The organism is Pseudoalteromonas sp. OF7H-1 (assembly GCF_022347825.1).
GTDB lineage: Bacteria > Pseudomonadota > Gammaproteobacteria > Enterobacterales > Alteromonadaceae > Pseudoalteromonas > Pseudoalteromonas maricaloris.
The window spans coordinates 173015-230685 of sequence record NZ_JAKRFX010000010.1 but is presented as its reverse complement, the minus strand read 5'-3'; the positions used below and the strand labels follow the sequence as shown (position 1 = coordinate 230685).

General features: G+C 41.1%; 41 protein-coding genes (2 of these 41 running past the window's edge). 23 read left to right on the top strand and 18 right to left on the bottom strand.

The window, feature by feature from the left end; translation table 11 throughout:
- The 3 genes from MHN30_RS14360 to MHN30_RS14350 form a co-directional block, all read right to left on the bottom strand.
- On the bottom strand, positions 1-776 hold the 5' portion of the coding sequence (locus MHN30_RS14360) for a methyl-accepting chemotaxis protein (protein WP_069021784.1). Its footprint begins 307 nt before the window's first position; 776 of the gene's 1083 nt are visible here — the first part of the coding sequence; its start codon is at positions 774-776; its stop codon lies off the left edge, out of view.
- A 174-nt stretch (positions 777-950) separates the two neighbouring features.
- On the bottom strand, positions 951-1730 hold the full coding sequence (locus MHN30_RS14355; RefSeq protein ID WP_239360097.1) for a GGDEF domain-containing protein: 780 nt from the start codon (positions 1728-1730) through the stop codon (positions 951-953).
- A 130-nt stretch (positions 1731-1860) separates the two neighbouring features.
- The gene (locus MHN30_RS14350) at positions 1861-2283 is read right to left on the bottom strand and encodes a DUF3429 domain-containing protein (RefSeq protein WP_039491839.1); all 423 of its coding nucleotides are present in this window, start codon (positions 2281-2283) and stop codon (positions 1861-1863) included.
- Between the two features lie 229 nt (positions 2284-2512).
- Between MHN30_RS14350 and ahpC the strand changes: the two genes are divergently transcribed.
- From ahpC to MHN30_RS14335, 3 genes are all read left to right on the top strand, one after another.
- The gene (gene ahpC / locus MHN30_RS14345) at positions 2513-3082 is read left to right on the top strand and encodes an alkyl hydroperoxide reductase subunit C (protein WP_045989291.1); all 570 of its coding nucleotides are present in this window, start codon (positions 2513-2515) and stop codon (positions 3080-3082) included.
- A 105-nt stretch (positions 3083-3187) separates the two neighbouring features.
- Positions 3188-4756, top strand: a complete 1569-nt coding sequence (gene ahpF / locus MHN30_RS14340; protein WP_130165980.1) for an alkyl hydroperoxide reductase subunit F — start codon at positions 3188-3190, stop codon at positions 4754-4756.
- A gap of 292 nt (positions 4757-5048) precedes the next feature.
- Positions 5049-5447 (top strand): DUF4177 domain-containing protein, encoded by a 399-nt coding sequence (locus MHN30_RS14335; protein WP_084204156.1) that lies wholly within the window; start codon positions 5049-5051, stop codon positions 5445-5447.
- 50 nt (positions 5448-5497) lie between these two features.
- Here the strand turns inward: MHN30_RS14335 and MHN30_RS14330 are convergent, their stop codons facing one another.
- Positions 5498-5986 (bottom strand): DM13 domain-containing protein, encoded by a 489-nt coding sequence (locus MHN30_RS14330; protein ID WP_130165981.1) that lies wholly within the window; start codon positions 5984-5986, stop codon positions 5498-5500.
- Between the two features lie 638 nt (positions 5987-6624).
- On the opposite strand from MHN30_RS14330, the gene MHN30_RS14325 reads away from it, so the two are divergent.
- The 3 genes from MHN30_RS14325 to MHN30_RS14315 all read left to right on the top strand — a co-directional run bounded on the left by MHN30_RS14325 (position 6625) and on the right by MHN30_RS14315 (position 10363).
- Positions 6625-8199 (top strand): lytic polysaccharide monooxygenase, encoded by a 1575-nt coding sequence (locus MHN30_RS14325; protein WP_130165982.1) that lies wholly within the window; start codon positions 6625-6627, stop codon positions 8197-8199.
- Positions 8200-8566: 367 nt separating this feature from the next.
- On the top strand, positions 8567-9061 hold the full coding sequence (locus MHN30_RS14320; RefSeq protein WP_045989288.1) for a hypothetical protein: 495 nt from the start codon (positions 8567-8569) through the stop codon (positions 9059-9061).
- 12 nt (positions 9062-9073) lie between these two features.
- Positions 9074-10363 carry a hypothetical protein gene (locus tag MHN30_RS14315; protein WP_130165983.1) on the top strand — a complete coding sequence of 430 codons (1290 nt, stop codon included), beginning with the start codon at positions 9074-9076 and terminating at the stop codon, positions 10361-10363.
- 58 nt (positions 10364-10421) lie between these two features.
- Here MHN30_RS14315 and MHN30_RS14310 read toward each other — a convergent pair whose 3' ends face one another.
- Entirely contained in the window at positions 10422-10958 is a 537-nt protein-coding gene (locus MHN30_RS14310) for a YaeQ family protein (protein ID WP_069021772.1), read from the bottom strand.
- A gap of 129 nt (positions 10959-11087) precedes the next feature.
- Positions 11088-13760, bottom strand: coding sequence for a hypothetical protein (locus MHN30_RS14305; protein ID WP_239360096.1), 2673 nt, complete (start codon positions 13758-13760; stop codon positions 11088-11090).
- A 353-nt stretch (positions 13761-14113) separates the two neighbouring features.
- On the opposite strand from MHN30_RS14305, the gene MHN30_RS14300 reads away from it, so the two are divergent.
- A complete protein-coding gene (locus tag MHN30_RS14300; protein WP_239360095.1) occupies positions 14114-15007 on the top strand; it encodes a LysR family transcriptional regulator in 894 nt (297 codons plus the stop codon).
- A gap of 184 nt (positions 15008-15191) precedes the next feature.
- Positions 15192-15989, top strand: coding sequence for a hypothetical protein (locus MHN30_RS14295; protein WP_130165986.1), 798 nt, complete (start codon positions 15192-15194; stop codon positions 15987-15989).
- Positions 15990-16257: 268 nt separating this feature from the next.
- Here the strand turns inward: MHN30_RS14295 and MHN30_RS14290 are convergent, their stop codons facing one another.
- The 8 genes from MHN30_RS14290 to MHN30_RS14255 form a co-directional block, all read right to left on the bottom strand.
- Positions 16258-16794, bottom strand: a complete 537-nt coding sequence (locus MHN30_RS14290; protein ID WP_010607431.1) for a hypothetical protein — start codon at positions 16792-16794, stop codon at positions 16258-16260.
- Positions 16795-17084: 290 nt separating this feature from the next.
- Positions 17085-18320 (bottom strand): ABC transporter permease, encoded by a 1236-nt coding sequence (locus tag MHN30_RS14285; protein WP_010607432.1) that lies wholly within the window; start codon positions 18318-18320, stop codon positions 17085-17087.
- Positions 18320-19510 carry an HlyD family efflux transporter periplasmic adaptor subunit gene (locus MHN30_RS14280; RefSeq protein WP_239360094.1) on the bottom strand — a complete coding sequence of 397 codons (1191 nt, stop codon included), beginning with the start codon at positions 19508-19510 and terminating at the stop codon, positions 18320-18322. Before MHN30_RS14280 ends, MHN30_RS14285 begins: the two co-directional genes overlap by 1 nt.
- Positions 19507-20661 carry an HlyD family efflux transporter periplasmic adaptor subunit gene (locus MHN30_RS14275; RefSeq protein ID WP_130165988.1) on the bottom strand — a complete coding sequence of 385 codons (1155 nt, stop codon included), beginning with the start codon at positions 20659-20661 and terminating at the stop codon, positions 19507-19509. Before MHN30_RS14275 ends, MHN30_RS14280 begins: the two co-directional genes overlap by 4 nt.
- Positions 20651-21601 (bottom strand): HlyD family efflux transporter periplasmic adaptor subunit, encoded by a 951-nt coding sequence (locus tag MHN30_RS14270; protein ID WP_239360093.1) that lies wholly within the window; start codon positions 21599-21601, stop codon positions 20651-20653. Before MHN30_RS14270 ends, MHN30_RS14275 begins: the two co-directional genes overlap by 11 nt.
- On the bottom strand, positions 21583-22269 hold the full coding sequence (locus tag MHN30_RS14265; protein WP_010377912.1) for an ABC transporter ATP-binding protein: 687 nt from the start codon (positions 22267-22269) through the stop codon (positions 21583-21585). The genes MHN30_RS14270 and MHN30_RS14265 overlap by 19 nt, the downstream gene beginning before the upstream one ends.
- A gap of 226 nt (positions 22270-22495) precedes the next feature.
- Positions 22496-22948 (bottom strand): NfeD family protein, encoded by a 453-nt coding sequence (locus tag MHN30_RS14260; protein WP_130165990.1) that lies wholly within the window; start codon positions 22946-22948, stop codon positions 22496-22498.
- 5 nt (positions 22949-22953) lie between these two features.
- Positions 22954-23904 (bottom strand): SPFH domain-containing protein, encoded by a 951-nt coding sequence (locus MHN30_RS14255; RefSeq protein WP_128725481.1) that lies wholly within the window; start codon positions 23902-23904, stop codon positions 22954-22956.
- Positions 23905-24276: 372 nt separating this feature from the next.
- On the opposite strand from MHN30_RS14255, the gene MHN30_RS14250 reads away from it, so the two are divergent.
- From MHN30_RS14250 to MHN30_RS14205, 10 genes are all read left to right on the top strand, one after another.
- Positions 24277-25320 (top strand): hypothetical protein, encoded by a 1044-nt coding sequence (locus MHN30_RS14250; protein WP_130165991.1) that lies wholly within the window; start codon positions 24277-24279, stop codon positions 25318-25320.
- Positions 25321-25343: 23 nt separating this feature from the next.
- Positions 25344-26090, top strand: coding sequence for a hypothetical protein (locus MHN30_RS14245; RefSeq protein ID WP_130165992.1), 747 nt, complete (start codon positions 25344-25346; stop codon positions 26088-26090).
- 166 nt (positions 26091-26256) lie between these two features.
- On the top strand, positions 26257-27003 hold the full coding sequence (locus tag MHN30_RS14240) for a hypothetical protein (RefSeq protein WP_239360092.1): 747 nt from the start codon (positions 26257-26259) through the stop codon (positions 27001-27003).
- Positions 26993-29494, top strand: a complete 2502-nt coding sequence (locus tag MHN30_RS14235; RefSeq protein ID WP_239360090.1) for a hypothetical protein — start codon at positions 26993-26995, stop codon at positions 29492-29494. Before MHN30_RS14240 ends, MHN30_RS14235 begins: the two co-directional genes overlap by 11 nt.
- Before the next feature lie 4 nt (positions 29495-29498).
- A complete protein-coding gene (locus MHN30_RS14230) occupies positions 29499-30122 on the top strand; it encodes a hypothetical protein (protein WP_130165995.1) in 624 nt (207 codons plus the stop codon).
- Positions 30119-30574, top strand: coding sequence for a hypothetical protein (locus MHN30_RS14225; protein ID WP_128726253.1), 456 nt, complete (start codon positions 30119-30121; stop codon positions 30572-30574). The genes MHN30_RS14230 and MHN30_RS14225 overlap by 4 nt, the downstream gene beginning before the upstream one ends.
- Positions 30564-31214 (top strand): hypothetical protein, encoded by a 651-nt coding sequence (locus tag MHN30_RS14220; protein WP_130165996.1) that lies wholly within the window; start codon positions 30564-30566, stop codon positions 31212-31214. Before MHN30_RS14225 ends, MHN30_RS14220 begins: the two co-directional genes overlap by 11 nt.
- Positions 31215-31233: 19 nt before the next feature.
- Positions 31234-35634: a matrixin family metalloprotease gene (locus tag MHN30_RS14215; RefSeq protein ID WP_130165997.1), complete on the top strand. Its 4401-nt coding sequence runs from the start codon at positions 31234-31236 to the stop codon at positions 35632-35634.
- Entirely contained in the window at positions 35561-43825 is an 8265-nt protein-coding gene (locus tag MHN30_RS14210) for a thrombospondin type 3 repeat-containing protein (RefSeq protein ID WP_130165998.1), read from the top strand. The genes MHN30_RS14215 and MHN30_RS14210 overlap by 74 nt, the downstream gene beginning before the upstream one ends.
- A 5-nt stretch (positions 43826-43830) precedes the next feature.
- Complete coding sequence (locus MHN30_RS14205; protein ID WP_130165999.1) at positions 43831-44424, top strand: hypothetical protein; 594 nt, start codon at positions 43831-43833, stop codon at positions 44422-44424.
- 81 nt (positions 44425-44505) lie between these two features.
- Here the strand turns inward: MHN30_RS14205 and MHN30_RS14200 are convergent, their stop codons facing one another.
- Positions 44506-45966, bottom strand: a complete 1461-nt coding sequence (locus MHN30_RS14200; protein ID WP_130166000.1) for a pre-peptidase C-terminal domain-containing protein — start codon at positions 45964-45966, stop codon at positions 44506-44508.
- Positions 45967-46155: 189 nt separating this feature from the next.
- Here MHN30_RS14200 and MHN30_RS14195 point away from each other — a divergent pair, with 189 nt between their 5' ends.
- A complete protein-coding gene (locus MHN30_RS14195) occupies positions 46156-47034 on the top strand; it encodes a hypothetical protein (RefSeq protein ID WP_017218222.1) in 879 nt (292 codons plus the stop codon).
- 43 nt (positions 47035-47077) lie between these two features.
- On the opposite strand, the gene MHN30_RS14190 is transcribed toward MHN30_RS14195, so the two are convergent.
- Together MHN30_RS14190 and nudB are read right to left on the bottom strand one after the other, a co-directional pair.
- Complete coding sequence (locus MHN30_RS14190; RefSeq protein WP_130166001.1) at positions 47078-48199, bottom strand: alanine racemase; 1122 nt, start codon at positions 48197-48199, stop codon at positions 47078-47080.
- A gap of 7 nt (positions 48200-48206) precedes the next feature.
- Positions 48207-48647, bottom strand: a complete 441-nt coding sequence (nudB, locus tag MHN30_RS14185; RefSeq protein ID WP_130166002.1) for a dihydroneopterin triphosphate diphosphatase — start codon at positions 48645-48647, stop codon at positions 48207-48209.
- A 508-nt stretch (positions 48648-49155) separates the two neighbouring features.
- Between nudB and MHN30_RS14180 the strand changes: the two genes are divergently transcribed.
- Both MHN30_RS14180 and MHN30_RS14175 read left to right on the top strand, forming a co-directional pair.
- The gene (locus MHN30_RS14180) at positions 49156-51063 is read left to right on the top strand and encodes a M6 family metalloprotease domain-containing protein (protein WP_130166003.1); all 1908 of its coding nucleotides are present in this window, start codon (positions 49156-49158) and stop codon (positions 51061-51063) included.
- A 191-nt stretch (positions 51064-51254) separates the two neighbouring features.
- Positions 51255-52553 carry a PAS domain-containing methyl-accepting chemotaxis protein gene (locus MHN30_RS14175; protein WP_130166004.1) on the top strand — a complete coding sequence of 433 codons (1299 nt, stop codon included), beginning with the start codon at positions 51255-51257 and terminating at the stop codon, positions 52551-52553.
- 206 nt (positions 52554-52759) lie between these two features.
- Here MHN30_RS14175 and MHN30_RS14170 read toward each other — a convergent pair whose 3' ends face one another.
- Positions 52760-54598, bottom strand: a complete 1839-nt coding sequence (locus MHN30_RS14170) for a choice-of-anchor I family protein (protein WP_130166005.1) — start codon at positions 54596-54598, stop codon at positions 52760-52762.
- A gap of 318 nt (positions 54599-54916) precedes the next feature.
- Between MHN30_RS14170 and MHN30_RS14165 the strand changes: the two genes are divergently transcribed.
- Together MHN30_RS14165 and MHN30_RS14160 are read left to right on the top strand one after the other, a co-directional pair.
- On the top strand, positions 54917-57196 hold the full coding sequence (locus MHN30_RS14165; RefSeq protein ID WP_239360089.1) for a CHRD domain-containing protein: 2280 nt from the start codon (positions 54917-54919) through the stop codon (positions 57194-57196).
- A 199-nt stretch (positions 57197-57395) separates the two neighbouring features.
- Positions 57396-57671 carry the beginning of a glycerophosphodiester phosphodiesterase family protein gene (locus MHN30_RS14160; protein ID WP_039491772.1) on the top strand. Its footprint extends 1101 nt past the window's final position, so the window shows 276 of its 1377 coding nt (coding positions 1-276); its start codon is at positions 57396-57398; its stop codon lies beyond the right edge, outside the window.

The window sequence follows — 57671 nt, the reverse complement described above, 5'->3', positions numbered from 1 at the left end:
TCGAGCTTTACGGTCTGGATAAAGGTTTGGGTGGTAGAAACCAAAATGGTGTCTTTCATTGAATCACAACAACTTACTATCCCTTCGTATTCATCGTTTAGGTGTCCAATACTGTCAGATAGCGTGATATTAGACGCTTGAATTTCTTCCACGGCACTTACGGTTGTATGAGTCGTATCGATGATCTTTTTGACCAGATCGGAGACTTCGTTGGCGGACTCGTTGGTGTTGGTTGCCAGTGCACGTACCTCATCGGCGACAACCGAAAAGCCACGGCCAGCTTCACCCGCCCGGGCGGCTTCAATGGCAGCATTAAGCGCTAGCAGATTCGTTTGATCTGAAATTTTTGAAATTGTCGTAACAAAGGTATTAATGCTATCGGCCATCTGCGATAGGCCAGAAATATTGGTGGTCATTCTGTCCATATTACCGCCGAGCTGCTCCATTCCCGTGAGTATTTTACGCAATGCGGTTTCAGATTTAGAAAAGGCGGAGTTTACTTGCTCAATTGAATGGCTTTCTTCTTCAATACTCATAAAGCTTGCAAGAACGGTTTCGCGGATCCCTTGCACTTGGCTTAATCCAGTCAATGCACACTGCAGTAGTTGATTGTCAGTATTATCATTGAGCGCAGCTTGTGAGCTTACAACTTCTTGTTTTAATGACTCATTTTCAGCAACTAATTGCGCATTCGCATGTTTTAAACTGGCAATCTCTTGTTGCGCGGCTAATAAGGCTTGTTGGGTTTCATTGTTTGTAAATAGTTTTGCAAACACGTTATTTTCCCTTGTAACTTGATATTAACGCAAGCTTAGCAATCATTGGAAAATAGTGCTACTTCTTTAGGTTTTAAAAAAGCTATAAATTTAGAGAAGTTAGCGTAGAATTGTGATTGGATTTTGGTGCGCTGAGCATCATTGAAATTGAATCAATAAAACTGTGTTATGGTGTTACCCTCTAGCACTAGACCTGAGTGATTTACCGCGTTTATCGCCATACATATGCTCATCGGCTTCGTGGATGATGAGATCTGCTTGTTTAGCTGGGTCAACTTTGACCATTCCAATACTGACGTTAATTTTGTAATCGTGTAATCCTTTTAATAATGCTGCTCTTACCTCATCTGTATCTGGAAGCACTGCATTAATATAGGCAATAAATTCGTCTCCCCCGATACGAAAGCTGTAGTCTAAGCCAAAGTAATCTTTCATATTCTGCGTAAACTTAATCAAAACCTTGTCGCCAATATGATGGCCATAGTTGTCATTCACCTGCTTGAAATTATCCAAATCGAGGTAGAGCAGCCATTGATTATCAAAGCGATGTGTTTGCAAGCCTTCAAAACATGCGCGACGACTGCCTACACCCGTCATTGCATCATGGTTAGCTTCATACCGCATCCGCTCCTCTAACAACCTTCTTCTCTCTACTTCTTTTTTTAGCTCTGTAATGCTGGCTCTTTTATTGGTGATCATGCAGTAAAAACCAAAGCTGATGAGTAAAAAACCGATATTTTTCAAAGAAGTGTCAAAGTTAAGTAAGGGAATGGAAAAACCGTCGGTGAAATTATCAATAATATCAAGGAGTAGGCCCGCACAATACACAAGTAGGGCAAGGCGTAAGAACGGATTTGCGATTTCTCTGGTGATCAAATTGAATAAAGTAAAAGAAATACCGAACCAGAACAACTCTTCGTAGCTCTCGTATTCGTAGTGACCAATATAGTACATGTAGCCACCAAAAATGATGATGGCTATCCATATGACTAAGGGAGGTAACGCGCGTTTGATCAAAATACTTTGGCTTCTGGTGCTTCAGTTATCTTTAGTTATAGTTAATTGAGCTTCAGAAGCAAGCCGCTTATGCGTTTAACTCAAGTGCTTGAGCAATCATAAATAGATGACTAACAAAAACGAGAGAAGTTAGCACCGTTCGCATTTTTTGATAGTCTTTATGATAGTCACCCCAGCGAGACGAACTGCGTTCTATAAAATATACGAGCCAATATGCGATAGCGAGATAGAGAAGCAACCATTGTGGTGCTGCAATACTAAGCAGGGGGTAAGGGATCACGACAATCACGGCCAGTATCGCTTGTTTGTAGGTTTGCTCACCTGCACGCCATAAACTTCCCGCCATAAAAGCTAGAATCCCCAGACTGTAAAACTGAAAAGCATGAAGCACGTCACTTGATACACCTGTCATTAGCGTCCACGCGATACAAGCCAAAAAGGGAACGAAGCCAAAGTAACCAAGTTGAATATGATTGAAGTACGGGTGCATAGTCACGCTCTGCTGTAGTTAATTGCTGGGATCATACCGTAATTATCTTATTTTTATACTCTTATGCTGAATTAGTTGATCATTTAAAAGTGAGTTATCGGTTTTTCCGATTACAGTGATTCAAACAATCCATTTTATTTAATCATCACTTCCCCTTATCTTTGTACTCAAGCCAAGGCGAACACTAATCGCCAACATTATTTTAAACTAAACAACAGTGAGGAAAGCGATGAGCACTTCATTAATCAATACTAAAATTCAACCATTCAACGCAACAGCATACCATGGTGGCGACTTCGTAGAAGTTTCTGAGCAAGACCTACTAGGTAAATGGTCAATCGTATTCTTTTACCCAGCGGACTTCACTTTCGTGTGTCCAACAGAGCTTGGTGATTTAGCTGACTACTATGCACAGCTACAAGAAATGGGTGTTGAAGTTTACTCTGTATCGACAGACACGCACTTCACGCATAAAGCATGGCACGATGCGTCAGACACCATTAAGAAAATCCAATTCCCAATGATTGGTGACCCAACAGGCCGTATTACTCGTAACTTCGGTGTGATGATCGAAGACGAAGGTCTGGCACTTCGCGGTACTTTTGTTATCAACCCAGAGGGCGAAATCAAAGTTATCGAAACGCATGACCTAGGTATTGGTCGTAGTGCTAAAGAGCTAGTACGTAAAGTACAAGCTGCTCAATACATCGCATCTCACGATGGTGAAGTCTGTCCAGCTTCTTGGCAGCCAGGTGAAGAAACACTAGCGCCTTCACTAGACCTAGTTGGCAAAATCTAATTTGTCAGGGGAGTGCAGCATGCACTCCCATCTCAACCATCTAGATGAATCAAATTCATCGTTTTTGCGAATTTTTACTGTAGTTTCTGCAGAGGGTTACCTTATATGTTAGACAACCAAATTAAAACTCAACTACAAAGCCACTTTAGCTCTCTACAACGTCCGATTGAACTGGTCATTGCTGTTGATGACAGTAAAAAATCGCAAGAGCTAAAAGGGTTAGCACAAGACTTAGCGTCATTGAGCGACAAAATTACTTTATCTGAATCAAATGAAGGTGAACGTATTCCACAAATGGTGGTGCGTGGCGTTGAAACAAAGAGCGAAATTACGTTTGCTGGTGTGCCTATGGGGCATGAGTTTACCAGCTTGGTACTTGCATTATTGCATTCAGGCGGCCATGCCACTAAGGCATCGGCAGACGATTTGGAACTGATCAGGAATATAGATAACGCATTGAACTTTGAGGTTTACATCTCACTGAGTTGCCAAACTTGTCCGCAAGTCGTACAGGCCTTGAATCTCATGGCGGCTGTTAACTCAAATATTACCACCACCATGATTGATGGCGCTTTGTTCCAAGAAGAAGTGGAATCGCGCAATATCATGGCCGTGCCAACCGTGTACTTAAATGGTGAGCAATTTAGCCAAGGCGCAGTGAGCCTGAGCGATATACTACTCAAATTGGATAGTAAAGCCGGCGAAAAGCAGGCGGCATTACTTAACGAGAAAGACGTGTTTGACGTGCTCGTTGTAGGTGGCGGCCCTGCTGGTGCATCAGCTGCTATCTATGCTGCTCGTAAAGGGCTAAATACAGGAGTAGTTGCGGAGCGCTTTGGCGGCCAAGTTGCCGATACTTTGGGTATTGAGAACTTTATCTCAGTGCAAAAAACGGAAGGTCCTAAGCTGGTTGCACAGTTAGAAGAGCATGTTAACCAGTATGGCGTTGATGTGATGAAGAACCAGCGTGCAGCGGCAATTAACAAAGGTGAAACCATTGATATCACACTTGAAAGCGGTGCGGTATTAAGGGCCAAATCTCTAGTCTTGGCAACAGGTGCACGATGGAGAAGCATGAATGTACCCGGCGAAACCGAGTACAAGGGTAGAGGTGTAGCATATTGCCCGCACTGTGATGGTCCATTATTTAAGGGGAAACCTGTTGCGGTTATTGGTGGCGGTAACTCGGGTATTGAAGCGGCTATCGACTTGGCAAATATTGTTGAACACGTTACGGTATTAGAATTTGCCGATACGCTTAGAGCTGACGAAGTGCTGATCAAAAAGGCGAAAAGTCTTGCTAACGTTACCATTATTAAAAACGCACAAACCACCGAAGTAGTTGGTGACGGCAATAAAGTAACGGGTTTGAACTACACAGATAGAGTGAGCGGTGGATCGCATTCACTATCATTGGCCGGCATTTTTGTACAAATTGGGCTTGTACCAAATACTGAATGGTTAAAGTCGAGTGAAGTTGCACTTAGCCGCTTTGGTGAAATCGAAATTGATAGCAAAGGGGCGACAAGTCTAGCGGGCGTTTACGCCGCAGGCGATGCAACCACCACACCGTTTAAGCAAATTATCATTGCGATGGGTGGTGGAGCGACTGCAAGTTTAGGCGCTTTTGATTACCTAATTCGGTTAGGGCAAGACGACGAGCAAGTCGCTTAATTACTCGCATTACAGGAAAGAATCATTGCAACAATACACCCATGCAATGCTCCCAAGCCACACTTCAACAGTGTGGCTTTTTTTGGCTTAGGTTTCGTAGGTTCATCGCTGCGTGAAGCGGCTCCTACTCCAAAGTGTAGAGTGACATGTGGGCTTTCTATAAAGCAAAAAAGCTTTGAATTGTCCGTACTGTCGCCTCTTTGTCGCCAAGCTTTCACTTATTTGGCGTTTTAAACTTCATATTTTTAGGGTATTACTTAATAACACTAGGGAATAGATATAAGTGTAAAAAATGAAAATTGATGCTGCTTTGATAATCAGGCAAAGGATGCTCAAGGGGTGGACCCAAGAGCAATTAGCTGGTGCTTCTGGTTTAAGCAAAAGAACCATTCAGAGGGTCGAAAGAGAAGCGAGTGCTTCCATGGAAACTCAGAAGGCACTAGCTGCCACTTTTAATTTAGATTATGCGAGTCTTACTCTTAAGGAGGCTAGAGTGATGAAAAAATATGAATATAAAACAGTTGAATTACCATTTAAATTGCGATTTTTTAAATCAGGGACACCAGACGTGCAGTCGTTATTAAATGCTGAAGGGCAAAATGGCTGGCAATTAAAACAGGTTGTTATTCCTGCATCTGGCTTTGGTGAGTCTGACTCCATGGTTGTTATTTTGGAAAGAGAGACAGCATAACAGAGCTAGTGTTGATTCGTTTGTTTACCGGTCGCACCATCACTTCAGATCTAGTTACTATCCACGCGTTGTAATGGCGCTGCCGATATAAACTGCTCAAAATGCTCACACCAAATAATAACGCTCTGAAACTGGGCCAGATCAACTTGGCGATACTTGGGCTGCACGAACTGCGAAAATTGGTTTATGTTAGCAATTTCCACCATGGTGTGTTTTTGTGCTTTAAAGTCGGCTTCTGTCTCTATAAAGGTTTTGGCGAGGTAAAGCCGATAGTCTGGTCCTGGGGCTATCTCGCCCACAAATGCAATGTGGTTATCCGTAAAATAAATCTCACCGGTAGCGTAGTGTAATGCGTCTGAATCTTTAAGCTCCTTTTTGAATTGGCCTTTGTATGTTGCGGCTTTACTGATCGCCAGTAATTCTGTGTGGTTAGCCGCCGGAGGTTGCGTCATTATCGGTAAAGTGTACACACCCATAATAAACCCTGTGATAAACACCACAATGAGCAACAGTAACGTAAATAGCGTTCGCAAAATCATTTCCAAGTGAGCAGTAAAGTCAAAGTATAGCCAAATTTTAAGGCTCTAGTAGGAAAATAGACTGCGTAAAAAGGGTTGTTTTTAATTTTTTTGATAAGAAAAAAGTGTTTTTATTAAATGTAATTTAGTTCCCAATGTAGATAAAACTTTACACAGAGTAGCGCTTTCTGATTGTTAATTATTAGAGAATAAAGTATTTCAATTGTTTTGATTATTATAATAGTCAGAGTAAACAGGTGGTTAGGCCTGAATTAAGGCGTAAAGGTGTTTTTTGGTCTAGTCATAAAGTATTGAATGTAATTAATAATCTCACCTGTTGTTATTGATTTGTGCTTGGGTAAAATGCCTCGAATTCGAGTTGGAGATCACAATAAAATTAACTTGGATACCTTTTTATTACAAAAAATGAAGGCGAGTATGCCATGGGCGTGCAAAAGTTTATCAGTTGTTAAAAATGACAGCGTTGTTTTTACTGTCGAAGCACAGTGGTATGGCCAGGATAAGCTGTGTTTACTATCGAGTAAAACCTATGTGTACAGAGCTAGGCCGAATTTCGGTGATAAGCATCGGTAGACTCTCGCTCATTCTAATCTTAATCGAAGTGGCGGCGGTCACTTCTCTAATACGAGTAGAAGAAAATGAAAAACTCTATGTTAACAGTCAGTATTGCCATGGCACTTGGCATGGCTGCATCGAACGCATTTGCACATGGTTATATGGATAGTCCAAAGGCAAGACAAGCGATTTGTGAGGAGCAGGGCGGATTTTGGTGGCCAAAAGATGGAAGCAATATCCCAAACGCGGCATGTCGAGCAGCTTACCTGGCATCTGAGCATGTGCAGTTTGTTCAAAAGCATGAGTTTGCAGCGAATGTTCCTGATTATTTTAATCTACAAGCTGTACAGGCTGCTGTTCCTGACGGACAACTTTGTGCGGGTGGCGACAGAAACAAAGCAGGTATGAATATCGCGTCGAGTGAGTGGCAAAGAACTGCGATAACGCCAGATGCTCAAAACCAAATTAAAGTGAGATTTCGTGCAACAACGCCTCATAATCCAAGCTTTTGGCAGTTTTATCTCACCAAACCGGAGGCGGATATTCAGTCAAAGCCCCTAGCGTGGCAAGATTTAGAGCTAGTGCAAGAGTATGGCAATGTAGACTTCTTCGTCGCACCAGACGGTAAACGCTATTATGAAATGCAGGTTGCGGTGCCGAGTAAATTTAGCGGAGATGCTATCTTGTATACGCGCTGGCAGCGTGATGATGTGGTTGGTGAAGGCTTTTACAATTGTAGCGACGTTACTATAGTGCGTGATACTACACCGACTGAGCCGGTAAGTTGGACGTCTGCTGGGTTCTTTATTAAACCCGGTCAACAAGTCAATGTAGGTGACACTGTGTGGTTACGTGTGTTTGATGGTGATGGCCAAGAGTTGGTACAAGAAAAACTCTCGATAACACAAAGCAATATCAATCATTGGGCAGCGCAATTTGCTAGCACACTTAATAATAATCATGCGAATACGTTACAAATTGGCGTACAACAAAGTGACGGCAATATTGTATTTGATGCTGCGCAACTCGCTGCTAATCAGCTATTTGTTAGTGTTCCCCAGTACACTTTTAACCTTTCAATTTTAGCTAAGCCACAAAACCGTGCCCCTGTGGTTCATACCCCCGCCGATATCACGCTAAAAGAGGGCTCAAGCACATCACTTCATGTTCATGCGTTTGATGATGACAAAGATCCACTCACCTTTGCATGGCAGATCCCTGCATCACTGAGCTATAGCGGTAGCGGTGCAACTATCACGTTGGCTGCGCCTGGGGTTCAGCAAAATACCGACTATCAGGGGCAAGTAACCGTTTCTGATGGCACGTTTGAAAAAACCGTTAGCTTTACCATCACAGTGACTAACCAAACCGCACCACCAAATGGTGATACGTGGCGTGCCGATCAAGTTTATACCGCTGGTGATACCGCAGTGTATCAGGGAAAAAGCTATCGTGCTAAATGGTGGGTAAAAGGTCAGCAGCCCGATCAAAGTGATGCGTGGGAACTGGTCGATAAGTCCGATGCTAGTAACACATGGAATGCCAATAAGGCATATACAGGCGGCGACAGAGTGAGTTATCAAGGCGTTGAATATCAAGCGCGCTGGTGGACCAAAGGTCAACAACCAGACAAGCACTCAGTATGGCGCAAGCTGTAGTCTAAAACCCCGCTGAAAATCACTGGTAGATACCACTGCCAGTGACCTTAATCTCAAGTGCAAGTGTAGCAGTGTTGGCTTTTCGACAGACGTAAATTTATAAAAATGCAATATAGAAAATTTTTTAGTCGTTTTATTTGAGTTTAGTTGTAAGAAATATTTTCTCACTCTTTAGCTGAGTTTTTAAACTTATTAAATAAGATGTTGTTGTGATTTTGTGAATTTTACATTTATTGTGGTATTTTAATTTATGCAATTTATGGGTTGTTGCGCATTTATTGGGTCCTAGTTTATATTTTTGTGGTTGGGTTGAATTTCCTGTTTTCAATGTTATTATTCTGTTGGTTTTTAATTAAAAGGAAATTTCATGAAAGTTTTATCTGCTGGTGCATTATTATTCGCTATAAGTACAACAGCTTTTGCTGGCAATCCAACGAGTGTAGGTGATGTTGTTGCTCGAGATCTATCAATTTCAGGCCTAGGTTGGGCTGGGCACGTTGGGATCTGGGACGGTTCAAAAGTACTTGAAGTATTGAATGATAACACTGTCATTCACAAAAACACGCTGAGTAGCTTTAAAGGTGCTTCCTCATACTGGGGCGCGAAGTACGGTCGTGGTACTAGGCATGGAGAAATCGTTGAAGCTGGGTGGGCCCAACGTAGCTTTGATCCAGAATACACAATCACAGCACAATATACAGAAGGTAAATGGGTATATCAAAATGGTAGTTTTGTAAAAGTGAAGGCAAAGTTCCGTTGTGATACTTTTGTGAACTACTCATACAAAAAGGTTACTGGTGAGAATTTAGTTACCGTTTTCACTCCGAGAAATCTTTATAATAGCTTCCCAAGCACTAGATAATTTGAGGTGGATATGAAACTAATTGCAAAATATGTAGCATTATCTTTATTAGCTGTTTTTTTGGTTGTCATTTATTTTGTATCCACAGCAGAAAAGGAAGTAAAAAAAACTGCAGTAAATAATGAGACCGTTCCTTTTATTAGCCAGTCCGAGCTCATAGCTACACTTCCCGATTTTTATGATATGGATGTTAAATTAACAGATAAAAAAAATAATAAAATATTAGAGTTAGCAGATACGCTTACTTTAACATTAAAGAATAGTTTTGGTACAAAGGCTATGCTTGATTTTGAAGCTGAGCTAATAGAGCTATTAAAAGATCCGACTATATCAAGAAAAGATAAAATAAGTATATTGTGGAATATGGTACAGCAGTTAGGCGTGGAATCAGAGCAAGGCTTGTATGTGCTTGAGTATATGAGTACGTTGGCTCCTATTGAGCTGTCCAATGAGTTAATTTCGCTATTCGAAAGTGCATCAGAGCGGGCAAAATTTGGCTTACTAAATGTACTTGAGACTATCTTACTGGTTAATGAAGAAGAGGCGAAAGTTTCTGCCATGTATTTATCAGAAGTAAAGCAGCAATTACTCGATGTAATTAGTGGTCAACTAGCCAATGTGGAAGATCCTGCATTAGGCTTTTCAATTCTTGAGGCTGTTGTTGGTCACCTTCCTTTTGAGAAAGCCAAACTACTGATAGATGACCAGTTTGTGATATCAGAAAATAAATCTAATAACGTATCAAATGATGCTATCAGAGCAACAAAAGCGGGAATTTATAATCGCCTCGCATTAGCTAACCCTCAATCAAGGACTGAATTTTTGCCGCAATATATTCAAACTCTTAATAATGAGCCTTCACAAACGGTAGAGCGAGAGTCGCTAAGGCAAGATCTCTTTAATATTATCAGAATAGATGAGTTTATGAATGAGGCTCCGCATGAGTTTAAACAAACGGTGAATGCATTTCTGGCACGAGATCTTCCTGTGATGGACATCGACAGTGCTGAATTTGATTATGATGCCATAAAGCTGTATTCAGATTTGTCAATTGCGATGGCAAAATTGAGTGCATCGGCTCAACGCTCTAGTGAGAGCATATATACACAACAGATTAATGCAGCTAAAAGCCCACTTGAGCAAGCGATTTTGATAAGTCGTTCACCGTATCAGCTAAATGAATTATTAACTGATGAATTTACCCGAGCAAGAATTAGCAATGACTTACGAGCAGAGGCAAAACGGATAGGCGCAGATTCTGCCTATGCTGATTTGCTAAACGATGCCGCATCTCGGTTGTAGGTAAACGCGTTGTAGCCACTTTTGATTGGCTACAACACTTACTACGTAAAATCATATATTACATTAACTGTTGTGGTTTGATTTCAATATTAGCGCTATCAGAGCTTACCCATACTTCGCCATCTTGAATGGTAATAGTGAGCTTGATGCTACGATCTGCTAATTGGGCTAAAGCCTGAGTCGCACTATAATCCAAACTGAAAATACTTAGATTTTTAAAGTCGTATAATTTAGGCTGATGTTTTTGCCACCAAATCGCTTGATTATTTTCACCATAGGTGTAAAGGATCACTTGCTTTGATTTATTGCACGCTTTTTTAAGGCGTTTTTCATCAGGCAGTCCTAGTTCAACCCAAAGCTCAATCTCTTCGCTGTAATTCTTAACCCATAGTTCAGGTTCATCGTCAGCGCATAAGCCTTTGGTAAACTCAAGTCCCTCACACGCATTTAGTGCATAAGCAAGTAAACGGATCATTAACCGTTGTTCGTTTTCAGAAGGGTGTTGAGCTAGCGTTAAATTAAAGTCTTGGTAAACATGTCTGTCCATATCACTGAGTGATAGTTGGGCTTTGATAATAGTAGATTTGAGCGCCATAAATTTGCTTAAAAAATTTTTGCGCCAGTATAGCGGGTTGAGATAACAATTTACAGAATGTGATTGTGGAAATGAAACACAGCCTCGCAATGAGACTGTGTTTATTCGAATTGCTTAACGTTCTAGCTGTTAATTACAACTAGTCCAGATAGCCTGAACATTGGGTAACGACTCTCTTAGTTTGCTTACTTGAGCACAGTCGATATCTGGGTTTCCATATAAACTTAAATATTGTAAGTTTGTTAATCCGAATAAGGGCGACAGATCAGAAATACCCGTATGGTCTAAATCTAAGTTAGTAAGCGCGCTGTAATTTTTGATAGTACTATAATCTGCCAACTTGGTATTACTGAAATTTAGCTCAGTCACGCTAGTAGGTAAAACAAAGAAAGAAAAGTCGTACACTATAGTGTTATTTGTATTTAGTTTGAATTTAGTCAACGTTTGAGGAAGTACCACTTTTGTCGTCAATTCATCATTTAGGCCATTAACTTCAATACTATTGAGTGAACTAAGCTGCGCTAAGTTTGGATCTCCTAGTAATGAACTGTTAATTGAACCAAAAAAGTGTATGTGTGTAACATCTTCAAATTGAGCGATGCCTTCTAATGAGCTAATAAAAGAGCCGTAGCAAGTAAGAGTGTCTCGCCCCAGTGCGTCTTGATAACCTCGCACAATGATGCATTGTTTAAATGCTTCGTCAGTGATCAAACTTAAGTCGATAGGCTTTTTAATACAGTTGGAGTTAGAGAAGAATGTGTTTATGTCATCAACAGAACTTAGTAGCTCCTGATCATCACAGTAAATGGCACTGTCCTGTATTTTTAGACTTTCAAGTTTGCTCAAACTTGCAAGCATATCGGCTCTAAAAAACTTACTGAACTTTTGTAACGTCAGTGATTTTAAAGCTGTTAATGTAGCTACAGGAGAAATATCAGCTACCTTTGACTCTATGATTGTCAATGTTTCAAGACTGTCAAATTGCGAGAGCTGAGAGATGTTTTCTAAATGGGGAAAACCTTCTAGCCTTAGTGTTTTCAATTTTGAGTTAGAACCTAAATTGTCGAGTGTAGTTACTGCTTTAGCGTAGTAACTTTCGCGTGAATGTAGTTCCACAGAACTAATTGCCGATAGGTTAGTTAGATCAATTAGCTCTGAAAAGTTGTAAGCACTAGCGTAGAGCGAAGTTAAGCTTGGCAGTGCGATATTATTTACGCCTTCAAATGACCCTGCGTAAACATGAAGCTTTTCTAGTGCTTGCATCTCAGAAATATTATTAAAATCGAAATTATAGTTGACGTCTTCAATTTCTAATGTCGACACTTTAGTGAGGTTTGATAAAACGGATAAATCCACATTGTTACCAATCTGAGAAATACTCAATGTATTTAGATTTGGTGTCAAAGATAACCAGCCAAGATCATTGATGTAATTCAGATTTGATAAATCAAGTGATTTTAGCTCTGGCATAGATTTTAAAAAGCTAAGAGACGAAATGTTCAGAGAATCTAGCGTTAGTGATTCTAGTTCGGTAAAGCTTGCAAGTTGGCTTGTATTACTAAGTCTGAATTGATTTAATGACAAAGACCTAAGCGTCTTATTATTGATAATACTGCTAATATCAAGTTGTGTGCTAGCAGCTAGTTCGAGCACTTCTAATTCACTAAATCCACTTAAAAATTCGAAATCCTGGATTTGTGTTTCATCTAGAATGAGCTTTTTCAATCCTGTTTTGGTTTCGACAGCTGCATGGTCTGCGGCGGCTACATTTTTTAAAAGTAATTCACTCAAGTTAGGTATGGAGTTTAAAAATGCGAGTGAACTTAAATCTGCAATGTTGTCTAGCGCTAGGCTATTTAAATTAGTGAAACGTCTTAATTCGCCAATGTCATCGACGCGAAAATGTTTTAACTTTAAAGTCGTTAGGCTTTCACTCTGAAGCGTATTTAAGGCGAGCGTTTCGTAGTTGTAATCGTTGTTTGCTAATTCAAGAGTTTTTAATTGCTCGAAACCAGAAAGGTCTAAGTTACTGAAATGTAAGCGTCTGTTTCCCCAAGTGTGTATGTCATTCTCAGTAATTGATAGTGATTCTAGCTTAGTAAGCGCACTTATTTGGGTTAAGTGAGTTTCAAGATATTGAGTATCAACGGTTTCTAAAAAAGCATTATCAAGCTTTAATGACGTCAGTGTCGAGATGTTCGCAAGCTCACTTAGATCCTTCAATTCTGCATTGGTAATATTTACAGTAGTTAAACCTGTTAACTCAGATAAACCTGATAATGTTTCGATTGGATAGTCACGACACTCAACAATTGATATACCTGCATCTTTGTGTGTATCTGATAAGCACTGAGCAAGCGCCGTGTCTGAAATCGTTAAGCTTGAAAGTGGAGCATACGCATTTAGGTTGACGGTCAATTCCTGTGAGCTTGAGACCCCTTTATCGTCTGTCGCAGTTAGCTTAAATGTTAGCTTGGTCGCTTCATTGATATCAGGCGCGCGAAACTCTAACGTTTCACTATTGTTATTTGTTAGCTCAACAGTTGTACCAGCTGTCTGCTCCCAAAGCAAAGTTTCAATCGCACCATCTTCATCTGTTACGGTCGCAACGGCTGTGATTGAGTCTCTCTCCATTGCAGTAATTGGTGTTATGGTTGCAATTACTGGGGCTTTGTTGGTAGGCGTGATTGGTTGGTCAGTTCCGGTATCATTGCTGTCGCTGCCACTTCCACCGCCACATGCGACTAAAGTTGATGCAAGCAATGAAGTTACGATTCCCTTGTATATAGCGCTTTTAATCATCTTGATATCTTATTTTGTTTTATTCAATAATCAGTGGGTGCGGAAGTGTACGTTATTTAGAGACTCGTTTCTAATAATTACACTATCAAATGAGTAGGTCATTTTTGATTATTATGTATATACTTCCTTAACATATTGATTATTAAATATATCTTACTAGACCTGTGAAACTTAGCGTTGGCTAAATTTTTATCGCTACTAGTTGGCATTCCTGAAGATGTGCGAATAAGTCGTCGATCTCCTATGAGAATAGTGCTTATTATTTTTGAATCGGCAGGCTTTATCTCTCGATAGGCCTATGTCAAAGTGCCATGAAGCGCACTGACTGAAGGCTATAAAATTAGGATAGGTATATGGATAAGCTAAAAGCAATTACGGTATTTAGGCGCGTTGTCGAGCTTGGAAGCTTTAGCGCGGCGGCCGATGATTTGTCGTTATCAAAGGCCGCGGTAAGTAAAAATATCAATGAACTTGAGGCCTATTTAAAAAGCCCTCTTATTCATAGAACCACGCGTAAGATGCATGTAACTGAGAGCGGACAACAATACTATGACCACGTCAGGACTATTTTGGATGAATGGGCGAGTGCTGATCTTTCTATCATAGAGTCTTCGCAGCAACTTTCAGGGCTTTTAAGGATCAATATTCCAATGTCGGTAAGCATATTAATGTTAAATCCAGCCATTTGTGAATTTATGAAACAGTACCCCGAAATATCGGTAGAAGTTGTCATGAACGACCAGTATATCGACTTGGTCGAACAAGGGATTGATATCGCAATTCGTGGAGGAGAAGCACTAACAGACTCGACGCTTAGGTCCAGAAAACTAACTACTATGGATCGCGTTCTTTGCGCTTCTCCATCGTACTTAATACAATATGGTACACCTACAAGTCCTCAACAACTGATATTGCATAATTGCTTGGTTTATAGTCTATCTTCTTCAGCAACTAGGTGGACATTTTCGCGAGAGGACGACACTCAGGTTGTCAATATTCAAAAGAGCAACTATTCCGTTAATAACGGTTTGGCTTTAAAACAAGCAGCATTAGCTGGGCTTGGAATCATGATCCTTCCAGAAGTTTTTGTTGCAAAAGAAGTAAACTCCGGTGAATTACTACCATTGTTACCGGATTGGAAAATTAGTCCCCATGCGCTCTACGCGGTTTATCCCTATCATAAAGCGCAGTCACAAAAAGTGCGCGCATTCATTGATTTCTTAACTTCCTACTTAAAATATGAATAACTCAGAGAATAGTCGAAACGCCACATAATACGCAAGTACACAGCTGTTTTATTGTTTACTCTCAGTGTTTAATTTGTTTACTGTAACTATGTTTTTCTACTCATTATTAATATTTAGACTTGGAAAATAGGCTCGACAGTGATGGTTTTGCCTTACTTGTCTAATTATTTGAGGAGAAATTAATATGAAGAAGTTTTCTAATTTAGTGCTTATTACGCTTGTTTCGGTATTGCCCCTATCAAGCTGTATCGCCAATGCTACCCAGAGTGAGGGGCAGCTTATACTGTCGTATAGTGATGGCAGAGCCTCGTCAAAAGGGATTGCACAGGTAAATAAAGTATTACGTCGTGTCGGGGTGAGGGTGAGCACAGTGAATATTCCAGAAGAGGCTCGGCCTATTCTGGAGGTGTCCAAGAAAAGGGCGATTAACGAACAAGAAAGCATGCAGTTACTGTCGCTGTTTTCCTTGCACCGAGGTGAGCTACTAAATGAAATCAAGCAAGCTGGGCGTCAACCGGAAATGCATCGTGGCGGATTCTTATCTACTTCAGAGATAGGCGTTGCACCTTACCCTAAGGTATACGATATGAAAGCGATGAGCAGCGAAGTTAAGTTCTATCTACAAGAAAAGTTTGGGAAACTACATGTCAATAGCGCTGAAAATGGTGTTGGCATCGATGAAGTAATGACGATTGTATCAGGTGGCCCATGGACCTGGTTCTTTTTACTACCAGATAACGTGATCGGTAAGCTAACGTTAGGACAGGTAAGTAATCACAGTAACGCATGGCGTATTAGCTACCCGGGACTTGTTCCACACGGAGGCTTTTTGGACTCTGAATATGGCTTAGTAGTGGCCTACGCGCACGGACCAAAAAATTTCGTTATGCGATATGAAGATCCGAGTGTGATGGGTGCTGAACTATTAGGCACTAATGCATGGATTGATTTTACGTCTGAGTCGCCACAATTATTAGATTAAGGATATCTGAGTAGTTCCACTAAGCTTTTTGGCGGTGTCGATGATTAATTGATTTGATGAATTGATCTTCAAGCTATAAATGGTTTTAAGGAGAATACTTTTTTCACCAAAATCTAAGTAACATGGCTTTTGTCTTAGGAAGTTTTGCACAATATTGATGAAATAAAGTGAATAAGAAGCGTTGTTTTTGGTTGCTTGATTAAAGAGGTAATTGGTCTGGTAAAAAGTACCTAGCTGCTTTAGAAGTGCTAGGTACTTTTTGTTATGTTTATTGAACAGTAACGTTTATGTAGTTAGTTTCAAATGGTGCAATTTCTATGGTTCCGGTCGCATAGACTTCTTTACCCACACCTTCACCTTTAATTTTTATATAATACTGCCCAGCAGGGATAACGATATCAGTGTAGGAATGTGTGCCAAAGTGGATCGAATCGCCTTTTACTAACCAGCCTTCAGGGGAAACTTCGTATAGATAGCCTTCACACCTTATTTTTCCAATTCGCGGATGTTTGCATTCGTTAAATTTAAGTCTGGTTTTTCCACTTGGATTTTTTGCCGTTTTTACAAATGCGAATGAGCCATAGTTTCGAGCCGTTTTAGTCGCTTGATGAGGCCACACTTTTTCTTTGTTGACAGAATAATCATTACTAGAACCACTACTCGTTGCTGAAACAACGGTTCCTGAACTGCCAAAAATACCATTAATGGCGCCGTCTACACCGTCATTCACGACGCGGTTGATATCATTACTTTTACAAGCAGTGAGAGAGGCGAGAGAAAGCGCGATAAGCGTTACTTTTTTCATTATTTGTCCTTGAAGTTCCATTCTCAGCAGCATTTTACTGTGTCAGCGATTTTTGCAAAGCTCAGCTAGTTAACTATTTATTAAGCCGAAAACCAACACAAATCGTACGAGCATTCTGTGCTCCAATAATGCTTCCTGTTATTTTTGAGTTAAATCGGATAAAAGTTTACCTTGTGACGAAAAAAAGTCCAACAAAAAGCATGCTATATAATGACTTTGCTCATAAAACAGCATGAGAAAAAGTCATTTAGGTATAAAATATAGGGGGGCATTACTGCCCTCCAAGTTGATTAGTCACTTTGCAGTGCTTCGATTGGGTCTAGCTTTGAAGCCTTGATTGCGGGATATACACCAAATGTTAAGCCAACTAAGGCACAAATACTAAAAGATAGGAAAATAGCACTTAGAGACCAAGACACTGCCCAGTTTGAGTAAAATGCAATTATCTCTGAAAGTAAAATACCAAACACCACACCGAGTAGTCCGCCTAATATCGAGATGGTAAAGCTCTCTGTAATAAACTGGACTTGAATATTTTTCCGAGTGGCGCCTATTGCTCGTAAGAGGCCAATTTCTTTGGTTCGTTCAAGTACGGTTGCGAGCATGATATTCATAATACCAATACCGCCAACAAGGAGTGATATACCCGCAACGCAAGACATCACCATATTAAAAATAGCCTGTGTTTGTTTTTGCTGAGCAAGCAAAGCGGCGGGAATGGTTAGCCTATAGTCATCAATATCGCTATGGCGATTGGTTAATATGTTAGTGATAGCTTGAGATGCCAAAATTGGACTCTGAGATTTGTCGATGGCGAGTTTCAGTTCGGTAACCTCTGGCTCAAGTAACCCTTTATTAAAGCGATGAATAGCGGTCGTTAGCGGAACAAAAATTCGGCTTTGTTCACCACCTAGAGCAACGCCTTGAAACTCCTTTTTGTTAAGGTGCGGTGCTTGCAAAATGCCAACAACCTCAAACCATAAATGGTTAATTTTTACTTGTTGACCAACAGCGCTCCCGAGAGGAAACAGAGTTTTTGCGGTATTTGCGCCGAGTAATGCAACCTGCCTATATTCCTTGCTATCTTCCGTATTTAGCAGGCGACCCGCCGCGAGTTCATAATGCGCAAGGCTAAAATAGTTTGCTGTGACGCCCGCGGCTTCTCCTTCAAAGCTGCCGAATTCGCTAAATATCTGGTAGGTATCCACCAGTCGCTCTGCCGAAAAGTCACTAACAAAGGGTAGGGCGTCGACAATCACTTGGCCGTCTAATAGATTAAGACCTTGCGAGTGTTTTCGTTGTTCTTTTAGGTCATTCTCTTCAATGTCTTTGGCACTGACAATAACATTATTGATCCCCATAGAATCGATCATTTTAAGCGCTTCACGTTCAGCACCTTCACCGATGTTTAACATAGCAATAACGGCCCCCACACCAAAAATCATCCCGAGCAAGGTCAATAGGGTTCTGAGCTTATGCTGCTTTAATTGCACAATAGCGTCGGTAAATAAATCCAAATATTTCATTACAGTTCCTTATTCGCGACGAGTGCAATTTGTTGTTTGGGAGATAAGCCTGCCAGTACTTCAGTATGGCTTAGGTTGCTTTGGCCTAATTCCACTTTTACGCGTTTAAACTGGCTACCGTCTTTAACTTGAACAAAAAATGCGTTGTTATCATTGATCACGCTATGTTTAGGCACGAGTAACGCTTGTTTATTTTCTTGGACAAATACCGTAGCGAGTACTTTATTGCCTGGCTTAAAGTGGGCTGGAGTCTCATCAAGGCTTGCGATGATCTCATAGTATTTTTGTGGATCTCCACGACGAATAGATTGTGGGTAAGGTGATACTTTTGTGATTTTACCATCAAAGCGCTCATCGCTATTGGAGAGCAGGGTAAACTCAACCTTTTGGCCAATCGCAAGGCCAAGCGCTTCTTTTTCATGGACGAAAAGCTTAGCTTGCAGGGATGAAATATCTGGTAACCCCCCGATCTTTTGCCCAGGCCATAGCGCTTGGCCTGATTTGGGTTTTTCGCCACGCCAATCGGCACTGAGGGTAAGTAAGCCATCGTGTGGCGCGATGACTTCAAGACCTTCTAAGTTTGCGTTGTACATCGCAATTTTGCTTTCATGCTGTTTTGACTGCAGTTTTAACAATTCCATTTCTCCAAGAGCAGAAGATGAAAATTGCTCTGTCTGCCAGCCAAAATAAGCCTCTTTTGCATTGAGATACTCAACATTTTGCATTTGATCTAAAATGTCGAGCTTTGAGCGGATCCGTTCATCGTCAACTGAAAAGGTTTCGGCAAAGTGTTTCTCTTCACTGACGATAACTTTGTCGCTATCCAAATGGGATTTTCTCGTGGTTAAATCACTATCGGTGACGGTAATGTCTTGCGCGACTTTGCCTTTGTCGAATTCACTAAAGCGTTTTCGTCTTTCTAATTGGCTACCATCGAAGCGGGCAATAACATCGCCTTTTTTCACCTGAGTGTACTCAGGCATGATCCATGCGAGCGTCTGAGCCCCTCTCGCTGAGGTTGGGGCGGATATGACGGTTTCACTTTCGGCCTCCAATTCGCCTTCGGCATTAACGGTGATAGCAAAAGGCTTCGACTCCACGGTATATAATAGTTGCGCAGGCTGTTCAGTTGCTTCTTGGCAGCCAAGTAACCATAGTGGGACAATGACTGCGAGTAACGTTTTTTTCATAGCTTTACCTCCGCGCCTTGACTAATACCAGAAGAAATCACGGCAAGTGTCGGTGTGGTATAAGATACAGTGACCTCTTTCTCTCCGCTATTTGTGTCTATAAACACTTTACCCGCACTTTGTTTTAACGCGTTTAATGGCACGGTCAAGGCGTTATCGAGTTGTGCTGTCACTATCTCTACACGAGCGGTCAATCCTGGTCGCAGCTTTTCGGGATCGACTTTGTCGAGCTCAATAATAGCATCAACAATGCGGCTTTTATCTTGATGCGACTTTTCTCTAAAAGCTTTTCCTATTTCAACGAGTGTTCCGCCGATAACATAACCGTCGGCGCTGTCTATGGTAACTTTGACCTTTTGCCCCAATGTAATCCGTCCAAAATCGGCTTCTTTAATTTGTGCTTTTACTTGCATTTGTTCAATAACTGATAGCTCAACAACAGGTTGACCAAATTGCATGGATTCACCAACACTGGGTTTTTCTCCTTCCCTGTTTGCTCGATATGCGACTAACCCTTCCATTGGCGCTTTTACTTGTAAACGCGCTATATCACGTTTTAGCTCTTTTACTTCAGCATCCATTCGTGCAACCTTACTTCTTGCCATTTGGATACTCAGTTCTTTGTTGTTTAGATGAAAAGCGAGTTTACCGCGGGCAAGTTCTAAATCATTGTTTGCAATGGTGAAGTCGATTTGCGCTTTTTTACGATCGTTGTCTGAGCGTGAGTTATCTATGATCTCTGCGCGTCGTTTTGCCTTATCAAAGTTCATTTGCGCTTCAGCGAGTGCGAGTTTGTATTCTTCTTCTTGCTTCTCGACTTGAGCTTGTTTATTTTCTAGCTCTTTTTTTGCTTGGCTTAGTTTCGAATTGTATTCCATCAAGCGATCTCTAACGGTTTGATCGTCAAATGAAACAACAATTTGGCCTTTTTGAACCGTGGTATTTTCAGGCATTAACTGTTTTATTTTGTATTGCCACATACGCTTGATTGAAGGAGGGGCTATCAACGCTCGGCTTTTTGATTCCAATTCACCATTCGCTTCTACTGTGATAGTGATTGGCTGTGCCTTAACGATATGTATATCGCTGGGGGCCTGACTACAGCCTAGTAAATAGAGTGGAATGATGACTGCCAGCAACTTAACTTTCATTTTTCTCTCCTGGCAAAGTTATGCTTCCGCTCATGCCCGGTAGTAGTGGCAAATCGGTGTTGAATGTGAACTTAGCTCGGTAATACATGCCTTGGCCCCAGTCTTGACGCTTTTCTGGTTGTGTTGATAGCTCAGTGAGGGTACTAGGCGTTGATGAGGAGCGAAAGGCGTCAAATTTTAAATCGGCGGTTTGACCTTCCTTAATGCCAATAGCATCTACTTCATGGATCCAGGTTTCTAGATACAGACCCGCTGTAGAAGGGATTTCTGCTACTTTCCAACCCGGTTGTACTGTTGCGCCAGCAAACAACTTGTTGCCATTCCAAGGGTGATCCGTATACAGAATTGGGCCGCTGTTACTAGCCGTTAGACTCATTTTATCGAGCTGCTCTTGGTTGTGCGTGAGGCTTGCTTCTAGCCGCTTTATCTCTAGTTGCTGTTTCTGAGTATTTGCCTTTGCTTCAGTTTCGGCCTTGCTTAAGCTGATTTCGGCTTTATGGTTTTCGATAATCGCTTTTTCTAACGTCAACTGGTGTTGCTCGTAGTCGTAGGTGCTGATATTGGCTTTTGGCACGCTAGCATCTATTTTGGCTCTTTCGACGAGCAAAATGGTTTTTTTCAACTGAAACTGAGCTTCGAGTATCTTTTGGGCGCCGTCTTGCTCAATTCGTTTGTACTCATCTTTTGCAGCATCAAGTGCAACTTTATCTTGATCGATGGAGGTCGCGATGGAGCCTGAATCATAGACGACGACGATGTCACCCTTATTAGCAACTTCACCCTCGGGCAGCATCCATTGAATTTGAATCTTCCAAGAGTCACTCATCGGCGCGTGAAAGACCTGAGTTTCACCTGCTTTAATAAGACCCGAAACGATAATTGGTTTGGCAAAAGCCTGCAAAGAGGTGAGCAGGGCGATGCTTATAATATAGCTGCGCATTGGCTATCCTCCACTTTCTCGCCATCTTTCATTCTGATGATACGCTCGGCATATGCTGCAATATCGTCTTCATGCGTTACCATTACAATAGTGTGGCCTTGCTGGTGTAGCTGACATAGTAATTCCATGATCTCATGCGAGGTTTTACTATCTAAGTTGCCAGTTGGTTCATCGGCAAAAATGACTTTTGGCTCATTGATAAGAGCCCGAGCAATAGCAACACGTTGGCGTTGTCCGCCAGACATTTCGAAGGGTTTGTGATGTGCTCTGCTATCAAGACCTACTTTTTTTAGCATGGCAAGTCCGCGACTTTTTGCCTCTGATGGGGAAGTCTCTGTGTACCTTAGCGGTAAGATGACATTTTCCAGTGCGGTCAGGCGAGTGAGTAGGTGGAATGTTTGAAAGATAAAGCCAATTTTTTGATTTCTAATTTGTGATAAGGCTTCATCTTCCACGGCCTGAATTTCTTGATTAGCAAGATAGTAAGAGCCGGAAGTTGGAGAATCTAAGCAGCCAAGTATATTCATTAAGGTAGACTTTCCAGAGCCAGAAGACCCCATTACTGCGACAAATTCACCTTCCATTACTTCTAGAGAAACTGATTTTAGTGCATGCACTTGTGTCTCTCCGCTTCCGTATACTCGGCTTAAGTTTTCGACCCGAATCATTGTAGATTATAATCCCTTGTTTTTATTATATTTTATTCATGGTTCAGAGGTGTTTAGCCTTGTACCTAAATTTGAGTGTAACTGTTGTGTAGGATAGAGTAAACCGAGTAGGTACTAGACGAAAAGAGAATAAGGTAAAAAGTTGTTTCTGAATACTGCGGATTACAGAAAGTGCCTAACAAAATTGGCTGTTAGGCACTTTGTGCGCAAGGTTATACCAATTTGCTTAATTAGGCTCTACCCAAAACGCTCCAACCTCTTTTTTAACCACTTTGACTTGTGTTCCTGCAGTAATAGGCTGTTTACTTTTTAGTTGCCACGCAATACCAGAATAAGTATGAAAAATACGGCTATCCGCATTCAAGTCCTTTTCTAGCGTAAAGGTAAGCTCAGCAAAATCACTGGTTACTTCTTTGTTGTCAGTGACGTCTTGCATGCGTCTTAGTGGTTTCCATAAAAACACAGCCAGTAATATTGTGACTAACGCATTAAACCAAAGTGCGGTCAGCCAAGTTTGGTTGAGCATACCTGCGTACATTAGACCACCGCTGATCACCAGCGACAGACCCAAAAAGAACAGTACAAAGGTCGCAAAACCAAGCACAGCAACCTCAACAATTAGGCAAGCAATTCCTAGTACTACTAAGGTTTGTGCTAAATGCTCAAGTAAAAAGGCCATAGGCGTTACCCTTGCTTTTTATTTAATGTATTAATAATAGACATGCCTTGTGCCACAAGCGAACTTGCATCTGTGCCATTGTCTGGTAGCAATACCACAGAAGATTCTTTAGCTATCGCTTCTTTTGCTGCAATGGCTTTTGTGGCTAAGTCAAGCTGGATGGCTTTTTGGCCTTCTTCGGTATTTGCGGCTTCACCGACTTTACGAAGGGCTTCGGCTTGTGCGTCTGCAACGGCAATAATCGCTTTTGCTTCACCTTCAGCTCTTAGGATCTGCTCTGCCTTTTCGGCTTCAGCTGCAAGCACCTGCGCTTGCTTCTTACCTTCCGCGACATTGATTGCGGCTTGACGGTCACCCTCTGACTCTAGTATTTGAGCTCGTTTCACACGCTCAGCCTTCATTTGTGCTTCCATTGCTTCCATTACAGAATTTGGTGGCACAATATCTTTAATCTCGTAGCGTAGTACTTGAATACCCCAAGGATCAGAAGCTGAGTTGATGGCGGCGACGATGTTGGTATTAAGTAAATCTCGCTCTTCAAAGGTTTTATCCAACTCCATTTTACCCAGCTCGCTACGCATGGTGGTTTGCGCGAGCTGAGTTACCGCGAAGATATAATCGTCAACACCGTAAGTCGCTTTATACGGATCTAAAACTCTAAAATAAAGTACACCATCAACAATCAATGAAATATTGTCTTTAGTTATGGCTGATTGAGATGGTACATCAACGGCTTGCTCCTTTAAGCTCCTATCGGCCGCTACGCGGTCGATAAATGGCAGAATAAAGTTTAGGCCGGCTTCTTTAGTGGATTGATACTTGCCGAAACGTTCAATAATCCACGCACGGTTCTGCGGGACAAATTTGATACTCCCTTTTAGTACCACAATAACGAAAATCAATAAAAACGCTTGAATGGTAAAAAGGTAATCAAAAATAAGTGTGACTGGATCCATGTTAGCTCTCCTACTACATAAGAATTGTTCGCATCAAATGCATGTTCCCAATATAGATGAATAACGTAAGAATAGCTATTGGTTTGTTTCCCCCTCTGTGTGTCTATGATGACTGGACTTTTTGGGCAGTTTTGCATGTGGTTTTTAAAGAAGTGTATAAATCATGTTTATATTTAGATGTGACTAAAAAATATCGATTATTTTTCTACTTTATAATGACATCGCTGTCATTTTTTTGTTTTGAGATGTAATTACCTCTTACTTTGTAATTAAAGATCTTAATTTATAATTTAGTTGATAACATTGCGTTGACAAATTTCATTTATTGTATATTATGCCGTACCCTATATGGGTTTAAAGGATTTTACTACTGTGTTTGATAGAATTATAAAGACAGTGTCTTTTGGTTTTTTGTTTGCCTTGTTTAGCTTTTCTGTTAATGCACTTAGCTTGATTGAAATTAAAAAGGTAGAAGATGAAATTCGAGAGTTGCCACATCTTTCAGATCTTGGCTTGAATAAAGTACCTGGAATTGTTGTTAAATTAAATAAATTTGAGGTTGATTTTAACTCCCTTAACCCACTGCCAAATGACGCTGAGCTGCTTAAAGAGGCAATATTTAGCTGTAAAAATGCTCTAGCAAATCATGTTAATCAAGCAAAATTGTACTCCGTACTACAGCAAGAAATGATTGATTTATCTGAAGGTACGAGTAGTTTATCATTAGTACAAAAAAGTATCATGATAAATATTCTCCTTGCAGGGCCTACAGCAATATCCTCTCAATTTTATTCTGACTATATTAACAGTGACGAAGCTGGTGGTATACGGCTTCGAGAAACACTCATGTATTTTACGCTTCATCCTAAAGCTAGTGTTAAATCAAGAATTAGTTTAATGGCAGATGAAAGCGTTCATCCTATTTTTAGAGGTCCCGCGAGCTGGGCATTTGGTAAACTATCCGCTCAAAATGATCCTGATGCAATTGCTCAACTATCAAAAGCGCTAAATCAGTCAATTGGAGACGACTTTGGCTTCGATAGTAAGTTATTAACGTTATTAGGGCTAGCTGAAATAGCTGACTTTGATTACATCAAATCAAATTATTCAAATGTTGGATTAGGGGATGAGTATCTCGCTATTGCTGAACGTTATATAAAATTAAAACGCGCCTTATCATCAGATAAAGATAAACTAATTGAATTAAACTTTAATGTTAAAATGGGGCAGTATGAAAGAGATGAAGCCATCAAGTATATATTGGAGAATAACAAAACGAACCTGCTTTCAAAATTAGGTGTTTTGTCTGATTTGGAAAATGGAACCTTTGTGATCGAAGAAGTCTCTCAACTGGCTAGTATTCTTGGTTATAGAATTTCTGGTAGTTCAGATAACCCAGTGATTACGGCTATCTAGTATATTATTTTATGGTTTACTTTATGAAAAAGTATTTAACGTTTGGTCACAGTTTTCTGTGTATTTTAGTCCTAACGCTCACTGGCTGTAGTGCATTTGATAAGTCCTTTGGTTTCAGAGGCCCGATAGTTGTAACAATAGCAACCAAAGATGGTAAACAGCCTGAAGCGCCATTTTTAATTAAATCTTCGCATGTTGAGGTTGGGGGTCATGGGGGAAGTGGACATAGAATGGGCTATCTTTATGAAAGAATTGGCGATGCAAACCAACCTATTATATTTCCAAGGGAGCACTTAGATCTCAAATATCCTAATGCTTATGCGTTAATACACTTCAAAGTGCGCCATCCTATGTACCATATTAATTATTCAAGTGCATATTTTGCCCCAAGCAAAGCTGATGACCCAATTCCCTTTACAGTTGAAGTGGTTCCGCTGGAGGCGGTTTTGGCTCGAATAGAAAAAGAGGCTGAGCGCGCGAGCTTGGCGATGGAGCAGCTCGCACCGGATAGCCCAGAATATTACCGCCAGAGTTCGTTATTTGAAAAGGCTAGGCACAGTTTAGGAACTTTGGTATCACAGCATATTGATTCCATAAAAACCGACTATTTACCAGTGCTTCCAAAAGAAATACAAAAAGCGGTGAGAGAAAAATATAACCCGATATTTAAAGAGTTATATTATCGCTATCCAGAAACCGACTGTGGGCTTTTGATGTATTGCCAAGAAAAATTAAAAAAACCAAGAGAACACGAATATAATGAACTATAAAAAGGTAAGTGTTGTTGCTTTAAAAATTTACATTAATTATATGGGATGGAAATTTTGTGATCGAAGAAGTCTCTCAACTGGCTAGTATTCTTGGTGATAGAATTTCTGGTAGTTCAGATAATCCTGTAATTACGGCTATCTAATATATTATTTTATGGTTTACTTTATGAAAAAGTATTTAACGTTTGGTCACAGTTTTCTGTGTATTTTAGTCCTAACGCTCACTGGCTGTAGTGCATTTGATAAGTCCTTTGGTTTCAGAGGCCCGATAGTTGTAACAATAGCAACCAAAGATGGTAAACAGCCTGAAGCGCCATTTTTAATTAAATCTGCGCATGTTGAGTATGGAGGTCATGGGGGAAGTGGACATAGAATGGGCTATCTTTATGAAAGAATTGGCGATGCAAACCAACCGATTTTATTTCCAAGGGAGCACTTAGATCTCAAATATCCTAACGCTTATGCGTTAATACACTTCGAAGTGTACCATCCTATGTACCATATTAATTATTCGAGTGCTGGTTTTGCCCCAAGCAAAGCTGATGACCCAATTCCCTTTGCAGTTGAAGTGGCTCCGCTGGAGACAGTTTTGGCTCGAATAGAAAAAGAGGCTGAGCGCGCGAGCTTGGCGATGGAGCAGCTCGCACCGGATAGCTCAGAATATTACCGTCAGAGTTCGTTTTTTGAAGAGGCTAGATACAGTTTAGGAACTTTGGTATCACAGCATATTTATTCCATAAAAACCAACTATTTACCAGTGCTTCCAAAAGAAATACAAAAAGCGGTGAGAGAGAAATATAACCCGATATTTAAAGAGTTATATTATCGCTATCCTGAAACCGATTGTTGGAATTCAGTAACCTGCCAAGAGCAAATTAAAAAACCGAGAGTATACGAGTATAATGGACTATAAAAAAAAGTTGGGTGTAGTTGCTTTAATAAGTGCTATCAATTGGCCTTGTTTTGCTCACGATACCAATACCACTCATCCTAGAATTACTGAAGTTATCAGAAAATCACTAGAGAAATTAGATGGAGAACACTCTGCATATTATCAACTGTATCAACTTCATCCAGACTATGTAATAGAGCGTCTAGGTGTTGCTCAGCAGAATGCTACGTTAAACAAACCTTATCCATACCTTTGGGGATATGACCCTCAATTCAAGACATTGAAAGATAAAAAGATGGACGAAGACGAGGCTAGCCCTGAGTACCCGGCCTTTAGAAAGAAAAGTTTAAATGTACTTGATGGTGTGGTGATGGAGGACACGCCGCTGAGCCGAGTAATGTCGCATTTTCAACATGCTTACACAGGTGCTCCTCTTTCTATGAATGACTGGCCACTGGTTCTAAATGGCTTGGTTAATATATACGGTGCATTAGAACCTAGTGAGATTACGGCTGGACGCTTTTTTAACAGTGCAATTTTAACAATGGGATATCTGAATACCCTGGATGACCTCTATGAGATGGCACCCACAGAAGAGTGGAGTTTGGAGCAGCATGGCCGGTTATTAAGCGGTGCAAAAGCAATGTGGATGTTTGGACACGCACTGCATCATGCTGAAGATATGAGTTCGATTGCTCATGTACATGGTGACGCTCATTTAACTCTGGCTCGGGATGCTCTTGGCGAACCTGATGATTACGAAGCACACTTTATTCCCAGTAAAATATTTGAATTTATAAGCGAAAAAGTAGTTGATACATGGTTCATTAATTCAAATGAAAGCAAACTCATCACTCATTCAGGCCAAATATGGGGGCGCAAAAGCGATCCATCTCATGTAAATACTTTAGATAATTTGCTCGATCCCAACACCATGGCAAAGGGCATATATAATGTTCCGTTGTTTCAAGCACATCTTCCAACTGACTTTTCGGTATTTTACGAGCACGATAGAAGTTATAAAAGTCCATATAGCTTACGGGTAGAAGGAAAATACTACTTCTTCGATAGAGCCGCGACTAAAAGAACCTTTAAAAAAGCTGGCAAGCTGTGCGGAGGCGGTGAACTAAGCATGATGTTTTATTTTGGAGACTTAGCTGATTTTGAATCAGATAAACGCCCAAAATTAAACCTTTGTGGTTTGGCACTTAACTTTAAATCTCGCCGACGTCTGCCTCAGTATGAAATCATGCATGCGGCCGCGAAATTAGATGAGGAGAGTGGCGAGTTTAATGCGCACCGGTTTAAGTTCAATGGATATTTCAATAGTCTAGACTCTGATTGGTGGGAGGCCTCGGCATTCGGTGGGCCTAAAGGACTCTACTATATTGAACAGACGATGAAAGGGGTGGATTACGAAAGTAATTCCAATGGAAAGTTAATAAAACCTGGTGAGCTTCTGTTAAGACCAAACTTCATCAGGAAAGATATCACAAAGCCTTTTTCTAAAGATAACCCCTTAGTTAAGACTTGCACTAAGTCTTCTGTAGAGCAAAAGCGTTGCTTCAGCGGTGATAGTTTGTTAGAGCGTTACGCTGAAGTACTTATCCCATATTCTTTGAAATTTTTAACAGGCTATAGTCAGTTTTTTTACGACGTTGCCAACCTGCCTCCTTATTTGCAGCAAGTTGAGGTTGTTCAAGGAGGAGAAGCAAAGTATGGGATGAAGTGGCAAGGAAAAATAAATCGGGATGGAGACATTACGTTATTTGACGAAAATCCTTGGTTTCATCGCGATGCGAAAGAAAAATTTTATTTTATATCAGAACGATATAAGGCACAGACAATTCCACATTTGCGCTTTTTAAATCACCAAGAGGATATTACTCTTCGATTAAAATTTAACGAAGCAATACGCCATCCGAATACCGAAGGTAGCTCATTTGCTCTGGGCTTTTCTCAAAATGGCAAGGACGTCATGCTAAATACCGAAGATTTGGAATTTAGTGTATTAAACGATGGACAGTTTTCAGGTTGCACCGTTGTAAAGGCGTCCACTAGACAAACGGGTAACTGCTGGGAAGTTAAGGTGAGTCCCGGGGTATTGAGTTCTTTATTTGGGGATGGTCTAAATGGTCGCGTGCAGTTATTGGTTAAGGCTGCTGACCTCAATAACCACAGAGATCAAGAAGGCAACCCAACTGATAGCCTTACTGAGGGGAGCTTATTAGATAGTACACCTAACACTCCTGCGAGACGAGTAGTGACTCGCACTGGCCCAAAATACACAGTCCATAACGAGAAATTTTCTCAAAACGAAAATCGATACTCTTGGCATTCAGGTACTTCTTTACCAGGAGAAATGTTTGGTAGTTATGCTAAAAAAGTCGGCGCATTTGCATATGACCCGGGGATCGATCGAAATCACGTATTACTCTTCGATACTACAAAACCGGAAATTAGGCTTGAAGTAAAAGCGGGAGAGATAACCGCAGAACCTAAGAAGGAGTAAAGAAATGGCATTTTCTAAAGTTATATTTCTAAGCTTGCTGCTTATTTTTAGTGAGTTTAGCTTAGCTTTGTCATTATCAGAGCAGGTACAGCTTGCAGATACAGTTGTACAAGGAAAAGTAATGTCAAAGCGGAGCGAATGGAGAGATGGGCAAATTATTACCCTCAATCAGGTGTTAGTTCGAGATGATTTGAGTGCGTCCGCAAAAAATATACCGGCACGAAATGAGATTGTAATCACTCAGCTAGGAGGAACAGCCTTGCACCCAGTGTTAAATGTGGAGGTAACACAACATATTTCACATCAAATTTTACTCCGTGAGGGCGAAGAGGCTCTGTACTTCACCAGAAAAAGTGAACTAGGTGAGCAACGTTTAGTCAGTGGAGCTGACTCGGTGGTATTTATTCAGGGTATAGGTTCAGAGTCTGCTACGCTGCCTAAATTTAAGCAATTGAAAGTTACAAGTTATATGGCTCCTGCTGTGAGTAGCCTAGGACGTAGCCAAGAGAGCAAATCATCAGCAGCTAGCCAAGCTGTGCTTGAGCAAGAACCGTTAACTCTAGCTCAAGGAAAAAAGCGGATCAAAGAGCTGCTTAAGCAAAAATACGGTGTAGAGGGACGAAAATGAATAATATTACAACTAAGGCATTATTACTTGCTCTGTTGATTATTAACACACGTAGCGCGCACGGTAATGAAGCAGACTCTATAGAAACCTTGAAAGCCATAATGGGTGAAAAGAGAGTCGCGCCATATCAACGAACGCAAAAGATCCCACATCGTCAAGAAGCGCTCGCTCCTTTAGCTCGAATAGCGAATCTGACAAAACCAAGAAAAGAGCCAACAGCCAAAGTTATACACTTAAAGCATAAGGCAGTAAATACAGTGAATTTCACTAATAAGTTTGTGTTAACACGTGTAGATGCTTCAGCTATTGCGTTAGGTGCCATTGGTATTGAAAGTATTAAGAACCATTCAGCGATTGCCGTCAAAGCTGAGAGTAAAAAAACAGATAAACAGACAAGTAATAAGAGCATAGATCCCAAAAAGGATATGGGGAAGTTAATAAATGAAAAGTAAAATAATAGCTGTTTTGATGTATTTATGTTGCTTTACAGCATTATCAAAACCAAATTATATACAGTTCAATGTGACACCTCACAGCAGTGAAGTTATTTTTTCTCAGCCACTGAATATAGATTTTATTGATAATGCAGCGTCGCATATTCGCCTTGACTCTAGCCATAATGAATTTGAAATGACGATCAAGACGTTGGCTACCAAAGGAGTGGTAATTTCTTTACCAGAAAATACCACAATGGTATCAAGTCGTCAGATGCCAGTTGTCTATTCTCCTAAATGGGAACTGGACTATGGAAAATATATGCTGTCGATACCAGGCATTAGTATTTACCCAATTGCAGTGGATGCAAAACAAGGTTATAGCATTTTCAATTTAGCAAACCTTCTTTTAACAAGAAAAATTGAACGCCCTCTGAGCGAATTCTTTTTTGTAATCGGATGGTGGGATAATCAACGGGATTTAATTGATTTCCCTGTCAAGTTACTACGTGTAAAGCAAAATGATAAATTTCAAGACTACAGGCTAGAAGCTCTATGTGATATTGATTTATCTCTGAAAGAGGCTATCACTTTGTTTAATAACGCGAATCAACAAGATGTGCGTGAATTAGCTGTACGACAAAACTGTATTAACTAAACAATAAGAATCTGAAATCATGAAAATCGCAAACTGGATTTGCTTATTACTATTTTTGGTGATATTCCCGGCATTTGGTGGAAGTCCAAATTGGCAATTCGATAGTTCAAATCAACCTGTTCCAGTCAAGTGGGATGCTAATAATCAGCCCTACGTATGGAGTTTAAACGAGTCAGGCTATCCTCCCTTAGAGTTTAATATTTTAGAACAAAAGTTACGAGAAGCTTTTGCCACTTGGCAAGCTTTACCTGATAGTAATGTAACATTCTCTTATGGCGGAACCACACCTGAAACTGGCAAAGGGCGAGGTAGTGCGCTGGGACCAAATATTGATGGGTATAACGTAATTTCATTCGCTAACACTGCACATGAATTCCCAGAACCTGTATTGGCTGTTTGTTCCTCCACAAGCATCAACAAAGAGCTTGAGATCACCGACGATAATGCCGATTTAAATGGTGATGGGATAAATGATATTCCACTTGGGTTTTATCCTGCTGGAACTATCTTTGACGCTGATATCTTTTTTGACGGTGCAAAGGTCTTTTCTGATCAACTTATCTATAACGTTGCACTTCATGAGATAGGCCATTGTATTGGGCTTGCTCACAGTTCTTTGCCATATAGTACTATGTACCCTACTCAAGATACGGATATTGAGCGAGGTTCATTGCTAAAAGCAGATGATATCAGCACGCTTGCAAGTTATATGGGAAACGCTGACACAAAAACTCGTTATGGACGCATTTCTGGTCAAGTGCTTGATGGTGTCTCTGGTAGAACGATCACTGGCGCGCATGTTATTGCAGTAAATAGTGATACCAAAGAGTCAATTGTTGGTACTTACAGTTTAACCAATGGGCAATACGACTTATTTGTACCGATTGGGAAGTATTTTTTAAAAATAGAGCCTCTGGATTCCTCACATGTTGGCTTGGAAGCTGAGCGGCTTAATATACTGGTGACTAACCCTGACTCTACGTTCTTTGAACGAGAGTATTATGACCCTAAGGAATCTTCGTATGAAGAAGGGGTTGAAGAGCCTCTGTTATTTGATGTTACTGCGGGTATTGAAATCTCAGATATCAATTTTTATATAAACCAAAAGGCCACAAGTGAATTTAAATTTCCTTTAAAAAAAGGGTTGAATTACTTCGGCTATCCTCAATTAGTGCCTTTTGGTCTAACGTCTTATGATTTATTAAGTCAAGTTTCTCAGTTTATTGAAGTAAATAGAATAGAACGCTTTAATACTGAAACTGGCGGTTTCGAGTTTGCTTTCATGCTTGATGGCCAGCCACAAGGTGTAGAATTTGACATTCAATCAGGGGAAGGTTACCTAATAGCCAGTGAAAGTGATGGTGAACTGGTATTTCCTGGTGGCACCTATTGTCACCAATTTCCCTTGAAAAAAGGGTTAAATTTGGTTTCTATCACTTGCCCTCCAAGTGATTTTGATTCTTATCAAATGTTAGAAGCAATCGGCAGTTCTGAAACGGTTGAGAGTATCAGATACTATGACTCTAATACCAAAGCATATCGAGAAGCTCGATATGAGGGAGGAGTAATTGTTGGTGATAGATTTGATTTGCCACATGGAGTAGCTTTAGAAGTTCGTATGTTGGTAGATAGTGGAACTTTTCAGCTATCAAAGCAGGAAATTTCAGCGCCAACTATCAACTATATTTCTCCAGGCGTAACGCTACCACGTGGTTATGTATTAATATCCGGAGAAGGTTTTACGGCCGAAGTCGGTGAAAATATCGTTTTGGCCGGTAACAAAAGACTAGCAGTCCAAAACGCATCCCATAACTCATTACTTGTTCAAATTCCAAACGATATAGAAGCCGGGGAGTATATGCTGTCAGTGACAGTAAATGGACTAAAAAGTAATGAAGCTACATTAAGTATCATGCCCAATCAAGTATTGGAAAACAGTGAGTCTTTAACACAGTTGCTCTCTGGAATGAAAGTAAGAGGAGGAATTGACGCCTTAGGCGAACAAGACGTTTATACATTTGTAGCATTAGCAGGTTCAAAAGTTAATATTCAATTACTCCCACTGCAGAGTAGAGCAAAGCTCGGTCTCCAAATGTTAAACCCAAATGGAGGAATGCTTCTGCATCGAAAAGCTAGTGTAGGAGGCACCTATATAGCGGTACAAAACTTTGAAATTGAGGCCACAGGGATTTATACACTCGTTATTTCATCTGAAATGGTGAGTGCATATCAGCTTTCTATTGATATTGATGCGCCAACTGGTTCGGCTAAAACGTCTGTGCTTCTAGGTGAGGGTCAGACTGCAGTAAAGGGGACTGAGCTTGCTGAACCAATATTATTGCTAATTACAGATAAAAGGGGACAACCTGTAGCAAATGCTGATGTGGTTTTGACGCAAAAAAGTATCGCGTCTGAAGAGGCTAAAAAGCTTCAAGTTATTAAACGTAACTCATTAAAAAAGAATGAGAGTGCTCCAAGTCCCGCTGCCGCTAAAGCAGGGCTCACCGATACGCAACTAGAGTCATTAAAATCTGATAGCTATGGCATGGTCGCAGTTAAAGTTGCAGCTCCAAATCTAGTTGAGGATTTTCAACTAAGAGTAAGTGTTCCTGGAATACCTGATATTGAACCTATCCTTTTGACTGTAAAAGTTATTTCTGCACCGGTGGCAAAAATAAATATAGAGAAAACAGAACAGAATTGTGGAAGTCAATGCCCTGTTGGAGAGGTGCTTCCGGATCCTTGGGCTGTAACTTTTTTAGATGCTCAAGGAAATGGTATTAAAGACTTGAGAGTGGATTGGTTGATCGTTTCAGGAGAAGGTAAGTTAGGAAAAAGTGCGTCTTCTACTACTAAACGAACTTTACAGGTTGATACCGATGAAAACGGGAAAATAGAGGTTTATCATAAGCTTGGCGATAAGTTATATGTTAATGGAGGCAATAGCGACATATCAAATTCATTGGTAAAAATCCCTCAAATCGCGATGATGGCTATTCCAGGTCAATCCGCCCCCGTTATTTTTACAGCTGAAGCAAAAGCTGGTGCCATTAGCCGCGTAATTTCTAGTAGTTTAACTGATCTCCAAGGAACTATGTATACACAAAGTTTTAACGCATTAGGATTAATAGCAAAAGATGCTTATGGTAATCCTGTCAGTGATGCTGAGGTAAAGGTTATTTCTCCAACTCCAGACTCGGGAATTGAAATTTTACCTGGTGACATACAGGGCGTACCAATAAATGGATTTCGAACGAATAACCGTGGTATTTGGTTAGCTGATATAAAGATGAGTGAGGCCATTCCAACAATAGATGAGTTTGGTAATAAAGATACTCAAGGCTTAGCAGAAACTTATGTCATCAACCTTCAAATAGGCTCTAAGGCACTAAAGTACAAATTAGATATTGATATGGGGCCTATTTTACTTACCCAAAAATCTGACCGGAGAATAACAGCTATTGTGGGGCAGCCTTTGGAGGAAGAAATAAGCTTCAAGCCACATGGATTTATGCGTAACTCACAATCAGAACCACTCACAGGGGAAAAGGCGATGTGGAATGATGTAATGGAGTGGAAACTAACCGGAGAAGGATATCGCTGGGAAGGGCCTAAGAGCGCATATGCAAGGGATGATATCACTAGAATTAAAGACTTTACAAAAGTTATGCCGACTCATCAAAAGGCCGATGATATTCACTTTTCAGTGCTTAATTATGCTGATGAAGGTACAGAAATGGAGGTCATAGATAGTAAATTAGTCTGTAAAGAGGATAAAGATATTTGGCAATGCCGAGGTGAAGACCAAGTTCATTATTATGCTCACCGCGCTGGGAAGGTTAAAGTAACAAACGTCGGTGATTTCTATGCAAACCAGCCCGTTTTTGTTAAAGCTGTAATTCCAGAATACAGACACGGTATTTTCGTGGGTGATACGTATGATACTCGATGGGGAATCGTTAGAGAAACGTACTATAAAGACTTAACTGGTTACGCAACAATTTATCCTAAGCCAATACAGCTCTCATTCGTTATAGAAGATCCCTTTTCAAGCGGTAGTGACGATCTATCCAGCTATCCGGGAATTGGAAATGTTAGTGGTATAGACCTTCAAATGCTCAATATCACTATGCCGAATGGAACGGTTATTAATGCAAGTAATTTACAAGACTCTATTCAATTAAATCAGTCACCTAACTTTGCTCAGCTATGGCTAGACCACCATCAAATTGGCGTCATAACAGAGGAAGTTTTGCACCTAAAGCCAGAGCACATGCAGCTTATCTATTCACCAAAGGCCTCAGAGCTTAATAAGGGGAGTAATACATTTAAATTGAGCATATCTGATGCATCAGGCAATAGCGCTGCTGAAGCAAGTTGCACATTTACTTACCCAACGTCAATTAAATGCCAAGAGTAGGGATACAATGAGATTTAAATCGATAATTATAATTTTATTTTATTTTATTAGCAGCATCTCTGCTATGGCACTAGAAGTACACCCATCTAGCGTACTACATTCTGATGTGAATACTCGATCTTTTATTGTCGCGTGGTCTGCACCTGCGGAAAGTCGAGGCACTGTCAATGTGTATTTAGATCCGAAAGGCACTCACCCAGTCTCTTCTACTACACGTGAAGCACAGTTTACTTACACTGATGATAAAGTAATCAAAAATAAAATGACGGCAATGGGGTTATTTAGGACTCGGGTTAAAGGACTATCCGAAAATACCTATTACTATTACCAGATACGTCAAGAGGATAGTAATGGTAATGTAAAGCTAGTACCTGAGTCTGGCGCATTATTTTCAGTAAAGACAATGGCAAAAGAGGGGGTTGTCTTAAATGACACTGTCGCTGCATATATCGAAGATAAAACGGCTGATAATGCGGTTGGAAACCTTGTTTACTTCTATTTCCCTAATGCCAAATACCCGCTGTCACATATTGTGGGAGACTCTTTGCCTGACAATATGGCTGCGGTGAGCTTATCAAACCTTTCAGACGGTGAAACACATATTAGCCAGCTAAGTACCAATGTAAATATTATTGGTCATTCAGTGCGCGGTTTAGACAATAATCAAGTTAAGTTAGCTGATAACTCACAATCAGGTCGACTGCAAATATTAGCAAGCATTATATCTGTGAATGATAATAAGGATACTGACGGTGACGGTATTCCTGATTGGTATGAGAAGGTAAATGGTTTAAATATTAACGTTGATGATTCGTTAGATGATTTAGACAACGATGGATTATCGAATATTGAAGAATTCCAGTTGGGTACAAGTTCGAGCGTAGGTGATACAGACGGTGATGGGATAAGTGATTATCAAGAAGTCAAGGTTACAGGTACATCGGCAACCAATAGTGACAGTGATAATGATGGCTTATCGGATTACCAAGAGTTGACTGTTTACAAGACTGATGCACTTGCAACAGACACGGATGGTGACGGATTCTCTGATAGTGACGAGATAAAGGGGGGGTTTGATCCCAAAGATGACAAAGTGCACCCTCCTTATGCAGACGCAGACAAGGATGGTATTGCTGACAAGGATGATAACTGCCCAGCATTGCCAAACCCGAGTCAAATAAATACAGATGATGATGAACAAGGTGATGCATGTGATGACGATGATGATAATGACGGAATCAAAGATTACAACGATAATGCGCCTCTAGTACCGAACTCAGGTCAAGAAGATAGCGATGGTGATTCAGTCGGTGACGTTATAGATAATTGCCCATTAGTATCAAATGAAGATCAAAGGGACAATGATACCGATGGGCTAGGAGATCTGTGTGACGACGATGATGACAACGACACTGTGCTGGACTATCAACAATTGGGAGAGCCTTCAAATCAAGCTTTGCTATTACAACGCCTTTATAAAGTAGAAAGTGTTAACTTAGAGTATTCAAAGAGCCAATCTTCAAAGCTTTACTTTGTAAAACAGTCCATTGATTCTAATCAACAAGTTTTACTGGGAGAGTTTGATCTATCGCTTCATAGGTATACTGAATTTGAGTTAACTGAAGAAAGTAAAAAGATGATTGGCCAGTTGATTACAACTATTGACCCATATAATTGTGAGTGTGTTGTGGTGAATCAACCTAACAGCCAATTGAAGCTTACTACCGAAGATGGTGTTTCATATATACGCATTCCTAGCCATACACCAGAGAGGGGAGCTGTTCAGTTTGCCTCCTCTAATGATGGCTCTGCTTATAAATCTTACAGCGCACAAGATCACGCTTCGTTGATGAACCTATTGTTATCTGGAAGCGCATTTGTTTCTCTTGATAATTGTCAATTCGTTCCTAATAAAGATCAGTCTGATGTTGATGAGGATGGGAAAGGGGATGCTTGCGATATATCAACTCAAGATCTAGATGGTGATGGAGTATCAAATGCGAATGATAATTGCCCACTAATCCATAATGAATTACAAGAAAACATCGATGGTGATGAGTTTGGGGATGCTTGTGACGAAGATATAGATGGTGACGGCCTTACGAATGATGTAGAAATAAACGAGTTGTATACAGATCCGAGAAATGCGTATTCATGGTCTAATTCCGTTTCAGATGGAGATGCAGATTTCGATAACGATGGATTTAGTAATCAACAAGAATCTACGCAAGGTACTGGACTTCTTGTTCCAAATATTAAGCTAGTTAAAGGTAGAAATTATACATACTACCCCACCGAACTATTAGATCTCCCGCGAGCGTCTGAACTGGTGAGACGGTTGGGTGGTAGTGCAAAAGTTCAAGGCGTCTCTACTCTTGGTATAGATGGCGAAGTTACGGCTGAATACACATACGATGGTGAAAGCTGGGTAGGTGATGATTTTACTTTAGAGCTGATGCAAGCTGTTATTATTGATGCTGTTGAATCGAACATTATTCCAATTACAGAAAGCTCTAGTTGTAGTTCCATCGCGCTTCAATTTGGTATTAACTTTACCGCCTTACCTTGTATAAGGAACGGTCAATCTGCCTTTGGGTTATTGGAGAAGTACGGAGAAGGGAAACTAGATTCTATTACAGGTGTGAACTCTGACACTGGTTTATATCAAACCGCTAAGTTCGTGAATGGCGAGTTGTCTGGAACGGACTTTCCTTTATTGGCTACTCAGGGTTTTAAATTGCAAGTTACCTCACCCTTTACATTAAAATTTCCACCAAGAAGTGAGCATGGGGTTACATTAACAAATATCGAAGATATCAGAATTGTCTCATCGTCGAAGATCGATATTTTTGGGTTTATTGATACTCAATCTGGAGTACTTCTAATTAATGGAGAAGCGGTTCAGATCCGTGATGGAAGTTTTAGACTGAATGATTTTAAATTAACAGAAGGTGAAAACAGTATTGTATTAAAGGGAAGAGACGCAAATGGAGGTACCATTTATTTAGAGTTCTCAGTGAAATATGCAAAACCACCTTTATTTGATATCACTTCCCAAACAGATGGGCAGCTTCTTTATGCCAAATCTGTCACGGTAGCAGGAAAGCAAGAGGGAGCAGAGCGCATTGTAGTTAATGGGGTTGAAGGGGTATTAAATGGTGACCTGTTCACTGTATTTCCTGTACCACTGTCTGCTGGTGAAAATAAACTAAAAATTGTTGCGTATGGTAAGTTCGGTGTAACGGCTGAGAAAATGATAAATTTGCGAGCTGAACCTCGTCTACTTACTTTACCAGCAGGAAGCGTCGAAGAAATTGAGCTATTTCAAAGCTTCAAAGTAAGTAATAAATGGTTGATCACACTTCCTGAATATATAACAGTTGACTTCGACGGTAAGCAGGTATTTGCGAGCAAGGCCTCCAGAGATAACGCCTATCCAAAGTTATCTACTTATGGGTTTAAAGCAAGTATCACAGATAATGATCCCTCAATGAATCCAAGTTTGGGGATTAAGTTTGAGTCTATTGGTAGTGATCCTACATACGGTGTTTATCAATTTAGTGTTCCCATGACTTTGAAAAATGCATTCATTAAGGCTAATTACACTGAAGAAGCTTGGATTCAGCTGACTTTGGTTAAGCCTAATGGCGGCGCCGCTATGGTAGTTACCTCACACCAAGATGGTGAAGTGGAAAGTTCACCTAATACTAGATATCAAGGTTATGTAATTGCTGCGGAAACACTAAAGTATCAAGGTAAAAATATAGATATTCAGGAAGGTTTTTTTGATATTCCTGTTAACCTTGAACCCGGTCGAAATTATTTGGAGTTTGAGCTCAGCCGAAATGGAGTACTTAGCACCGAAATATATCGACTAGACTATTATCCAGATGAATACCCCCAAATTAAGGTATTTTCACATAGCCATGACCAACATGTTTCATCTAATAATATCGTATTATCAGGCTCAGTTTCTGAACCCAATGCTTTGCTATCGGTGAATGGTCGAACTGTCGCACTGGAGGATGGTCGTTTTTCCGTAGATATCCCTATTACCGAAGAAGAAAATTGGATTACGATCAATGCAGAGTATGAAGGAAGAGTTAGCGTATATAAACTTAAAGTAAATAAACGCACTTATACAGCCAAGTATTCAAACCTACTTGATAGGGAAATAATTCATACCGCATGGCCTTCCATAAAAGTATCAACTTCATCTGGGTTAAAAAGAGCTAGGTTTAATAATGGTTCGTGGGTAGAAGCTATAGATGAAAATTCTGTTCAGTTTGATTTCACATTTGAAAGTGGGTTGAAAGAAGGAAAAAATACAGTCTTAACCGAACTTGAATTTAAGGATGGCTCAATTCAAAAGCTAACGAGAGTTTTGCGATATGAGAAATACGCTTTTGATTTAAAAGTACTTACCCCAGATACTATCAGGTTACCGCTAAAAATAGACGAAGCACTATATTCAAAAGCTAAACGTTTTAGGTTTGCATTAGGTTGGACTAGAAGCTTAGAGTCTGGCTTATTTCAGGCTCCTACTCCTGCAAGTAAAGGAACTACAAATGGAGCCTATGGCAGAATAGATGAGGGGACTATAGTAGATGATCTCGGTGTAGACGAACTGGGTCAGCGAACGATCATTTTAGAGTTTCCTTATGAAATATACCAAATATTAGTGACGCGAGGCGAGTTAGTTGATGATGCATCAACGATCCGAGTGTTTGATGATGCAGGCGAGCAAATATATTACCAATCAATACATTATTTATCCGAATTTATTGAAATAAATGAGGAGCCAAAAATAATTCTATGGAGCCATAGAGATAATGGCATTGTACGGTCAACGAGTACATCGGTGTTAGCATCTGTAGTGAATTTTATTCCTGAAAAAGCTACTTTGAATGGTAAGCCGTTAAAAATAAAAAGACAGGTTTTAAATAATGATGTAAATGAATACTTTCTGATGGGGGGGAGAGTTGATTCTCTGTTGGGGAATTATGAAATAATGGTTAGTAATGCTAGTGGGGTTCAGGTTGGTAAGCGTTTTAGTCTTAATTTTGAACCTTATAAGTATACTTTAGTTGCTGGTCAAGATCTTTATAGCTATCCAAGAGATGAAATTATTACATTTAATGAGCCTGAATATGTTTTCTCTCGAGATCGAGTTGAAAGAAATCATTCTGAAATTAATATGAAGTCACTTGTTCAAATGGATTCCAATCAAAGTAATATAGACGGGATTTATATTGGAAAAGTCATTGTTGGGCTAAAAACTAATGAGGGTGGTGCTACCACAGGGAAGAAGCGAGTAAATCATTATGTCAATTTGCCAGATAACAGATCTCCCATAACAAATAGTCGGAACTATTTAAGTTATGTTGATGTTTTGGGTACGTCTGATTCTGTTCCTGATATTACTTTAAAAGAGCCGATGGACGGAGGAGAAACATATTTCTCAGTGGTTAGGGTAAAAGTTGATACTAATAATGACAAACTTGCTGATGTCTATATCAATGGCCTTCCTGCGAAAAGGTATTTTATAGGAGAAGGTGGTTATGTGAGTGTTATATCAGATTTCGATTCTTATCATTATTTGGACCTACCTTTAGAGCTAGGTGATAACGAGGTAAAGATAACCGCACACTCTACTTTAAATGATAACGTGTCTGAAAAAACAGTCGTATTTAAGCGTAAGGCGATGCCGAAACCGGCCTTTGAGATAGGCACTCCTAGGCAAAATGAGTTATTTAAAGTATTTAACGAGGGAGCTAAGCCTGTAACAATAGACGGGATAATAGATGTTTCAATTCCGGTTAATAAGGTACTGGTTGATGGTGTAGAGGTGACTCTTCGCAAGGATGGTAACTTTTTATATACCTCAGAGTATAGAGTTGGTGACCACCAAATCGTAGTGGAAGCCATTAACGACGCAGGGTCAACACAAAAGGTTGTTAACTTTTCCGTTGCTTTTGGCAGTCCAACATTAAAGCTAGACTCTCCTAACGAGGCTGAGTTAAATACAATGTCCGAAAAGATATTAATTCACGGCTCGGTGGACGATAAGAATGCCCAACTGACAATCAATGGAACCCCTATTTCGGTCGACTCTCAGGTAGGAGATTTCGAGTTGGAATACTATCTAAACCAAGGGGAAAATATGATACAGATCGTTGCTACGAATAAGTTTGGAGAGAGTAAAAAACTACTAGTAGTCAACAGAGTTGTTGCGGATGAATCCCACCTTGAAGTTAGAATTGATGATCCTGCTCAAAAAGAGTGGCAGTTGAAAACAACAAGTGATGTGATATCACAGTTAAACCGTTATCGAACTTCTTTTATGGACCCACTCCCACATGGGGTTCAGGTCAATTTTACTTATAAGAAACTGTTGGGTTCACCTGCAGATACTATAGTGTTTGATTATCACGTGTATGTAGGCCAATCGACACGTCCAGGTATGTATACAATACCCGTAGCAATCGATTTGCTTGATGCTAGTGGTAACACAGTACATACACATTTCTTGAATATCTTTTTGTATGTAGGGATAGCAAGGCTCCAAGTCAGTTTTGACAATCTAAGGCAAGAACAGAAAATAGGTACAAATGAATTTCAAGTACGTGGAAAGGTTAACGATCCGGAGGCTACCTTAGATATTAATGAGCAAAGTGTGGTTCTCACTGAACATGGAGATTTCTCACATACACTATTATTGAGTGAAGGTATTAATCAAATAGTGGTTCGCGCCTCAACGGCTGAGCAACACGTGAATAAAACGATTATTGTAAGTGTTGATACGGATGAGCTCATACTAAATATGCAATCTCCTACTGAACAGGAGGGTTATTCGCAATCAGAAGTGTTATTTAAAGGCAGTATTAGCGACCCTCTGGCATCTGTGATTATTCAAGGGCATCAGGCTACTGTTGATGCTCAAGGAGAGTTCTATAAGCGAATCAAGTTTGCAGAAGGTAAACATCAAGTTTTCATCGATGCGACTAATGGTTATAAATCTGTCCGTAAAAGCGTCAGTTTTGAAGTATTACCTCAGCCACTATCATTTGAAATATTTAGTCCAGTTGAAGGGGCTGAGTTTGACAAAGGGGAAGTAACTATTAATGGTCAAGTGTCTCATGCAGACGCAAAAGTTACAGTCGATGGAAAGCTTGCCGATGTAGATTCCATAGGGGCATTTTCGGTAACTTTAAATTTGGATTCTGGTGAGCACCGTTTGCAAATCAAAGCTGAACGTAATGGCAAACTGGTAGAAAAGTATTTGATGCTAAAAGTTCGTGCGAGTTCTCAATCTGAATATATTGAACTAATACAAGGTGGCGTGAGTGAAGTTATAACTTATGAGGTGCCCTTAACAAGTGAACAAAGAGCATTAGTCAGAAGATATTCATATAGTTTGTCATTAAGACCTTATGGGACAAACTTTCAGATACTTAGAGTCTATGGTACACGCTCAGGAATTGGGTTCGATTATCAATATAGTGCTTCACAGAATGCTGCAATTGATCGATACCCGATTGAGTTAACTTTGACTCTAAAGGATTCATCTAATGCGACGATTAGTTCTGAAATCGTAGATCTTATATTGGTTGTTCAAGACGATAACCCTGAACAGTTAGACCTTGAGATTATTTCTCCAGAGCCAAACTCAATAATTAACTCAAACTCTGTAACTATCATGGGTCGTGTCAATCAAGTAGATGCATTAGTAAGAGTAAATAACGAAAACACAGATATACAAAATGACGGGACTTTCACCAAGCGTTTAGAGCTTAGCGATGGTCAACATCAAATCATGATAGTTGCTGAGTTCGAAGGACAACATCAAAGTAAAATCATTCCGATCAGTGTAGATGGCAGCACACCTAGGGTTATTGTTAATGTTGCTGCGGGACAGTCCGTTCCTGTTACTGTAAATGTATCGGCCTCTCAAAATGTGATGTCGCAGGTACGAAATTTGTTTAGTCAGTTTTCGAATATGCCTGCTGGTGTGAAAATTGATACTACGGGGGCGTCTTTTGTTGACAGTGAGACAATAAGAATGAGTTATAACTTAACTACGCAAAATCAAATATCTGGGGCAGAAATCAATGTAGTTATCACTTTGAAAGATGGGGCTGATAATGCTCTACTTGACTATCCAGTTATTTTTGAAGTGAACCCAAGATAAAGGAAATGAAATTGGAGCGTCCTTTTAGGAAATTAGCTATAGCGCTGCTCATTGGCTGTGCACTGATTGGTGCCAGCCTACTGGTGCCCTTTAAGATATATTTAACGTCTGATCGGGCTTATTCAGGAGTTTTAGTTGAATTAATAGATAAAGAAGGAAAAGCGATAGACTCATTTATCGTCGACAATCAGTTGCAACTAGATTCGTTTTACTTAGTAAAACTACTTGTAGATGGAGTTTCCTTACACTTGGTTCATCCATTATTAAAAGCCCAAAATATTGAACTAAATTGGGGGCATTTTTATTCAAAAAATCTTAATGTTACTCTAGTGTGTTGGTGCGCAGATAAGAGCTACCCAAAGCAGGAAGATTTGGTTTCAGTGTTTGCGCACTTTGCAGACATCAAGTCGCAGTATATTCCCAAAGTGCCTCAAATGATACGAAGAGAATCGGTTGCAGAACATAGTAAAGCGCTTTATATGCTCGTTGCTGTAGCCAGTGATAGAGTCGGTGAAGGAAGAAAGTTAAATAAGCGCAATGTTAGAGAAAGAAAAAATATAATGGCTGAGGTCATTGATATGATATATATAGATCCGTAATAAGATCTGCTATAAATAAATTCACTCAGAGGTATAGCGATGGCAATCATCCTCAAACGATAGCCATCGTTACTTACTCCATTAAAGTAGTTCTACTTTTATTTCTATCCATGCGGTAGCGCTATTTTCTGCTCCGCCCTTTGATGTCGGGGTGATTTTGAATCCTCCCCAGTGATCGGTATATGAATTTCCGATTGTTAGCTCCGAATCGGTTTGGTCGTCACCCCACCAGCCTGGTGTTTTTGACCCTGGGGTCATATCTAAGAGGTAAGAGGTCGTTTTCCAAAAGCGTGGGTCTTGCTCATTTTCGAAGTAGCCCTCTAAATTGATGAGTATGCCGTTTTTGGTATTTGGATATCGCGCATTTGTAGTTCTGTACTCTAACCAATACGTATATAAGCCGTTACCTGACTTCAGCTTTAATCCGATATATCCTTGATCATTGCGTCCGTGGTCAAATGCATAAATGCGATATGTTCCCGATGAGGTAATGAGTGGGACTTCTGATCCGCTTATCCAACCGAAATACTTTTTGTACAGTAAGTTATATTCTTCTAAAGAATGAGCGCCCATTCCCATCATGCTATATACGTTACCATAGTTTAAACTTTCCTTTGCATAATCATGATCGCCAATTACTCTACCAGGGCCAGCTTCTAGCGCTTTAGCATGACGTAGCCCTAGTGCATGTCCTAACTCATGTGCCACCACGCCTGATGTGTGGTGATATAAACTGATTGAAGGAGGAGCAGCGCTGGAATTGAAGTTACCAACTTGAGGGGCAACCATCATTACCACATTACCAGTTCCAGGGTTTTCTGGGTCAACGCCGTTTGCTTTAACATGCTTCTTCCATTCAGCTGTCCAACCGTGAAAGTCACTGTCAAAGTCACTTTTGGGTCGATTAATATTAATTATTGGCACCGATGTATCATATGTGAGGTTAAATTTACCGTAAGATTGGTCCGTGTAATATGCTGCAGCGTCAGCTAAATCACGCTGCATTGAATTCCAGTTAAGTTGCGCATCGCTAAATTGAAATCTAAACACTTTGATGTTGGCATAATTTAAAGGATAACCATCATTATCTCCAGGTGGTGGAGTAGAACCTAAGTTACGGCATGAGGTTGCACCTAAATCAACGACCAATGAGGCACCTTGACTGGTCCCATCTAACGTTATGTAAGTCCAATATTGGTTTAAGTTCTTAAGCACGATACATTCGCTATTACCGTTTCTTTTTGAATTTGGATCGCTACCGTCCAGTTTTGGCCACCCCCCATTTTTTGAATATAAATTAAGATTTCCTGAGCCATGTCCAGTGGTAATTGCCAAACTATTTACACTATTTGTACCTGGAATACTTAAGTAAGTTCGAGTGCCACTCGGAAGGCAAATAGGTTGCTTATTGACAATTTCTCTTCCAGTAAATGGGGCTGAGGATTTACAGGTGTCAGTGAGTTGAGCTGCACTTGCCGGACCTGCCGTTAATAGTAATAGAAGCGCATAACAGTGCGCTCTTCTCAAATATATCTTTTTCACAGTTGTATCCTTATTAAATAAGCTTGCTAATTTACAAGCCTATTTAACATAGGATTAAAGTATACAATATTCAATATAATATTCTTGTGAGTTGATGAAAGGTATGGATTTTACAATCGTAAAATCCTCAACTAAATTTAGAGAGGGAGGTATTAGGCTCAGGAATCCTTTTGTTTACCAGGTAATTGAATGATGTATATGAATTTTCTGAGGTACCTATTTGTCGTTTTTTGCTTAGCTGTCACTGCTAATGTTGATGCAACAACGATTCAGATATTTTTGGATGATGAAGAAGACCTCGCTATTTTGACGCAAAAAGCTAAACCTGAAAATATTGCTGGCGCAACCAACAAAATACTATTTGAACAGTTAAACCTCTCAAACATTGAGTTTCTCGGCGCAAGTTATAAACGGACGTTACGCTCAATGCTAAAGCAAGATAAATCAGCTATTTGCACTCTTAACAAAGTAAAAACTACTTATCGCGAAAAAAACTTTCTATTCAGCTTGCCAGTAAATTTTTATATCAGTAGACGTCTATATCAACATGCTGATTCACCTCCGCTATCTAAAGAAGTGCTTGATGAAGAAGGTAATGTAGTCTCTCTTATGCAACTTTTTAACGTATACAGAAATAAGCTGATAGTAACTGCTGACGATCTGTCATATGGGCCTTTTTTAGATAAGCAATTAGCACAGGTGGATAGCGCTAATAAAGTGGTGAGAGGTGGAAGTAATCATTATGAAACTGTACATCGGATGTTCGAGTTGAAACGTGTGGATTTTCTGCTTGGTTACCCTGTTGAAGTGATGCGATACGCGAAAGCCAATCAAGATAAATATGAGTCCTATCTAATCGCGGATTCACCTCGGTTTATTTTAGGTCATGTGATGTGTAATAAGACTCAAGTAAGCAGGCAGGTGTTAGAGAGAGTAAATCAGATACTACTCAGTAATTATGGTACCAAAGAGTTTTTATTGGCCCATATAAATTATTTACCCGTTCAGGAGCATCGATCTATTCAGGAAGTTATAGAGCGCTACATAGATCAACTCGGCTCAAACTAATCCACTAAGAATGCTCCTGATCCTGTGTCGGGCGGTACAGCTATCACCACCCCCCAAATCTTGGCCAAAACTCGATGTCATCATGACTTAACACATGATAGCCCGAGTGCTGAGCAGCTGTTGCACATGCATGATTTGGTAAAATACGTAGTAGGTCACCATGTTTCACGTCTGGTAAGGTGAAGCCGGGTTCACATTCAATAACGCCATGTTCTTGATTTGCTGAGGTTACTTTGAGCCCAGGCAGCAAATTACCCGCTTGGTCACAGACGAGGCCATAGCCGCAATCAAACGCTTGACTCGCGGTACCTCTGTCTCTTGAAAGCGCCATCCAGCCTGCATCTATAAAGAGCTTATTTTCACTACGTTTGATACCAGTGACACGCGTTAGCACGCTTAGTGCAATATCTTCGATGTCACATATGCCGATACCAGCCATCACAAGGTCGAAGAATGTATAGACCCCAGCTCGCACTTCAGTGATCCCATCGAGGTTTTGCGTTGACAGTGCCGTTGGGGTAGAGCCAATACTCAGCACTGCTGTGGTGATCCCAGCCTCTTCCAGCATGGATGCAGCAGCCACAACGGCTAAGCGCTCTTTCTCAGCAAACTGTATTAGTTGCTCAGCCGTGCTACACGCGTATGAGCCACCGGCATGCGTTAGTAAACCCCGATATAAACCACTGCTTTCCAGTATGGTTGCGATGGTCACGATTTCTTTGTTTTTAGGGCTAAGTCCTGCGCGATGTCCGTCGCAGTCTATTTCTATCAAGCAAGGAATCGTGCACTCATTTTCCGAGCAAAATTGCGAGACAAGCATGGCTTGTTCCATGCTGTCTAGCAATATGGTTAGATTGACACCTTGGTTGATTAGGGCAAGAACGCGTTGTAGCTTATCTTCTGTGATCCCCACCGCATAAGTGATATTGGTGTAACCTTGTGCAGCAAACGTTTCCGCTTCTTTTAGGGTGGAGACCGTACATCCTGCTTGTTTGTCGGCCAAAATATAGCTTGCGGCTGCAATGGATTTTACCGTTTTCAAATGTGGGCGAAGGGCCACATTAAAAGCATCAAGATGCTTTTCCATACGCGAAAGGTTATGCAAAAAAGCAATTTTATCAACAACTAAACATGGTGTTTGTAAAGATCCTAATGTCGTAAACATAGCTCAATCATACTCCTATGAGTTCTATTTCCTGTCGATTGCTTGGGGACCAGACGCGTTCACAAGCGTGTGTTTTGTTAAGCCAAATAAAGTCTGTATGTTCATCTTCAGCAAGTACCACACTGATCCCTGACGGTACTTGGATACTAAAAACATGCTCAGTGTTTATGGTAACACCCGGCTCATAACGATGGCGCCACTGCGGTCTTATAGTGTATTGATTCGTTTTATTATGCGAGTGGATGGTGATCCCAAGCGCCGCGGCGTCAATACCTGTCTCTTCTTTTAACTCTCGATACGCGGCAGTGATTGGAGTTTCACCGGGATCTACTCCCCCAGTGACTGATTGCCAAAAGTGTTTATCGTCTGCTCTTTGTAATAGCAAAAACTCATTATGTTCGTTGTATATTACGACCAATACCGAAACGGGTTTACGTAGTGCCGACATGGTTTACATCAAATCAGGAACATGTGCTTTGAGTTTAACCAGTTGAGTTGCACTCGGCAATTGGTATAAAGCTTAGATGGCGAATTTTGGACAAAAAAAAGCAGGCCATCTGGCCTGCATAAAAACTCCAATAGCAACAAGCTGTGCCAAGGAAATCCCAATAATGCCAACATCCCAGTCGGCAAGCTCTACTTCTCGGGAGTTCAATTGTGACTTTAGGCACGCCTAGATACGCAGGTAAAAAGGTGCAGCCCCAAAGGAACGAGACCAATGCTAATGTAATGTTTAGTACTTGTAAACTAAAAATTGAAAAAAATAGTTTAAACGGATTTTTTTTGCTCACTTTGAAATATAAAGCTTCTAAAATGATGGAATTACAAGCTATGTAACTATTTGTTATTTATCTGGTTGATAAATTTTGTACCTTTAATGGTTTGAGAGTTGTTGCAATTTTGTATCCATTCTGTATGTTAATGGATTGTACAACATGTAACCTAGGAAAGGAAAAATGAAATTAACATCAGCAATTATCGCAACCTCATTATTGGCAACCAGTGTCGCAGTAAACGCGGCGATCCCTTATAAAAACGAACAGTACCAATTTACCCAACCGAGTGGTGAGGTAATAACACTTATTCTTAATGGTAATACGTACTTTGCTCAGCAGCGTACACCTGACGGCGAGCTTGTGGTGTATGATGCATCACTTAAAGGCATGGCTTACGCACAGGTTTCGGCTGATGGTGAGCAGCTTATATCTACAGGTAAGCTTGTGACCAAACGCAACAAGCAAGGCATACAACGTCACTCAGTAAATGCTATGCAGCAAGGACTATCCTCAACTGCTATTGCAAAAAAGGTAAAAGCGGCGCAGCAGGTAATGTTGGGTCAAAACCAAACACCAGTCGACTTGATACATATGCATCAGTTTGAGCGTAGTGATAATGCAATGGCGTTGAATGCCGAGATCAGCGGTCAAGTAAAAGGGTTAACTATCATCATCGATTTCCCTGATGAGCGCGGCACTATCACAAAAGCGCAGGTTGAGCGTTTTTTAAATGACCAAAATTACAATGAATTTGGTAATGCGCAGTCAGTAAGAGGGTATTTTTCGTCGGTCTCTGGAGGCAAGCTGGATTATACCAATACGGTAACGGCTTATTACACCGCAAAGAAAAACAAAGCGTATTACGCGGATAGCGCATTAAGCTCAACAGTACGCTCGCAAGAACTCATAAAAGAAGCGCTGAACTGGCTTGAATTTCAACAGGGATTTGATTTTAGCTCGCTGACTACAAATAGTAGTGGGCAGATCCGTGGATTAAATATTTTTTATGCCGGCAACTCTGATAGTGCATGGTCTAAAGGTCTGTGGCCACATATGGCAAGACTCAGTCCACGTTTTTGTGCTGATGGCGTGTGTACCGATCGCTATCAAATCACGGATATGGGAAATAGCCTTGCAATTGGCACCTTTGTACATGAGTCAGGTCACTTAATCACAAATTGGCCCGATCTTTATGATTATGACGGCAGCTCAGAAGGCTCAGTCGCAAGTTTTGGCGTTATGGGATTTGGCGCGATTGGTGCTTCCAACCGTTTTAAGCCGACGCCACCTGTCGCACACTTCAGGGCCATAGCTGGTTGGGATACGGTAACTGAACTTAATCCAGCCGTAAATGCTAATGCCCCAACGGGAAGGCTCAGTCATACTTCGGGCGCTAATAGCTCATATAAATGGACCAACCCAAGTAACGCGAATGAAGCCTTTTACATTGAGGCTATTCATCAATCGGGACAAAACTCAGAGCAACTCGATTCAGGTTTGGCTATTTGGCACGTTGATTCTGCGGGCAATAACTCGAATGAATGGTATCCGTATATCCAAATGGAGCATGGTGATGCCAAACGAGATCCTGAAAATGGTCGCAACCGTGGGGATAATGGCGATTTATTTGATGTGGCAGGAGAGTTTAGCGCCACACTGCCGAATGCGTTGAGTAGCAAAGGGACGAATGCCTTATGGTGGAATGGAAGCGACTCTGGCTTGTCCATCAGCAATATTTCTGATCCCGCTACAGAGATCCAATTTACCGTAAGCGGTAGTACAACCCCACCACCAGCGGGAGATGTTTACACTGGATACTTAGCAGACAAGCAACAAGCCATACAACCTGACGGCAGTTGGTTTCAGTACAGCGGTGGCACAATAGCACTTACTTTAGAGGGGCCAGCGAACGCAGACTTCGATTTGAAACTCGAAGCTTGGCAAGGTGGAGCATGGCAACAAGTTGCCATTTCGGAGACGCCAACCTCACAAGAGTCAATTAACTATACGGCAAATTCAGGTTATTACCGCATTTTGGTTTACTCATACAGCGGTGCGGGTGACTACCGTCTAACGGTACAGAAGTAGTTATCCAAAGCACTGGTTAGTCAATACCATTGATATAATGCCAAGTCGCGTTGCTTGTGTGATCAGCGCGCGGCTTGTTTTGGTGCGTATGTTAGAACGCCAAACTCCACTTTCTTATCTATAATTCATACTTTATTACCAAAATTATGATAATAATGCAGTCATGCATATTGTTTGTTACGGAATAGCTTATGAACTTTTTTCGAAAGCCAAATCAAGAAGTTGAAAATTTGACCGCTGAACTCAACCGTGCTCGGGCATTACTTTCTGCGATTGATGAAGCGGTCGCAAAAATTGAATTTACACCCGATGGTCAAATAGCTGCAGTCAATCAACATTTTCTCGCTGTCGTGGGTTACACAGAGGCTGAAGTGATAGGACAGCACCATCGTATTTTTTGCCACAAGGACTACGTAAATTCTCCGGAATATCGCAGTTTCTGGGCAAGCCTTAAGCGTGGCCAAGCTCAGTTTGGTAATTTTGAGCGCTTTACCAAAGCAGGTGACGTAGTTTGGCTCGATGCGACCTATTTTCCGGTTGAAGAAAATGGCAAAGTGACCCGTATTGTTAAAATTGCGAATGACATCACAGCAGAAAAGCTCACTATAAAAGCACAAGAAGCGATAGCTAACGCACTCAATAAGTCCATGGCAACCATAGAGTTTACACCCGAGGGCGTTATTTTAGATGCGAATCCAAATTTCACGGCAACTGTGGGTTATAAACTCAGTGAGATTAAAGGTCAGCATCATCGAATGTTCTGTGACGACAGCTTTTATAAAGAGCAGCCACATTTTTGGCAAGAGCTGGCAAAAGGCCAGCATAAAAGTGGTCGCTTTCATCGCTTAGGTAAGCATGGCGAAGATATTTGGATTGAAGCAACGTATAACCCTATCTTTGATGAACATGGCAAAGTCATTAAAGTGATAAAGTTTGCAACAAATATCACGGCGCGGGTGCAAAAAGCGCATCGAGTCGCACAAGCTGCTGAGGTTGCGCAGGTGACATCAGAGCAAACCGAGCAAATAGCGGCCCGTGCGAGCTTGCTGTTGCAAGAATCCGTCAGTACCTCCGGGCTTATTTCTAATCAAGTGCAAAGTGCAATGGCCGCGATAGCACAGCTTAATGAACAGTCAAAAGGGATTTCGGCAATTGTGTCTACCATCAGTGCGATTGCAGAGCAAACTAACCTACTTGCGTTAAATGCCGCGATAGAAGCCGCCAGAGCGGGCGAGCAGGGAAGAGGGTTTGCGGTGGTAGCCGATGAAGTAAGAAGCTTGGCAGCACGTACTTCGCAGTCGACCAACGAAATCAATGATGTGGTAAATCAGAATGAAGTGTTAACTAAAGAAGCCACCGCACTGATGAATACGGTGTCTGAAAGCACAGAGCTTGGTCTTGCACAAATCGATGAAGTGAATAAAGTGATGAATGAAATAAAGCAAGGCGCAGAAAACCTCACAAATACGGTCAAAGGATTGTCAGAATAACTTAATAATCGCCGCATAAAGCGGCTCCCACCAAAAGCCTGAATATGGTGTAGAAGCGAGTTCACCCCGCGAGCTTTTCATCAAAATCGGCGCGTAAAGTGGCTCACACCAAAGGCTTGAATATGGTGTAGGAGCGGGTTCACCCCGCGATCTTTTCATCAAGATCGGCGCGTAGAGCGCCTCCCACTGCGACTAATGTGAATGCTTTATTTTTCAGCGATTTGCCATACTGCAACTGAGCCGGAAATTTCATTACCGATCACCAATAAGGCTTCGCCAGTTGCACTTTTGTCGGCAGGAATAAATGCCATGCCCTCTGGGGCTAAGTCGCCACTGATTTCGGCATCTTCAACTAATCCACGGTTGTAAAAATAATCTTCAAACTTAACATCGTAAGGGTTGGTGATATCGTAAACCATGATACTACCCATACGCTCTAAGCCAACGAATGCAAAAGTGCGTTCACCAATTTGACCTAGCGCTAGTGCTTCCGGCTCTGGGCCTTTTGCATCGGAGCGCGTATCGCCTTCATTGGTGTCTTCATCATTGTTAAATTGTGCGCCATGCACGGAGGCTGTGATCCGCTCGATTTGATCGCCTGAGTCGAACACCACAAGGCCGTTGCTATCCCAAATGGTGAATGAACGTGCACCATAGGTGTACAGCGCTTCATATTGGCCGTCATTATTTTCATCGCCTTTCACCGTTGTGACTTTAAGGCGACCAATGTCGTCATCGTCATTATTGAGATAAGCAAAGTTGCTTGCTAGGGTAAGATCTTCGGCACGGCTCTCATCAATGTACGCTAAACAGCCATCGTCTTTATCGTAATCTAGACCACCTTTCGCGGTACAGTCGGCTTCATCGGCAGCATCAAAAAAGTATTCTCTACCATCACCTTCGTTAGCAGAGACAATAAAGTTAGCGCCTTTCCACGTGTAGCTAGAGATAGTGTCTGGCTGATACATGCCATAAAGACCGGGGTACTTTTTAAAATTGATCTTTTTATCTTTATCCGAGGCATCCATGGTGTAATTAGACCAGTCTTTGAATCCCAAACCGACTAAATTAAGGCTGTTGTCACTTAGATCTACGATAGCGAGTGCGTTGTTTTCTTGAATTGAAACATATGCGAAGCGGTTGTCTTTAGAGATGGTGACATATTCCGGTTCTAAATCCATCGCAACTGTCGTATTAATAAGTTTGCCATTGATAGTGCGACCAGTTGGATTGGCGAAGACAATGCCTTGTGCTTCTAGCTCAGCTTGCTTGGTGTTAAATGCGCTAAAGTTTAATTGTGTTGCTGTATTTGCAACTACGCCATTTGTAATGTTGATAATGCTGATGCTACCTTCAGGATCAACGCTGTAGTCACCTGCGGGTTCCCCTTCATTTGCGACCACGACCTTGCTGCCATCATGAGTAAAGGTAACCATATCAGGTAGTGCACCCGCCGTTACATTTTTAACAAAGGCCGGAGTTGCACCTGAGATATCATAAAAAGCGATTTGTCCTGCGTCACCCGTAGTCTTGGCAGCCATTGCAACTGCCAATAGTTGGTTGTTTTCGTCAACTGCAATACTGTTTGCGTCGCCGGGTGTATTGTCGTTTAAGTTGATTGTCATGGCTGATGTTAAATTTGTAGCGGTAATAACACCTTCATTATTTTTGACCAGAGCGGCCGTATCAAAGCTGGTTGCTGGAATAACTTCAACCACAGCGGCACTGCCTGAACTATTAATGGCATATATCCATTTTTTGGATGCTTGGTAAGCGACAATTTCAGCGGCGCCTTCAGGGCTTTCTGCATTAAGCACTGCGCGTCCCACAAGACTTATTTCAAGCACGCTATTGGCGTTAGTGCCATTGGTTCCGTCTTGTCCGTTTGCTCCATCTTGGCCGTCGGAGCCATTTTGACCATCGTTACCATCTTGTCCGGCAACGCCTTGTTGCCCTTGCGAGCCTGTGGCGCCATCGTCACCATCAAGTGAACAGCCAGTGAGAAGAGAAAGCAAAGAGAGCGCGATAAGTGAGTGCTTAAACATAAAATATCCTGATTATTATTGTTAAAGCAGCTACTTAATCACAAAAATATGACTCTTATATGGCAATGAGGTTTCACAATTATTGTGAGAAATTCATTGATATCACTGAGCTGGAACTAATGCCATTCAAGCGTTAGTACCATCGGTATCAAAGGGTGATCAGGCAAAAGTTGGTATTGCGGTTGGTGCAATTAGGTACAGACAAAAAATATACAATAATTTTGCAAATTTGATGAACTTTTATTCAACTCTGTTCGTAAGGGTTAGCTATGGGTGACAAAAGTCATTCTTTTTAACCGAGTCTACAGGATGAGTATAATGAAAAAGTTTATAGTAAGTGCCAGCCTCATGCTTCTTATGGCATGCAGCGATAACGACGATAACGATACTGTTACACCTCCGCCACCCCCGCCAGTCCAAGAGTTTTCAGCGACTAAGACCTTTGAATTGATGTTATCAGGAAAGCAAGAAGTACCGATGAATACGTCAATGCAAACCGCTTCCGCAACAGTTGAGCTTGATGAAAATCTGATGCAATTCAGAGCAACACTCGACTACAGCGACGTCGAAGGTTTTAGTGCTGCACATATTCACGATGGTGATTTGGGGGCGAATGGCGATGTGGCATTCGCTTTTGAAGCATCAGATGACAATAAGGTCAGTATTCCAATCACAGATCTGTCTGAGGATCTAATTGAGGATATGTTGGATGGTGATTGGTATATCAATCTACACACCGAAGCCTTTCCAAACGGCGAGTTACGCGCTCAGATTGTGCCAGACACGGTAAGCGTGATCACGTTCAAATTAGATGGCTCACAACAGGTGCCAATGAATGAAAGTAGTGCCATGGGGTATGGTTATGCGTCATACGACAGCACCGACGGCGAGCTTTATCTTCGCGCGGTCACTATGGACGTCGATGATGCCACTGCAGCACATATTCACACTGGCCGCATTGGTATGAACGGCGATGTGCTTGTGGTGTTAGAGCAGGACGACGAAGTAATGACAGACTGGGTAACGCCAGATGACACGATGATCGACGAAGCGACGTTGAACGTTTTGCTCTCGGGTGGACACTACGTCAATGTTCATACGCCAGAGCTACCAAATGGTGAGATCCGCGGCCAAATCTTGACGAACAATTACGCCGTTGCGACATTTGACTTATCCGGCAAACAGGAAGTGCCAGCAGTAGCAACAATGGCATCCGGTGATGGCTATGCCCTTGTTAACACTGATAACTATGAAGTAGAGCTCAGAGTTGTCACTAGCGGTGTTGAGGATGCAACGGCGGCACATATTCATACCGGTCGGATCGGTATGAATGGTGATGTTTTAGTGAGCCTTGAGCAAAGCACCGATGATATGAATGTATGGATGACGCCAGACAACACTATGATCAATGCTGAGATTTTTGCGGTACTCGCATCGGGTGGTCACTATGTTAATGTCCATACTCCTAGCAATCCAAGTGGTGAGTTACGTGGCCAAATTCTTACCAGCAATTATGCGCTCGCTACATTTGCGCTTTCAGGTCAGCAAGAGGTTCCTGCAGTATCGACAATGGCGTCAGGGGATGGCTACGCACTGGTTAACATGAACGATTATGAAGTTGAACTTCGCGTAGTGACAATGGGTGTTGAAGATGCAACGGCGGCACATATTCATACTGGCCGGATCGGCATGAATGGTGATGTTTTAGTGGGCCTTGAGCAAAGCACCGATGATATGAATGTATGGATGACGCCAGACAACACCATGATCAATGCTGAGATTTTTGCGGTACTCGCATCGGGTGGTCACTATGTTAATGTCCATACCCCTAGCAATCCCAGTGGTGAGCTACGTGGCCAAATTCTTACCAGAAATTATGCGCTCGCTACATTTGCGCTTTCAGGTCAGCAAGAGGTTCCTGCGGTATCGACCATGGCGTCAGGGGACGGCTACGCATTGGTGAACATGAACGATTATGAAGTTGAACTTCGTGTAGTGACAATGGGTGTTGAGGATGCAACGGCGGCACATATTCATACTGGCCGGATCGGCATGAATGGTGATGTGTTAGTTGGCCTTGAGCAAAGCACCGATGATATGAATGTATGGATGACGCCAGACAACACCATGATCAACGCTGAGATTTTTGCTGTGCTCGCATCGGGTGGTCACTATGTTAATGTGCATACACCAGCAAATGCGAGTGGTGAACTCCGTGGTCAGATCCTCACTGACAACTACACGTTGGTAGCGTTTCCATTGAGTGGCGAGCAAGAAGTCCCAGCCGTTACAACCACAGCCACTGGTAGTGGATATGCTTTGGTAAATCGAAACGGCTTTGAGCTTGAATTACAAGTCCTCACCTCAGGTGTTGCCGATGCAACGGCTGCGCATATACATACTGGCATTGCTGGTGAAAACGGCCCTGTGTTATTGGCATTAATGCAAGATAGTAGTGATGCCAATCGCTGGATGGCTCCGGCCAATGCAGCATTGACAGCGGAAATATTTGCGATTCTGGCAGGCGGTGGTCACTACGTAAATGTGCATACACCAGCAAATCCAAGTGGTGAGTTAAGAGGCCAAATAGCTAATTAACCGCTTAGATAATTATCTCGCATCTAAGAGTCTGTTAAGTGCAGGCTCTTTTTCTTTATATTCAAATTACACAACCATTATCAAGTCAGGGGAGTTATATTTAGTTAAAAAGATGTAACAAAAAAATCATGATTTGTTCCCGTAATCGTAATGCAAAGCCTCTAGCGTAAGCCTTCTTTAAAATAATAATGGTAATACAATGAATAAGATAAGCGTTTGTTCTGCGATCGTAGCTGCATTATTACTGAGTGCATGTGATGATGATTCTGTGGAGGTTGTACAGGTTGAAAAGCCGGTGATCACAACGGAGACTGAAATAAAAGTCGTTGAAGTTCCGGTAATTGTGGAAGTGCCAGCAGGTAGCGCAAGTGCCATGCAAGTGGGCACACGTCCTGATTTCTTGATTCAAGATATGGAAGACAGTGCACTCAAAACCAAGCTTGAGCAGTGTGCTAACGGGCCTTTTTATAAAACA

What these genes read in the sequence shown, in the direction of transcription:
- MHN30_RS14355 (WP_239360097.1), bottom strand. Translation starts at nt 1,730, where the DNA reads ATGTACTATATTGGTCACTACGAATACGAGAGCTACGAAGAGTTGTTC.
- MHN30_RS14350 (WP_039491839.1), bottom strand. Translation starts at nt 2,283, where the DNA reads ATGCACCCGTACTTCAATCATATTCAACTTGGTTACTTTGGCTTCGTT.
- ahpC (WP_045989291.1), top strand. Translation starts at nt 2,513, where the DNA reads ATGAGCACTTCATTAATCAATACTAAAATTCAACCATTCAACGCAACA.
- ahpF (WP_130165980.1), top strand. Translation starts at nt 3,188, where the DNA reads ATGTTAGACAACCAAATTAAAACTCAACTACAAAGCCACTTTAGCTCT.
- MHN30_RS14335 (WP_084204156.1), top strand. Translation starts at nt 5,049, where the DNA reads ATGAAAATTGATGCTGCTTTGATAATCAGGCAAAGGATGCTCAAGGGG.
- MHN30_RS14330 (WP_130165981.1), bottom strand. Translation starts at nt 5,986, where the DNA reads ATGATTTTGCGAACGCTATTTACGTTACTGTTGCTCATTGTGGTGTTT.
- MHN30_RS14325 (WP_130165982.1), top strand. Translation starts at nt 6,625, where the DNA reads ATGAAAAACTCTATGTTAACAGTCAGTATTGCCATGGCACTTGGCATG.
- MHN30_RS14320 (WP_045989288.1), top strand. Translation starts at nt 8,567, where the DNA reads ATGAAAGTTTTATCTGCTGGTGCATTATTATTCGCTATAAGTACAACA.
- MHN30_RS14315 (WP_130165983.1), top strand. Translation starts at nt 9,074, where the DNA reads ATGAAACTAATTGCAAAATATGTAGCATTATCTTTATTAGCTGTTTTT.
- MHN30_RS14310 (WP_069021772.1), bottom strand. Translation starts at nt 10,958, where the DNA reads ATGGCGCTCAAATCTACTATTATCAAAGCCCAACTATCACTCAGTGAT.
- MHN30_RS14305 (WP_239360096.1), bottom strand. Translation starts at nt 13,760, where the DNA reads ATGATTAAAAGCGCTATATACAAGGGAATCGTAACTTCATTGCTTGCA.
- MHN30_RS14300 (WP_239360095.1), top strand. Translation starts at nt 14,114, where the DNA reads ATGGATAAGCTAAAAGCAATTACGGTATTTAGGCGCGTTGTCGAGCTT.
- MHN30_RS14295 (WP_130165986.1), top strand. Translation starts at nt 15,192, where the DNA reads ATGAAGAAGTTTTCTAATTTAGTGCTTATTACGCTTGTTTCGGTATTG.
- MHN30_RS14290 (WP_010607431.1), bottom strand. Translation starts at nt 16,794, where the DNA reads ATGAAAAAAGTAACGCTTATCGCGCTTTCTCTCGCCTCTCTCACTGCT.
- MHN30_RS14285 (WP_010607432.1), bottom strand. Translation starts at nt 18,320, where the DNA reads ATGAAATATTTGGATTTATTTACCGACGCTATTGTGCAATTAAAGCAG.
- MHN30_RS14280 (WP_239360094.1), bottom strand. Translation starts at nt 19,510, where the DNA reads ATGAAAAAAACGTTACTCGCAGTCATTGTCCCACTATGGTTACTTGGC.
- MHN30_RS14275 (WP_130165988.1), bottom strand. Translation starts at nt 20,661, where the DNA reads ATGAAAGTTAAGTTGCTGGCAGTCATCATTCCACTCTATTTACTAGGC.
- MHN30_RS14270 (WP_239360093.1), bottom strand. Translation starts at nt 21,601, where the DNA reads ATGCGCAGCTATATTATAAGCATCGCCCTGCTCACCTCTTTGCAGGCT.
- MHN30_RS14265 (WP_010377912.1), bottom strand. Translation starts at nt 22,269, where the DNA reads ATGATTCGGGTCGAAAACTTAAGCCGAGTATACGGAAGCGGAGAGACA.
- MHN30_RS14260 (WP_130165990.1), bottom strand. Translation starts at nt 22,948, where the DNA reads ATGGCCTTTTTACTTGAGCATTTAGCACAAACCTTAGTAGTACTAGGA.
- MHN30_RS14255 (WP_128725481.1), bottom strand. Translation starts at nt 23,904, where the DNA reads ATGGATCCAGTCACACTTATTTTTGATTACCTTTTTACCATTCAAGCG.
- MHN30_RS14245 (WP_130165992.1), top strand. Translation starts at nt 25,344, where the DNA reads ATGAAAAAGTATTTAACGTTTGGTCACAGTTTTCTGTGTATTTTAGTC.
- MHN30_RS14240 (WP_239360092.1), top strand. Translation starts at nt 26,257, where the DNA reads ATGAAAAAGTATTTAACGTTTGGTCACAGTTTTCTGTGTATTTTAGTC.
- MHN30_RS14235 (WP_239360090.1), top strand. Translation starts at nt 26,993, where the DNA reads ATGGACTATAAAAAAAAGTTGGGTGTAGTTGCTTTAATAAGTGCTATC.
- MHN30_RS14230 (WP_130165995.1), top strand. Translation starts at nt 29,499, where the DNA reads ATGGCATTTTCTAAAGTTATATTTCTAAGCTTGCTGCTTATTTTTAGT.
- MHN30_RS14225 (WP_128726253.1), top strand. Translation starts at nt 30,119, where the DNA reads ATGAATAATATTACAACTAAGGCATTATTACTTGCTCTGTTGATTATT.
- MHN30_RS14220 (WP_130165996.1), top strand. Translation starts at nt 30,564, where the DNA reads ATGAAAAGTAAAATAATAGCTGTTTTGATGTATTTATGTTGCTTTACA.
- MHN30_RS14215 (WP_130165997.1), top strand. Translation starts at nt 31,234, where the DNA reads ATGAAAATCGCAAACTGGATTTGCTTATTACTATTTTTGGTGATATTC.
- MHN30_RS14210 (WP_130165998.1), top strand. Translation starts at nt 35,561, where the DNA reads ATGCATCAGGCAATAGCGCTGCTGAAGCAAGTTGCACATTTACTTACC.
- MHN30_RS14205 (WP_130165999.1), top strand. Translation starts at nt 43,831, where the DNA reads ATGAAATTGGAGCGTCCTTTTAGGAAATTAGCTATAGCGCTGCTCATT.
- MHN30_RS14195 (WP_017218222.1), top strand. Translation starts at nt 46,156, where the DNA reads ATGATGTATATGAATTTTCTGAGGTACCTATTTGTCGTTTTTTGCTTA.
- MHN30_RS14190 (WP_130166001.1), bottom strand. Translation starts at nt 48,199, where the DNA reads ATGTTTACGACATTAGGATCTTTACAAACACCATGTTTAGTTGTTGAT.
- nudB (WP_130166002.1), bottom strand. Translation starts at nt 48,647, where the DNA reads ATGTCGGCACTACGTAAACCCGTTTCGGTATTGGTCGTAATATACAAC.
- MHN30_RS14180 (WP_130166003.1), top strand. Translation starts at nt 49,156, where the DNA reads ATGAAATTAACATCAGCAATTATCGCAACCTCATTATTGGCAACCAGT.
- MHN30_RS14175 (WP_130166004.1), top strand. Translation starts at nt 51,255, where the DNA reads ATGAACTTTTTTCGAAAGCCAAATCAAGAAGTTGAAAATTTGACCGCT.
- MHN30_RS14170 (WP_130166005.1), bottom strand. Translation starts at nt 54,598, where the DNA reads ATGTTTAAGCACTCACTTATCGCGCTCTCTTTGCTTTCTCTTCTCACT.
- MHN30_RS14165 (WP_239360089.1), top strand. Translation starts at nt 54,917, where the DNA reads ATGAAAAAGTTTATAGTAAGTGCCAGCCTCATGCTTCTTATGGCATGC.